Annotated in this window: 45 protein-coding genes, 1 tRNA gene and 2 pseudogenes (2 of these 48 only partly in view); 23 read left to right on the top strand and 25 right to left on the bottom strand. The window is 41.7% G+C overall.

Features of this window, described 5'->3' with window-relative positions; all coding sequences use genetic code 11:
- The 11 genes from PNK_RS11940 to PNK_RS11890 all read left to right on the top strand — a co-directional run.
- On the top strand, positions 1-642 hold the 3' portion of the coding sequence (locus tag PNK_RS11940; protein ID WP_059062256.1) for a hypothetical protein. 561 nt of this gene lie to the left of the window's left edge; the window shows 642 of its 1,203 coding nt (coding positions 562-1,203); the start codon falls outside the window, past its left edge; the stop codon is at positions 640-642.
- A gap of 241 nt (positions 643-883) precedes the next feature.
- Entirely contained in the window at positions 884-2,842 is a 1,959-nt protein-coding gene (locus PNK_RS11935) for a hypothetical protein (protein WP_158021809.1), read from the top strand.
- A 16-nt stretch (positions 2,843-2,858) separates the two neighbouring features.
- Positions 2,859-4,739: a hypothetical protein gene (locus tag PNK_RS11930; RefSeq protein WP_059062252.1), complete on the top strand. Its 1,881-nt coding sequence runs from the start codon at positions 2,859-2,861 to the stop codon at positions 4,737-4,739.
- Between the two features lie 203 nt (positions 4,740-4,942).
- Positions 4,943-8,419 carry an exodeoxyribonuclease V subunit gamma gene (locus PNK_RS11925; RefSeq protein ID WP_059062250.1) on the top strand — a complete coding sequence of 1,159 codons (3,477 nt, stop codon included), beginning with the start codon at positions 4,943-4,945 and terminating at the stop codon, positions 8,417-8,419.
- A complete protein-coding gene (locus PNK_RS11920) occupies positions 8,416-11,904 on the top strand; it encodes a UvrD-helicase domain-containing protein (protein WP_079992925.1) in 3,489 nt (1,162 codons plus the stop codon). Before PNK_RS11925 ends, PNK_RS11920 begins: the two co-directional genes overlap by 4 nt.
- Positions 11,905-11,937: 33 nt before the next feature.
- Complete coding sequence (locus tag PNK_RS11915) at positions 11,938-12,306, top strand: hypothetical protein (RefSeq protein WP_032124641.1); 369 nt, start codon at positions 11,938-11,940, stop codon at positions 12,304-12,306.
- A gap of 280 nt (positions 12,307-12,586) precedes the next feature.
- Positions 12,587-14,470 (top strand): exodeoxyribonuclease V subunit alpha, encoded by a 1,884-nt coding sequence (recD, locus tag PNK_RS11910; RefSeq protein ID WP_059062246.1) that lies wholly within the window; start codon positions 12,587-12,589, stop codon positions 14,468-14,470.
- 90 nt (positions 14,471-14,560) lie between these two features.
- A complete protein-coding gene (locus PNK_RS11905) occupies positions 14,561-15,079 on the top strand; it encodes a hypothetical protein (protein ID WP_032124640.1) in 519 nt (172 codons plus the stop codon).
- A 152-nt stretch (positions 15,080-15,231) separates the two neighbouring features.
- Positions 15,232-15,846 carry a hypothetical protein gene (locus tag PNK_RS11900; protein WP_032124639.1) on the top strand — a complete coding sequence of 205 codons (615 nt, stop codon included), beginning with the start codon at positions 15,232-15,234 and terminating at the stop codon, positions 15,844-15,846.
- A gap of 282 nt (positions 15,847-16,128) precedes the next feature.
- Positions 16,129-16,737 (top strand): hypothetical protein, encoded by a 609-nt coding sequence (locus PNK_RS11895; RefSeq protein ID WP_059062244.1) that lies wholly within the window; start codon positions 16,129-16,131, stop codon positions 16,735-16,737.
- A 159-nt stretch (positions 16,738-16,896) separates the two neighbouring features.
- Positions 16,897-16,969, top strand: a tRNA-Thr gene (locus PNK_RS11890).
- A 119-nt stretch (positions 16,970-17,088) separates the two neighbouring features.
- Here PNK_RS11890 and PNK_RS11885 read toward each other — a convergent pair.
- Positions 17,089-17,622 carry a nucleotidyltransferase gene (locus PNK_RS11885; RefSeq protein WP_059062241.1) on the bottom strand — a complete coding sequence of 178 codons (534 nt, stop codon included), beginning with the start codon at positions 17,620-17,622 and terminating at the stop codon, positions 17,089-17,091.
- Between the two features lie 4 nt (positions 17,623-17,626).
- Complete coding sequence (locus PNK_RS11880; protein WP_059062239.1) at positions 17,627-17,962, bottom strand: winged helix-turn-helix domain-containing protein; 336 nt, start codon at positions 17,960-17,962, stop codon at positions 17,627-17,629.
- A 263-nt stretch (positions 17,963-18,225) separates the two neighbouring features.
- On the opposite strand from PNK_RS11880, the gene PNK_RS11875 reads away from it, so the two are divergent.
- Positions 18,226-18,597: a hypothetical protein gene (locus tag PNK_RS11875; protein ID WP_059062237.1), complete on the top strand. Its 372-nt coding sequence runs from the start codon at positions 18,226-18,228 to the stop codon at positions 18,595-18,597.
- Positions 18,598-18,729: 132 nt separating this feature from the next.
- Here PNK_RS11875 and PNK_RS11870 read toward each other — a convergent pair whose 3' ends face one another.
- The 12 genes from PNK_RS11870 to PNK_RS13940 form a co-directional block, all read right to left on the bottom strand.
- Positions 18,730-19,773 carry a TorF family putative porin gene (locus PNK_RS11870; protein WP_059062236.1) on the bottom strand — a complete coding sequence of 348 codons (1,044 nt, stop codon included), beginning with the start codon at positions 19,771-19,773 and terminating at the stop codon, positions 18,730-18,732.
- A gap of 12 nt (positions 19,774-19,785) precedes the next feature.
- Positions 19,786-22,413, bottom strand: a complete 2,628-nt coding sequence (locus PNK_RS11865; RefSeq protein WP_079992924.1) for a sensor histidine kinase — start codon at positions 22,411-22,413, stop codon at positions 19,786-19,788.
- Entirely contained in the window at positions 22,410-22,955 is a 546-nt protein-coding gene (gene kdpC, locus PNK_RS11860) for a potassium-transporting ATPase subunit KdpC (protein ID WP_059062233.1), read from the bottom strand. Before kdpC ends, PNK_RS11865 begins: the two co-directional genes overlap by 4 nt.
- On the bottom strand, positions 22,949-25,027 hold the full coding sequence (gene kdpB, locus PNK_RS11855) for a potassium-transporting ATPase subunit KdpB (RefSeq protein ID WP_059062231.1): 2,079 nt from the start codon (positions 25,025-25,027) through the stop codon (positions 22,949-22,951). The genes kdpC and kdpB overlap by 7 nt, the downstream gene beginning before the upstream one ends.
- 13 nt (positions 25,028-25,040) lie before the next feature.
- Positions 25,041-26,714: a potassium-transporting ATPase subunit KdpA gene (gene kdpA, locus PNK_RS11850; protein WP_059062230.1), complete on the bottom strand. Its 1,674-nt coding sequence runs from the start codon at positions 26,712-26,714 to the stop codon at positions 25,041-25,043.
- 20 nt (positions 26,715-26,734) lie between these two features.
- Positions 26,735-26,824: a K(+)-transporting ATPase subunit F gene (gene kdpF / locus PNK_RS14060; RefSeq protein WP_079992923.1), complete on the bottom strand. Its 90-nt coding sequence runs from the start codon at positions 26,822-26,824 to the stop codon at positions 26,735-26,737.
- Between the two features lie 158 nt (positions 26,825-26,982).
- The gene (locus tag PNK_RS11845) at positions 26,983-28,539 is read right to left on the bottom strand and encodes a terminase large subunit (protein WP_059062228.1); all 1,557 of its coding nucleotides are present in this window, start codon (positions 28,537-28,539) and stop codon (positions 26,983-26,985) included.
- Positions 28,529-28,966 (bottom strand): terminase small subunit, encoded by a 438-nt coding sequence (locus tag PNK_RS11840; RefSeq protein WP_059062226.1) that lies wholly within the window; start codon positions 28,964-28,966, stop codon positions 28,529-28,531. The genes PNK_RS11845 and PNK_RS11840 overlap by 11 nt, the downstream gene beginning before the upstream one ends.
- 153 nt (positions 28,967-29,119) lie before the next feature.
- The gene (locus PNK_RS11835) at positions 29,120-31,543 is read right to left on the bottom strand and encodes a DUF3987 domain-containing protein (RefSeq protein ID WP_059062224.1); all 2,424 of its coding nucleotides are present in this window, start codon (positions 31,541-31,543) and stop codon (positions 29,120-29,122) included.
- On the bottom strand, positions 31,536-31,739 hold the full coding sequence (locus tag PNK_RS11830; RefSeq protein ID WP_059062223.1) for a hypothetical protein: 204 nt from the start codon (positions 31,737-31,739) through the stop codon (positions 31,536-31,538). The genes PNK_RS11835 and PNK_RS11830 overlap by 8 nt, the downstream gene beginning before the upstream one ends.
- Positions 31,740-32,078: 339 nt before the next feature.
- Positions 32,079-32,291 (bottom strand): hypothetical protein, encoded by a 213-nt coding sequence (locus PNK_RS11825; RefSeq protein WP_059062221.1) that lies wholly within the window; start codon positions 32,289-32,291, stop codon positions 32,079-32,081.
- A complete protein-coding gene (locus PNK_RS13940; protein ID WP_269446518.1) occupies positions 32,264-32,398 on the bottom strand; it encodes a hypothetical protein in 135 nt (44 codons plus the stop codon). Before PNK_RS13940 ends, PNK_RS11825 begins: the two co-directional genes overlap by 28 nt.
- Positions 32,399-32,861: 463 nt before the next feature.
- Between PNK_RS13940 and fabG the strand changes: the two genes are divergently transcribed.
- The 5 genes and pseudogenes from fabG to PNK_RS11790 all read left to right on the top strand — a co-directional run.
- A complete protein-coding gene (fabG, locus tag PNK_RS11820; protein ID WP_158021808.1) occupies positions 32,862-33,698 on the top strand; it encodes a 3-oxoacyl-ACP reductase FabG in 837 nt (278 codons plus the stop codon).
- Positions 33,699-33,906: 208 nt separating this feature from the next.
- Positions 33,907-34,104, top strand: coding sequence for a hypothetical protein (locus PNK_RS11815; RefSeq protein ID WP_059062220.1), 198 nt, complete (start codon positions 33,907-33,909; stop codon positions 34,102-34,104).
- A gap of 570 nt (positions 34,105-34,674) precedes the next feature.
- A pseudogene (locus tag PNK_RS11805) lies at positions 34,675-35,580 on the top strand (Fic family protein); the annotation flags it as partial.
- Positions 35,581-35,764: 184 nt separating this feature from the next.
- Positions 35,765-36,037 (top strand): hypothetical protein, encoded by a 273-nt coding sequence (locus PNK_RS11800; protein WP_059062213.1) that lies wholly within the window; start codon positions 35,765-35,767, stop codon positions 36,035-36,037.
- A gap of 431 nt (positions 36,038-36,468) precedes the next feature.
- Positions 36,469-36,978: pseudogene (locus PNK_RS11790) on the top strand (GNAT family N-acetyltransferase); the annotation flags it as partial.
- A gap of 599 nt (positions 36,979-37,577) precedes the next feature.
- Here PNK_RS11790 and PNK_RS11785 read toward each other — a convergent pair.
- The 7 genes from PNK_RS11785 to PNK_RS11755 all read right to left on the bottom strand — a co-directional run bounded on the left by PNK_RS11785 (position 37,578) and on the right by PNK_RS11755 (position 44,544).
- A complete protein-coding gene (locus PNK_RS11785) occupies positions 37,578-38,573 on the bottom strand; it encodes an aldo/keto reductase (protein ID WP_059062210.1) in 996 nt (331 codons plus the stop codon).
- 203 nt (positions 38,574-38,776) lie between these two features.
- Positions 38,777-39,586, bottom strand: coding sequence for a CPBP family intramembrane glutamic endopeptidase (locus PNK_RS11780; protein WP_059062208.1), 810 nt, complete (start codon positions 39,584-39,586; stop codon positions 38,777-38,779).
- An 82-nt stretch (positions 39,587-39,668) separates the two neighbouring features.
- Positions 39,669-41,252 (bottom strand): ribosomal protection-like ABC-F family protein, encoded by a 1,584-nt coding sequence (abc-f, locus tag PNK_RS11775; protein WP_059062206.1) that lies wholly within the window; start codon positions 41,250-41,252, stop codon positions 39,669-39,671.
- Between the two features lie 216 nt (positions 41,253-41,468).
- A complete protein-coding gene (locus PNK_RS11770) occupies positions 41,469-41,672 on the bottom strand; it encodes a hypothetical protein (protein WP_032124633.1) in 204 nt (67 codons plus the stop codon).
- A 229-nt stretch (positions 41,673-41,901) separates the two neighbouring features.
- Positions 41,902-42,468 (bottom strand): pentapeptide repeat-containing protein, encoded by a 567-nt coding sequence (locus tag PNK_RS11765; protein ID WP_059062204.1) that lies wholly within the window; start codon positions 42,466-42,468, stop codon positions 41,902-41,904.
- Positions 42,469-42,585: 117 nt separating this feature from the next.
- On the bottom strand, positions 42,586-43,257 hold the full coding sequence (locus tag PNK_RS11760; RefSeq protein WP_059062202.1) for a DUF2490 domain-containing protein: 672 nt from the start codon (positions 43,255-43,257) through the stop codon (positions 42,586-42,588).
- Positions 43,258-43,449: 192 nt separating this feature from the next.
- Positions 43,450-44,544 (bottom strand): formylglycine-generating enzyme family protein, encoded by a 1,095-nt coding sequence (locus PNK_RS11755; RefSeq protein WP_059062201.1) that lies wholly within the window; start codon positions 44,542-44,544, stop codon positions 43,450-43,452.
- Between the two features lie 243 nt (positions 44,545-44,787).
- Between PNK_RS11755 and PNK_RS11750 the strand changes: the two genes are divergently transcribed.
- Genes PNK_RS11750 through PNK_RS11740 form a run of 3 tightly spaced genes read left to right on the top strand, consistent with a single transcriptional unit; the run spans position 44,788 to position 48,842 of the window.
- Positions 44,788-46,473 carry an arylsulfatase gene (locus PNK_RS11750; protein ID WP_051981785.1) on the top strand — a complete coding sequence of 562 codons (1,686 nt, stop codon included), beginning with the start codon at positions 44,788-44,790 and terminating at the stop codon, positions 46,471-46,473.
- A 58-nt stretch (positions 46,474-46,531) separates the two neighbouring features.
- Positions 46,532-47,545, top strand: a complete 1,014-nt coding sequence (locus tag PNK_RS11745) for an HAD family hydrolase (protein WP_079992919.1) — start codon at positions 46,532-46,534, stop codon at positions 47,543-47,545.
- 31 nt (positions 47,546-47,576) lie between these two features.
- The gene (locus PNK_RS11740) at positions 47,577-48,842 is read left to right on the top strand and encodes an OmpP1/FadL family transporter (RefSeq protein ID WP_059062199.1); all 1,266 of its coding nucleotides are present in this window, start codon (positions 47,577-47,579) and stop codon (positions 48,840-48,842) included.
- Positions 48,843-48,966: 124 nt separating this feature from the next.
- On the opposite strand, the gene PNK_RS11735 is transcribed toward PNK_RS11740, so the two are convergent.
- A complete protein-coding gene (locus PNK_RS11735) occupies positions 48,967-49,860 on the bottom strand; it encodes a glycerophosphodiester phosphodiesterase family protein (protein ID WP_079992918.1) in 894 nt (297 codons plus the stop codon).
- Between the two features lie 474 nt (positions 49,861-50,334).
- Here PNK_RS11735 and PNK_RS11730 point away from each other — a divergent pair, with 474 nt between their 5' ends.
- The 3 genes from PNK_RS11730 to PNK_RS11720 all read left to right on the top strand — a co-directional run bounded on the left by PNK_RS11730 (position 50,335) and on the right by PNK_RS11720 (position 54,410).
- Positions 50,335-52,092, top strand: a complete 1,758-nt coding sequence (locus PNK_RS11730) for a SulP family inorganic anion transporter (protein ID WP_059062196.1) — start codon at positions 50,335-50,337, stop codon at positions 52,090-52,092.
- A 33-nt stretch (positions 52,093-52,125) separates the two neighbouring features.
- Entirely contained in the window at positions 52,126-52,755 is a 630-nt protein-coding gene (gene can, locus PNK_RS11725) for a carbonate dehydratase (protein ID WP_032124627.1), read from the top strand.
- A 161-nt stretch (positions 52,756-52,916) separates the two neighbouring features.
- Positions 52,917-54,410, top strand: coding sequence for an ABC-F family ATP-binding cassette domain-containing protein (locus tag PNK_RS11720; protein ID WP_032124626.1), 1,494 nt, complete (start codon positions 52,917-52,919; stop codon positions 54,408-54,410).
- A 293-nt stretch (positions 54,411-54,703) separates the two neighbouring features.
- Here PNK_RS11720 and PNK_RS13545 read toward each other — a convergent pair whose 3' ends face one another.
- The 3 genes from PNK_RS13545 to PNK_RS11710 form a co-directional block, all read right to left on the bottom strand.
- The gene (locus PNK_RS13545; RefSeq protein ID WP_158021807.1) at positions 54,704-54,877 is read right to left on the bottom strand and encodes a hypothetical protein; all 174 of its coding nucleotides are present in this window, start codon (positions 54,875-54,877) and stop codon (positions 54,704-54,706) included.
- An 89-nt stretch (positions 54,878-54,966) separates the two neighbouring features.
- On the bottom strand, positions 54,967-57,051 hold the full coding sequence (locus PNK_RS11715) for a hypothetical protein (RefSeq protein WP_059062194.1): 2,085 nt from the start codon (positions 57,049-57,051) through the stop codon (positions 54,967-54,969).
- A 362-nt stretch (positions 57,052-57,413) separates the two neighbouring features.
- Positions 57,414-57,671, bottom strand: partial view of a bestrophin-like domain gene (locus PNK_RS11710; protein WP_051981783.1) — the end only. 534 nt of this gene lie beyond the right edge of the window; 258 of the gene's 792 nt are visible here — the last part of the coding sequence; its start codon lies beyond the right edge, outside the window; the stop codon is at positions 57,414-57,416.

Raw genomic sequence — 57,671 nt, 5'->3', positions numbered from 1 at the left:
AAGCTGAACATGAAGCCTTGCACTCCCATCGAATCGATGACTCCCTTCATCAAGGGGGCTATTCAAACCAGCTTTATTCTGCAAATTTTACAGCACAATACAAGAGATGTATTCAAACTGAATTTGTTAGAGGGAACAGTCGCTGTAATTTCCAAGAATCCGAGCCATTTTTCAACGTTTTTAAACCAAACAGGCAAGCTTCTCTTTTCTCTTGAAAATAAGGAAATAGAGCCATTCTTGGCTCAAATCCAGAAAGAGTTCAATCAGCCCTCCGATTTTAAAGATAACATCTTATTTCTTTTGAACAATCGCGAACACTATGTTAAATCCATCATGATAGCGCCAGCTTTTTGCTTGTTCAAACTATGGCCACTCTACACTTCTACCATACTTGCAAGGGAAAAAGCTTATTTTATAGACTCGAAGCAAAATGCTGACCGTGGCGACAATACAAATAAGCTTGGCCAAGCAGAAGAAACTTATCTTAAGGCCTTAGAGGCTATGCATCAAAATGAAGTCGATGAGGCTCGCTCTTTGTTTGAGCAGGCCGAAATCGATTATCAAAGCGCGATGCAGTCTGCTGCAAATTCTGTGGCGGTGCCTTTAAGCCTCTTATTAGAAGATTTTGACTCTCCCATCTAATTTTTATCAGATTATTTGAGAATAAGAATCGGCATTGCCGATCTTATTCTCATGCTGTCTTTTTGCCGCAAGCTATCTTTCCCGATTCAATGGTTCCTCCGATTGTCTTTTTTATTTACCCAATAACTATTTGCTTTGAAGTGAATTGTCAAGGTGCTATTAGTTTGTTTTTTTTTAATGTATTTATTAATGTTTTGAGATTTTAATATTCTGGATTTGCATTTAATTATTGGTGTTTAATATGAATGAAATGATCGTTTTTCCTAGTACTTCAGATAGGATGATGTCAGCGTTTATGGAAGAACCGGCAGAGACTGTCTCGTTGCTAACCCTTGATATTAAGATGCTTGCGTTCAACCTCCTTAATGGGAATCCCTTATTAGATGCCGAAAAAGCAGATTTGAGCAGATGTATCAGTCAAAAATTATCTTGGTATGTCAGTTTTCCAGTGGGTTCCTATAAAAAAAAGCTAAACGATGTCCGAAAAAATATTCTGAAAGTTAAGGGAGATATTGCAAAGGCTCAACTTTTGATTCAGAAGATAGCTTCTTTGAGCCTAACTCCCCATTCTTTGCGCGCTTTAGCAAAGTTATTGCTGATTTATGATGAGGCCTTGCAGCCTGCATTTGTGCAGGCAAGAGTTGAAGAAAGGTTAAATTCTTTAGAGGAAAATAGCGCAGACAGGCTCTATACTTTTATCCATGCTTACAATCGCTCATGCCCTGCAAGCAGGCGCTTAGCTGGCAATCTAGCCTTTGCAGCGGAAGATTATCGGGTTTTCTTTACTAGAGAGGGAACTTTGGGAGCTGTGCTGCTTGATAAAAAATGGACTGTTCCCATTGCCATTTCAAAGGAAGAACAAAATTGGAATGGTCAACAACTTGATGAGATAGCGGAAGCCTTTTTTCAAATTTACTGTGCGGCTCCTTACAATAACCTCAGCCCAATGCTCGAGTTTATGAAATATTTTAGGGAGCTTAAGGCAGAGAATCCAGCGTTGACCCTGCACCAGGCTTATCTAGCTTTCGACCCCGATCCTGTCGATATGTTTAATAAGTATAACTCCGGGGATTGTGTGACTGTATCGGCAAAGATACAGGCAGCTTTAAAGCAAAGAGGATTCCCTTCGGCTGTTCTGGGCACTCCGACGCGTAATATGTGGACCTCTCCCCCTATTCCAAAGCCTAGCCATTTTGGGGTGTGGAAGGAATACAAAAGAGCAACGGAAAGCATTTTTCATTGCCAAGTCGTGGCAGTTTTTTCTGATTCTCAAGGTGACAAAGGGGTTGCTTACATGAATCCAACCTTTGCCTATCAAGAACCTCTGATGCGACGAAAAGATTTTAGTTTATTTCCTTTTAACAAAAAAGTGCAGCATCTCAGAACGGATAAATTTGAGGGAATTATCAATCTCGGTCATATATTAAAAAAGCAAATGAGCGGAAAAACAAGTATGCAATTGCTTGGACCGGATTTTAATGGTTTGGAGCCCATTTTTGGCGTCGATTTTTTGCGGGGAAATATCTACGTGAATCGGACAGGTATGAAGGGTTTGCAAGGGCTTCCTTTAAACGTTGACGGTTATTTTTCGGTTCAACTGGAAGAGCTAAGAAATAACGTGGCAAGACTGTATTTCATTGATGGGCAAGAGCAATTGCTTGCTGCACAGGATGCTTTAGAATTATTTTCTGCTATTGCAAAAGAGCGCTTTCAGCTGCCTGATGACTTTGCTGAAAATATTGTAACCTTAGCAGAAAATGAACGAGGGATTATCAAGAAGATCTTGCTTTCTCCTGCTCAAACGGCTAAAGAGACATACCATGAAACAAAATCAGCTCTTGAGATAGTGAGAGAAGTAAATATTCAACAGAATGAATATGCGCTCACTAGAGAAAAGGGTCAAGAGAACTATTTAATGCGTTGCTATCGCCAGAAATATCAACAGCTGCTTTTTGAGTTTGATGAATTGCAAGATGCCATTATTGCCAATGCGCCTGATGAGGTTCGTAGTACAGCTCTAGAAATTGCCCGAATAAAAAAACAGGCCGATGAATTGAAAGAAATGATCACCATTCAAATGGCTAAGACAAGTAAAGGCAAAGAGTCTTGCGAACACTCAAAAACATCAGGGGATTCTGTTACTTTGTATGAATTCGAAGATTCGGCTTTAAGCGACGATGAAGGTTCGTTAAGTATTTAAAATTACGCGGCGGTAGATGACGAATGATTGTGGCACCCTTGAAGCTTCGAGATCGGCTTACAGTATAGTTGAAAGAGAACAGAGGGTTGAGTCTGTTAGTAGCGGCGCTTCTCTTGAACTCGACATCAAGCTGCTAACTGCCAATCTTTTACAAGGAAGCGTTCTTTCAAATAATGAACGAACAGTTCTTACTATATTAGTAAAGAAAAAATTGGATTTAAAGCATCGCCTGTCTGCAGGCGGATTGAAAGGAAAAATCGACTCTGTTCGCAAGAATATGCTCAAGCTTAAAGGGAAAATTGATGAGGCTCGCTACCTCATGCAAGAAGCGATTTCTCTCAATTTAGATGAACGGTTGCACAGGGCTTTGGCTAAATTATTGCTGGTTTATGATGAGTCTCTTTTCCCCGATTCGATAGCGCTTAAGGTTAAACAATTCAAACTGTTTAAGAATGGAGAAGTCTCTGAAAAGGAGCTGGTTCGCTTCGTCGATGTTTACAACACAGCTTCTCCCTCAAATAGCCGTTTAGCAGGGACCCTGGCTCTTGAAGTTGGCGGGCGCCGCATTTTTTATACGCGCGAGGGCCTGCTCAGGCTAGCTTCTCCCGCAAAAAAAATGGGAAGGCCGCTCAAGCTGCTCCAAGCTAACGAAAACATGCCAACTAAGATCAGACAGTTAGAGGAGGTCTTTTTACAAGTCTATGATCGGACAGTTTATAATAATGTGAGTCCAATGCTTGAGCTGATGAAATTTTTTAGGGAAGCTAGACAGTCCAATCCGGCTCTCACTCTTTTTCAGGCTTTTGAAGCATTTGACCCTGTTCCAAGCGAGATTTTTGATAAATATCAATCAGGTGACTGCGTCGTCATTGCAAGCAAAACGCAAACTGTCTTGCGAGCCATGGGAATAGAATCGGCTGTGGTGGGATGCCGCATGGCGAATATCTGGTCTACTCTTCCCATTCCTGAGGGCGAAAAGCTGGGATATTGGGCGGAATATGATCGGGCAAGTGAGGGAATACATCACTGCGGAGTTGTCGTTAAATACAACAACGAAGACGGAAAAAAAATGGTGGCGTGTATAGACCCTATATTTGTGGATCCTCATCTGCACTTCAAAACGTCTGATATCGAAACTGTGTTGGAGGGGGGAACCTGCGATTGGTTTGCCACTGATCATTTGGAAGCCATTGAGAATCTTAACCACCTCTTGAAAATGCAGATGGCAGGGAAAACCAAAATGCTCCTTAAAGGCAAAGGAACAGGCCATAACTCTCCAATTCTTGGGATCGACTTGTTAAGAGGGAATATTTATTTGAATAAAGCTGGATCGGCGTATTTTAAAGACTTACCCCTGAATGCTAATCTCAAATTTTCAATTCAATTAGCCGACCTGCAAAATCCTTTAGCTTCAGGTGTTTATCTTGTTGATGGCGAACAGCGCAGCATGACGCATCGTGCCGCGTTAAAGCGGTTTATAGACGCAGCCAAAACTGAATTACACTTGCCCGATGATTTTGAAGATAATGTCATTACCTTGGCGCTCAATGAAGAAGAGATTGTGACGCAGATTCTCTTGTCTCCTGCCAAAACAGTTAGAGCGACGATCAAAGTGGTGGCAGAGGCTTTTAAGTCGCTGCAAGAAGTAAGAGCCACGCAGAGGTCTTTTAGTCCTAGATATTCTGACGCTACTGGAGATGTAAAAAAAATATTAATCGCTTATGAAGCCATGCACCATAACATGTCTGATTTGTTCTTAGAACTGCAACAATCGATTATTGCCGGTCAATCAGATGTCGTGTTTACGTTGGCTGCCGATATGATGGCGCTGCAGGTTAAATTAGCCGCTCTTTCACAAAAAATAGAGCATCTACCACTTGGAGGGAATAGGAGTTAAAAAAATAAATGAAGAAATCAATTTCGAGCACCTCTTGTCAGCTTATCTTCAATTTTCCAAGGTGTTTAATTTCAGATTTTTCTTTAGTTGGGGAGCTATAAGTTACACTTGTTGCTTTCGATCAATCTTGTTAAAATGCTTTCCTTTAGCAATCTCGACTTCTTTGCTAGATTGCTTTGGTTGAAATGAGATAAGGAATTGGAATGGTACATGACTTAGATGTTTTTTTTAGCAATCGATTGTCGATGCTTTATCAACAGCTCAAGCACATCCTGTTTGGGGTTTCTACAACTCCTTTTAAGCGCAGATTGGTCGTTGTCTATGGACCGGCTATGAAAGCGTGGTTGACTCTGCAGATGGCGCAAGATCCGGATTTAGGTGTTGCTGCAGGCATCGAATTTGTTTATCTCAATCAAGCATTCGATCAGCTGCTTCGCCTATTCCAATCTCCAAACTCCTACATTCCCTCTTCATTAGAGCTCTCTTTGGCGATTGAAAAAGAGCTTGTTGCAAGTCTGAAGAGATTCCATTACCTAACTACGGCTGAGCAGCAAGATTGGCTGCCCTTGGTCTATTACTTAAAACTCGACCCCTCTCAAATAGGCTCTTCGCTTAAGTTGACCCGTAAGATGGAAAAGCGGTTAGTCGGCTTGAGTCAACATTTGGCTCGCATTTTTCAAGATTACGGACGGTATGCTTATCCGCTTGTTTCTAAATGGGAAAAGGGAGAGCAAGGGGGATGGCAAGGGCGTTTATGGAAAACGCTGTTTTGCGACACCAACTGGAGCTATCCAAGCCGTTCCTTTCAGCAGCCTTTGCATCCATGCTCGAATTGCGAGGTGCATTTTTTTTCAATCAGCTTTGCATCGCGATCGGAATTCGACTTTTTGTGCAGACTGACTCCCTATACGCAAATATATTACTATTTGTTATCTCCTTGTGCTGTTTTTTGGAGCGATATTCGCTCTGACAAAGAAACAGCCTATTTGCAGAGCTTCTGGCAGCAAAAACTGGGCACGTTTTCTCCACATGTTTTAAAATTAGAAGAGCTCTTGCGCGACCGCAATCCTCTTCTAGCGAATTTTGGAAGGCTTGGCCGTGAGATGGCCCACCAAATAGAGGAAAGCCAAGCGCAAACGTATGCACGCTATCTCCTTCCCGATCACGTCAATGTACTGGGCGAAGAGCTTTTTCTGCATGAAGATTTGCAGTTCGATGCCACAGAAAAGCCTTTGACGCTCTTGCATGCGATTCAAGCCGATATGCTCGTTATGCGCAATCCTCAAGGGGAGCCTCCTTTTAATCTAGAGCAAAAAGATAGCTCGATCCAAATGCATACTGCTCCCACGATGCGGCGCGAAGTGCAAATTCTCTACCATAATCTTTTGTCTATCATCGAAAAAAATTCTTCGATTTCTCCAAGCGACATCATTGTCATGGCACCGCAAATTACAGAGTATGTACCCTACATTCAAAGCATTTTTGGAGCAGTCGACAGCCAGCTCGACTTTCAAATTTTGGATCTTGGGATGCAGACTCAAAGTGAAATTGTGCAGGGGTTTTTGCAGCTTCTGAATTTAAGTGAAAGTCGCTGGGAAGTCAGCCAGCTTCTGCAGTTATTTGAGCATCGCTCGTTTCAACGGTGCCATCAGCTCGCGCAAAGCGATTACTACCTCATTCGAGAATGGATAGAGCAGGCTGGCATTCGCTGGGGTGAGGACTGGCTGCACCGCAACGAGTTATTGCAGCGGCGGCATTGCCAGCAAGGCATGGTTGATGAAACTGCAGTTGGCACATGGGACTTTGGTTTGACCCGTCTGCTTTTGGGATTAGTTTTAAAATCACCTGCTGCTCTTTCCCTCGACATGCTTCCATGTGAAGGTGTCGACTTTTCGCAAACCGATTTAATGGGGAAATGGATTCGGCTCTTGCACTCCTTGCGCGATGATTTGTCTCCTTTGCAAGATCGGACTCAAATGACAATGGACGACTGGTCGAATTATTTATTATGCCTCCTTGACAACTACTTTAAACCTGATTTTGAAGATTCGCAGTCGGTTGAAGATTATGAAGAGCTGAAAGCACAGTTCGAGATCCTGCGCTCGTCTGCCCGCAGCTTTAAACAGTCCCACTTTTCGTTTCAATCAGTTAAAATTCATTTAAATCATTTGCTGCAACAGCGGGGTATTACTTACCGCGAAAATCACTTGCAATCGATCCGCTTTTGCTCTTTGATGCCTTTGCGATCAATCCCTGCCAAAGTCATTGCCCTTATGGGAATGCAGGAAGGTGTTTTTCCGCGCGTTAGTTATCACTCCTCTCTCAATTTGATGGCAGGGCACGATCAGGTCGACTACAGTCCCAATCCAACCGATTACGATCGTTATTTATTCTTAGAGGCTTTGCAGTCGGCTAGCGATTGTTTGCTGATTAGCCATCAAGGCTATAGCCAGCAAGAGTCCAAGGAGCTGCAGCCGAGCCTTGTCATAGAAGAGCTTTTTTCTTACTTGAACCGCCACTATACCATTCAAGGCAAGAGCATTGTAGAAGTGTGTCATTTCAAGCATCCATTCGATTCATTCGATAGCCGCTATTTTCAGGCACAGACGTCTTTGCCTAACTATTCACGCACTGACTATCATTCGGCTAAGTGCTACTATCAAAAAGACAAGCATCCTCCCCATAGTTTTTTAAATGAATTTACTTTCGTTAGCCATCCTCAAGCTGATTTAATTCCCTCTCACAGCGTCATCAATCTCAAAGCGCTCAACAGCGTTGCTCGCTATCCTATCAAGTTCTACTTGAACAAGGGATTGGAAATCTATTTGCAAGGCGAAGAAGACCGCAAAATTAAAGACGAGGAAGAGCTGCTGCTTTCTTCACTTGATAGGTATCAGCTCAAACAGGTGGCTTTGAAAGAGCCGTTTGAACGGGTCGTGCAGATAGCTGAAAAAGAAGGAAAGCTTCCGTTCGGGCTTTTTAAAACGGTGGCTACCAAGCGACTCAAAGAAGAAACGGATGACTTGCATGAGCGCTTGCACAAGCATCGGATCGATCCAAAGACCATTTTCCAAGTTGAGTTTTGTACTAGCTGTACAGAACCATGCCAGATTCAAGAAGACCAGTGGCTGCTTCCAGCAGTCAAACTGGTTTATCCAGATAGTTATGAACTGGTTATTGTTGGCAAGCTTGCTCATGTCTCTTCGCAGGGCTTGGTTGTTACAGGTAAAGGCACGTTGGCAGATGCTTGGAAAGCATGGCCGCAGTTTCTTCTTTATGACTGCGCGGCTAGGCTTTATCCTGAAAAACTACAAAGACAGCTCATTTTTACCCATGCAACGCAGCCTAAAAAGGCCTTTTTTGAAGATAGCACGCCTTATTTAAAACAATTTGTCAGCTACTACGCACTATGCTTGAAAAACTTTTCACCATTAATTCCAGACTGGATTCCATTGATCATAGAAGGGAATGCTTGCGGGCTTCAAGATAAAATGAGACAGCTTTTTTCAGATTCATTTGGCAGTTATCAAAGCCCGGACGTGCGCTGGATTCTCAATAAAGACAATCTTCCCAATGCCGAGGCGCTTTTACAACAATGGAAAGAGCTAACTGAACTCTTGGCGGGCGATTTAATGCGCTTTTGGTATCCTTCTAAACAGGTGAGCGGGGTAGCAGAATGATGAAAAAATTTAATGTGCTTGATCGGCAGATGATCCTTCATCAACACTACTTGCTGGAAGCTTCGGCTGGGACGGGAAAAACCTTTTCCATTCAAAATATCGTGGTACGCCTCTTGATCGAAAGCCAGCATGGAGCCGAACCCCTTCCTTTGAATAAGATTCTAGTCGTGACCTTTACTCGCGCCGCAACGAGAGATTTAAGGCTGCGCATTCGCTCCAATATCGAGCAAGCCCTGCATTCTTTGAATGAATGGATAAACAGCAAAACGATTGCGGGTACAACACCCGACTATTTGAAAGCCTTCATGGAAGACGGAGAGGAGTGCGTCCAAAAAGCTAAGAAAAGGCTGCAGCAGGCTCTTTTTGGATTTGACCAAGCCCAGATCTTTACCATCCATTCTTTCTGTTCTAGAATGCTCAAGCAGTATGCAATGGAAAGCGATATGGGGTTCCATGCGATGTATGGAGAGGAAACATTGCCGCAGTCTGAAATTCTAGCGGTCATTCGCGATTTTTTCCGCACAGAAGTGAGATTGGAAAGCTATAGTCCGGCGCAGCTGGACATTGTCTTAAAAGAAGATCCCGATCAAAAGAAATTGCTAAGGACTATCAAGAGCGGTTACGACTTTGAAGAACTGCCAACTTTTAGGCAGCTCTATTTGCAATTTGTTGCGATCATGTACGAGTTAAAGCAGATCTATCCTCTCCAATCGCTTGAAATGCTTGCAGACTTTCAAGCCCAATCAGCATCCTATCGCAATTACAAGAGCGGCGAAACAAAGGCCGAAACATTAGCCAAGGTTGCTCGCTTTGCGGCTTTATTCGATCAGGAAGAGTGGACAACGGAAGATTTTGATAAGCTCATTCAAGATGACCTAGTGTGGACTATGGCTCTCGATCCCAAGCTTTTGAAAAGCCGCAAGGTGGCTAGCGATGCCTTGCACTATCCGACCCTTACTCAAGAACTGAAGCAGCGTTTAGAACCCCTCGTTTTGCAGGCAGGCAGTTTTCCGGTTTTATTGACACGTCTGGCGCGTGATTGTCAAAAGCTTTTGCGTCGCTATCAAAGAGAAGAGGAGAAGCTGTCGCCTGACGATCTGTTGCGTAAAATGGATTGGGCTTTGGATCAAGCCCATTTTTTAGAGCAGATTCAATTGACTTACCAAGCTGCCATCATCGACGAATTTCAAGATACCGATCCGATTCAATGGCAAATTTTTAGAAGGCTATTTATTCCAGACGAACGTGTCTGGACAGGTTATTTATACCTTGTGGGTGATCCCAAGCAGTCGATTTATTCCTTCAGGCAAGCCGATATTTATACTTATTTAGCCGCGGCTCAGGCCTTGGGCGAGCATCACTGCTATTCACTCGATGTCAATTACCGCTCGCAACCTCATTTAGTCAATGCCCTCAATGCGTTGTTTTCTTCCGAAAATACGCCCCGCTTGATCCCCTTGCCTAAAAAAGATTTCTATTTGCCTTATCAGCCAGTGTTTACATCGCCGTCTAACCAGGATCGCCATTTTCAAGATGAAAAGGGAGCAGTCCATTTTTTTATTGGTGATGGAAGCGCCTTCAAGAGACCAAAATGGCAAGATTTAGAAGATAAAGTCTTTTTCCCTTTTATCGTGCAAGAGATCAGGAGGCTGCAAGAGCAAAAGGGATTCGCCTTTCGCCAATTTGCTGTCTTAGTTAGAGACAGGCACCAGGCGCTCCGCCTGGCTGAGTACTTCGATGCACAACAAGTTCCTTATTTGAATCAACGCGGAACGAGCCTTGCCGAATCTACAGCCCTTACCTCGTTGATCGATCTCATTCGAGCTATTCTTCATCCCCACGATCGAGGTGCCATTCGTACGGCTTTAGGGACGCCGTTGCTTGGATGGAATCATGCAGAACTAAAAACGGATGACTATCTGGAACCTATTCTGGCAGTCATTCAGCGTCTGCGTCAAAGCCTTGCCGAAAAAGGATTTGCGTTTTTCTTTCAGGAATTTTTGCAGAGCAGCTGGAGAATGGATGGGATTAGCGTACTCGAGCATTTATTATCAAAAGAAGGTGGACTCGAATTTTATCATGATCTGCAGCAGATCGCCGATATCGCCATCGATCACCGCTACCGCGAATGGAATGGACCGGAGGGGTTGATTCCTTTTTTAGATAAGTTTCAACTATGGCAAGAAAATGATGATGAACGCGTGAAGCGTTTCCAAGACCCCTCTAAGGACGGGGTAAAAATTTTAACGCTGCACTTTAGCAAAGGATTGGAGTTTGACATCGTATTTGCCCTTGGACTTGCCCAACGAAGCGGAATGCGGAACGAGTTGATTCCTATCGAAAAAGAGGGGCAATTGCTCCTAACTCCTTTGGTAGAGGAATGCGAAGAGCATCATCGCTTTTGCGAAGAAACGGACGCAGAAAAAATGCGCCAGCTCTATGTTGCCATGACAAGAGCGAAATACCAACTCTATATTCCAATCAGCCTTCACTTTCCAACAGATCGCCTGGCATTTGGAGATGCATCTCCCATAGACCTTTTCTTGGGCAGGCTTTGGCAGCCAGCTTGTTCTTATGGTGAGCTCTATGAACGCATCAAACAGTTTAACGGTAAAATTTTCCTGGAATTTATTCAGGAAGTTGGCTCCAAGCACCACATCAGCTATTCTATTCATGAAGAAATCTCTCTAGCCGCCATTCCCAAGCAGGCTAATACGTGCATAGATTTAAAGCAGCCGAGCCCTGTAGAGGTTGTGGCTCCAGAGCTTATCATGGCTTCTTTTTCGAGTCTAAATCATCCCTCTATAACTACAAAGCGTCTATTAAAAGCCCCTCCTCATGACTTTAATCACCCCATTAAAGATGTGCATACATTGCCTGCTAGCAGTGACACCGGTGTGTTTATTCATCAGTTATTAGAAAAACTCTCTTTTGGCGACTTTTACTCTCTAAAAAATAGCCAAGAGGCTCTACCGCTTGTCCGCCCCTTGATCCAAAGAGCCGCATTTAAAGACTGGGAAAGCGTCTTGGCAGATCTGGCGTTTAATGTCATGCATGCCGATTTGGGGATCCATACGACTCCTTTTTGTTTAGCCGAATTGGAGCCTTGGCAACACTATCGTGAGATGTCTTTTCTTTTTCCTTATGAATCTTCGTTGGCCTTGGAAGGTTTAATGGAGGTCGACGGATTGATCAAGGGAATTGTTGATCTCATTTTTGTCCATCAAAAACGGTATTACATCATTGATTGGAAAAGTAACTGGCTTGGAAACTCACCAGAAGACTACCATCAATCGCATCTGCATGAAGCCATGGTAGAGCATGGCTATTTGATTCAAGCGAAAATTTACACTGAAGCTCTCAAGCGCTACTTAAGCCTCGTCGAACCACGCCCTTTTGAGGCTTGTTTTGGAGGAACTCTATATCTATTTCTAAGGGGGATGCAGGCCGGAAAACAAACGGGGATCTATACCATAGCGCCCTGAATATTTGATTAAATCAGCAATCGAAGAGAAGCTATGTTAAATCTTTGTTCAATAGCACCCCATCCATCCTCCCTATCCTTTTTGAGTTTGTCAGCCTCAAGGATGCATGCTTGGCTGCCCAGCTTCTTGCAGTTGATGGTTGCATTGATTCAAAAAATTAGCGCTCTCATTAAAGCCATCCTATTTACAAAACATGAGGATAGGGCCATTCTTTGCGAGAGAGCCGCTACAGAGGTGCACCAATCGACACATACAAGCGTAGAAGAAAGCGCTTTTATACCAACTTCTGCTTCTTCCTTTAAAGCGAAACTAGACTGTGCACCTCTCATGGAAGGGTTATTAAATCTCCTTTATGGTCACTTGATCGATAAACTAAATGAAAAGAATGTGAAAGCTCCTTGATTGAAGAACGGGAAAATGAGAATCGACAGATTCACTTGCGTACACTTGCCGGTTATGGCAAACATTTGCAGAATTTTGACTCTTTAGTTACGCCGACTCGAATAAGATTAATTAAATAAATAGATTTATTTGTAGTGATTTTTAATGTATTGTGTTTGATGAATAACTTATGTCAAATCAAAAACGATTGGGATAAAATAAACTTTTTTGTTATTTTGGTAGTTTTCGAAATCTCGGTCAATGTCAGATCAATCGATAGTGAACACAAAGAGCATGCACCATGCAATCAGGCCTTGCTAAAGCCCGTTTTTCTGAGTCTTATAACCGTTCCCCGTGGTTGGAGGTGGGCAAGGAGAAGAGACCTGTTTGGCCTACTATGGATTCTCTTTTAGCGAAGCAGCGGCTCACCTATTTGGACTATGTGCTGACTCATCGTTTATTGCGCGATCAGCTCGTTGGTCAGGAAGTGGCCTTATTCATCTGCCATCTCTTGATTGCTGCCCAAGAGGGGCATTTATGTGTCCGCATCGAAAATGGGCACTTGTTTCCAGCCGTTTATCAATTATGGTCGCAAGAGGGGGATGATCACTTGTCATCCGAAGAGAGTCAGTTTTTAACTGATTTGATTTTAAAGGGTTCTAAGGAAGTCCCTCTTGAACTCATGACTGTCATGCAGGAAGGAGAGGATCATGAGCCGCCCCAGACACCCTTGTGCGTTTTTCAGAACAGCTTTTATCTGCAGCGGCACTGGATTTTTGAAACGCTTTTTTTGAAGCATCTCTTGAGGCATTTGGATGGCATGCCTGTTTTGGAGGTTAGTCGAGAGTATTTAGAAAAAGAGCTTACGCATCTTCGAAAGAGCGGTGCCTTACTGGAAGAGCAGGCGGAGGCTATTTTGACTGGATGCTTATCTCCTTTGACCTTGATTACGGGCGGACCTGGAACGGGTAAAACGTATACGGCGGGACGCCTCATCCAGCTTTTTTGGAATAGTTTAAATGAGGAACAAAGGAAAGAGTGTCAAATTGCGTTGGCAGCTCCCACTGGCAAAGCAGCGGCGAACTTGCAAAAAAGCTTGAGCAAAGTGGCGAATGAGCTCAAGGACTGTCCTCCATTGCAGGCTAAAACGCTTCACTCTTTATTGAACATGAGAAGTTCATCCTCTTTTGCAAAGGAGTCGGCTATCCGCTTAACGGCCGATCTGATCGTCGTTGATGAGAGTTCGATGATCGATGTAAAGATGATGGCTACTTTGTTTGAGTCTCTTAAAAAAGGATCGAGGATCATTTTATTAGGAGATCAGCATCAATTGCCATCTGTAGAAGCAGGCAGTTTATTTGTAGACCTGATTAAATTGCATCAAGCGCAGCCAGCCCTTGCCATTCCTTGCACCAATTTGAAAGTCTGTTTGAGGGCCGAGCTGGGCTCTATCGTGTCTTTTGCGCAAACGATCAACCAGGGTAAGGCGCTCCAAGCCATTGACTTGCTCAATCAGGCTGATATCCCAGGCATTTCCCGTCTCCATTTGCCAGCTGAGAGGAAAGAGTCTCAAAAGCTATTTTTGAGCCATGTCATGAACTATTTTCCCTCCCTTATTAGATCGCATCAAGACCCAGAACAGCTGCTGAATTTGTTCAATGCCATCCGCATTTTATCACCCATGCGTAAAGGCTCTTTTGGAGTGGAGTCTATCAACCAGCTTTTATGGCAGCATGTGAGCCAAATGCGTCATCCAAATGGATGGCTTGCCATTCCCATCATGGTTGTGACAAATGATTACCGGCAAGACCTTTTCAATGGTGAAACGGGCGTTTTGATGCGCAAGCTTCCTTTGAAAACAGTGAGCACAGAAGATTACGCCCTTTTTCCTTCCCGCAACGCAGGAGAAACAGTGCGCCGTTTGCCGGCGCTTTTGCTGCCAAGGTATGAATTTGCTTATTGCCTGTCTGTGCATAAAAGTCAGGGTAGCGAGTTCGATCGGGTCATCTTAGTATTACCTGAAGGGTCGGAGCTATTTGGCAGAGAGGTTTTTTACACGGCTGTGACGCGCGCGCGCAAGCACATTGAAGTCTATGGGACAGATCTCATCATTCAGAAAACCATTTCTTTACAAGGCTCGCGCCTTTCGGGCGTAGAACAGCGGCTGGCGACAGCAAAGATTTAAAAAAACTGTAACGAGTTTTTCCGCCTAAAAATATAACTAAGTACGTTGCGATCGTTTTTTTTTAACGATTATAATCAAAGTAGGAAAAATATGAATGTTTCGCCCATCGACACGCACAAGCAATTGAATCGCGATTTCGAGCTACTATTATCTACAAAGATACCGCCTTTAGACAATCAAATACCGCTGATTGCCAAAGGGGTTGCTCTGTATGCACAAGCCTTCTTTCATAGATTACCCCTTCCAGAGCAACAAAAGGTGATGAGTTGTTTTGATGAATGGGGTGACTTAAGAGAAATGAACGTGGAATCCATCCTTCCTAACTTAACACTAAAGAAGGTGAGTGTTTTAAAAGAGCTTATCCAGCAATTATCTGGTTGTAGCATTGTCGACATGGGTGTGTGGTCTATGAGGCCTCTTTATCTATTTACAGTCACTTCGAGCCAAAAAAGTAATCTACAAATCAGTGAGTCAATGTTTAATGAGTTAGCTGGCATGCAGCAATCCGAGTCTGTCATGGTTATGGTTCTTTCACAAGATTCATGGAACTTTTTGAATAGCTGGCTGGTAGCCAATAGACACTGCCAGGAGATGAAAAAAAAATTTTAAAAAAACAGGGAAATTGTATTATTTCATAATACCTTGTCCATGGCATAAAATGGCTGGGACTATACTCAGCGAAAGAAAAGATGGCTCAGCTTTGTGCGTACCTAGCATCCATCACCCCTTTCCGATATCACAACTTAATGGTTAGGAAACAGATGATTATTCCATCGCTATCTTCTCAAGAAACAGCTGCTGTACAAGATGATTTAGGCTATTTTGGAATTAGAGTTGCTTCAGATCATGCAGTACATTTTATTGCTATGATAGTTGGAGGGTATGCTCAGAATTTCTTCAATGATTTTTCAGAGCAGGAGCAGCTGTTATTAAAAGCCTTTTTAGTGGACGAATGGGATGCCTTACAGCAGTGGAATAGCAGATATCCGCTTCAAAACTATAAAAAAAAAGATTCCGAGTCTAAAAGAAAGGAATGGATCCAATTATATCCCTGCTACAACCTTACTTTAGAGAAAGGAGAGGCCTTAAAAGCGTTTATTCAAACGTCGCAAATTTGTGGAATTTTCCCCGATAATTTTTGTAAGGATGTCTCAGGTGGAATAAGACCCGCACATCTCATGACAATTACCCCAACACTAAAAAAGACGGTTGGGATAACTCAAGAGAGGTTTTTCTTTTTAGCATCTATACAGTCTAGTAAATCGGTCACGATTATGGCTATTTCGGAAAAGTCTTGGAACCTTTTGAATAACTGGTTGGAAGAGTCCAAGAGGCGTCCTTTAATGACTGAAGGTCGCTGTTGCATCATCGCATAAAAAGCGACTTGAACAGCAATAGCCATTCAAAGCACACTTAGAATAAGAATCGGACAGGATGTTTATTCTCTCGCCTTTACTATTCTGCCTTCACTTAGGCCACGGTGAGTGTAACGGTCATCGTTAAGCCCAACGATAGGTAATTTATGTGAAATTAAAAATATAAATAGATGTGATTTGCATGCTCACTTGTAGAGAAATCTACTCGTAATTGCACTGTGGGTTAATAAGCGTTATTAACCTGAAGTTCGGATTATTACAATCGATAAAGGAAATCATATCATGTGGACAGAGACAATGCCCATACATAGACAGGGAAGTACGACAGGATATTCTGAAAGTGCGATCTATTTAGATGATCAGATCAATTTAATTGCAGTCATGGTCGGAATAGAAGCCAGGCGTTGTTTCACGAGTCTTTCGCAAGAAGAAGCAAGGTATTTGGAAAGCTTTTTCAAAGATGAATTCGAGGCTGTGGATCAATGGATTACAAAGCATGCGTTGGAGCCTATTTCAATGCGTACAGTACATAGAAATAGGGAATTGAGCGTTCTTTATCAGTCTTATAAACCCTCTCAAGGTAAATTGGCATCGCTAAAGGAGTTTATTAGCATATCGCCGCATTGTGCTGTTGTGGATGATGACCTATGCAAAGATTCTTTCAATCGAATCATAGCCGCACACATTGTTGAGGTTGATTCTAAACTGGCGGGAATCAAGCGAGAGCGTGCATCTCAGCGAATGAGCAGTGAGAGTCGCGTAGAATTTAGAATAGTGGCAATTTCTAACCAGACTTGGCTTCATTTGAATCAAAAAGTGGAAGGGGGCTGTAATCATCTGTCCGCTTCTTTAATAAGCCTGCCACAACAAGGCTGTTGTTCTATTCAGTAAGCTTAGGGTCGTAAGTTTGCCTTTTCCCACAGTTTCTAAAAGTTGCTGTGGGTTAAACAATCTGTCGGTCTAAAGGCTTCTGGCGATTGATTGGAAGGATCATTATGTCGTAGTTGTCGTAAAAATAGTAAAACTGCCATACTATTTTTATTCCTCCATGCCTAAATAGCTCAGTTGGTAGAGCAGCGCATTCGTAATGCGAAGGTCGCGGGTTCGACTCCTGTTTTAGGCAATTCTTTTTCCTTTCCACGTCTATTTCTAAACAGCTTCTTTGTTTCGTACCAGCAATCGGTGCGGTATTATGTCAGAAGTTTGTCAGGATTTCACTCCTTTTTTAGATTAGCATGAAGTTTAAATACGGCCTTTTTGCAATTTTTCCAAAAAAGCCTTCATTTTCTCTTCGTGACCTTCTGCTTTTGCCCAACGTTTGATGTCACTAAGATCAATGGGATGATCATTGGCTACTAAAAGAGCTTGCTGAAGAGCCTGCTCGTCGTTCCAATGAAAGAAAGAAGAAAGGCGGTCCTTAACACAATCGGTTGGTGTAAGTAGTTGTAAAGACCCTGCAGGTGTTTTTAAAGTTTCGAAGCGTCGAATGGGTTCATTGCCAATTGCTATAGGTGGATTTACAAAATCGATAAGATAAGGACAATCCTCATGAGCAAAGCATCGTCCTGTTCTTTTAAAACCGAGTTTAGCGAGCGCCTTTTCAATCTGTTTTAATTCTTCATAGGTGACAAAATCTAAATCATAGGATTGATAGCGATTTTGGCTATAAATAGAGACGCAAGCGCCGCCAACTAAAACGGCATCAATCCCATTATTTTTCAAAATCTCATAGATGAAGCAAGCCAAGTCTTTGATGTTGGTATTAGCAAATTCCATATGTTTATAAAGGTTTTCCAGTTTTGCGAGGTCGTTTTCTTTTTGTGATTTGATAGCAATTTTCTTGAATATGCGAAGGAAGAAATTCGTATGTTTTCTTTGCCAGAGCCTGAATTTCTGGTAGAAAGGGATAACGGGGATTCCACTGAAACACGCGTGTCCGTCCTTCTAAAAAGCTGACAAGAAGACCCCCTTCTTCTAGTTTTCGCAATGTCTTCTGAATAGGATCGAGAGAAGTTTCAAAGGCACGGCTGAGTTCAGTGGCATTGGCTTTTCCATGTAAAAAAAGATACATGAGAATTTTTTCCACATTTTTATTAGCAAAGAGATACTCAAGCATAGTTAAACCTATTTAATCGGTTATATAACCGATCATATAGGTGCTTGTCAAGAACTTTTTCTATGCCTCATTTTTAAAAAAATTATGGGATTAAGAGCTCTATTTTTGCAGTAATTTTTATTTTATTAATGACAAATACCATGACATTTTATTTTTATGATTACTTATAAATGATCCATAACATGTTTTAGAAAGCATAACTAGTCTGTAGAGAATCGGATTATATATGCGAATCATTGTATAAATTGAACTGGTTTGCTACCATGCTCATTCATTTAAAATCGAATAATAAAAAACACCTTGTCGATTTAGTAGAAACCAGGTTTATGTTTTATGCTCCTCTTTCTTGTCAGGAACTACACAGAATTAAAATAGAAAATATTGAGAGTAATTCATTGATCTTTAAAGAAATGCATTTTAATTTCCCTGAATCTTTTATTGAACTAGCACGCTCTGTAAAAGCGCCTTCAGATACTTTAATGACAAAAAATGAGAAGCAATTATATAAATCGATTTTAAATTTATCAAATTTATGCGGTTTAAAGAAAGTTATCACACCAACTTATATCAAAAAGGGGTTGCAGGCTATATGCTTATTTTATGCATTTTCACCTGAACAACTACCTAAACGTTAATTTCTATCTGATTTCTTGACAGTGAGGTCGGTAAGTTCAAAAGGGGAAAGAGCATTAAGCGCTTCCGTTAATGCTTCGATATCCCCTTCTCTAATGAGACTATTAATAGATGGATAAAATATCTTCTCCATTTTAGAACGTCCGAATGATCCCAATGACAACACTTTGAGCACCTAAATGGCGAATGTCTGGATCATAAGCATTATCTGGAACATCAAAATAAGCATGTCTGGCATTTGTTCCTACATAGGATATAAAGGCGTTGAACCAATCAAACTCTTGAGTTAACGTGGCTCGCCAATCTGTATAACTTAAATGCTCATAATTTCTAACAGTTTGATGTCCCACATGCAAAAGCAATGAAAGCTTACCACCCTTTAGACAAAACCTAGGCCAGCATACCTTTTTATAAAGATCAAAAGTGGCATTAGCTTCAATATAATTTGATCCCTTGGAACTACCATTTGGTCTGTCCGCACGGTTTTTTTCCCAATTAAAGGGTGGGTTATCTGAACAAATGCCAAAATAATTTGTTAAAGTTTGCCAGTACTTGACGCTTAACCATTTGTAAGAGAGCTCAATGTAAAATTCAGCCGTGTTGTAAGGCACATTCTCTTTGGCATGTGTTTTTCCGCCTGGATAGTAATAATAGATAGCTCCAAAGTTATAGGTAAAATCAGGAGCAGAACAAGGGAAAAATTTACCCTTATAACCGCCATAAAAATCCCATTCCATACTTGTATTGTTATAAAAATGGGTAGTTCCGTCGACGTTAGAAGCCCATGTTCCCAAGTAGACGCCGCTTGTATGAGAATAGTCAAAACCACCTTGAATGGCAGGGCGTCTCATCGTTTGAGAAATCCCTCGAAAACGATAATCAGAAACTAGACTGACGTTGCCTGTAAAAGTGTGAGGAGATTTAGGCTTTTCCTCCTCTTTCTTTTCTTCTTTCTTGTCAGATTCGTCTTTCTTCTCTCCCTCTTTTTTCTCTTCTGCCTGCTTGCCATTTTTTTCTTCTACAGCATCTTTAGCAGGTGTCGATTTCTTATCTTGATTGCTTGTACTGTTTTGATTTGGGTAATAGTAGCTTTGATAATTATTATTATAATGGTCATATTCTTGAGAATGAGCGAAGCCCATTAGCATAACAAGAATGAGTACCACGTATTTTTTCATTTGTTCCTCCAATTAAATAGGCAAGATCAGAGAAAATTCTGTTCCTTTCTCTTCTCGGTTTTTCACTTCAATTTTACGTTGGTGGATATCAACAACGGACTTTACAATTGCCAAACCCAATCCCAGTCCTTTTGACTCACTAGAGACATGGTAAAACTTATCGAATATGAGTGGCGAAACGTCCTCTGGGATTCCTGGCCCTTCGTCAATGACAGACAACCAAAACTCATTTTCTAAAACTTGGACTTTGATGAAAATAGGCGAAGAAGAAGGGGAGTATTCGATAGCGTTTAAAAGAAGGTTATTCAAAGCAAGTTTCAAAAGATTGAAATCAAAAGGAAGAAACATGGGTTGAGAGGGAAGTTTGAGCTTAATTGGATGTCCGTTAACGAAAGGTTTAGTTTCATTAAGGCTATGCTCGATTAGTTCCTTAATCGCATGTTTTTTGCGATCAAAATGGACAAATCCAGACTCAAGCTCAGACATGGCAATGATATTATCTACTGTAAACTTAATATTGGAAATAAACTGCTCCATTTTACTGACAAGTGAGCGAATATGAGGAGAGAGTTCTGCTTGTTGGATTTGATGATTGATTTTGGATATCTCTTTTAGGGGAGTATAAAAACTGCGATTAAGAGAGTGAAAAATAGATTGATGCATTCTCTCAATCTGTCTTGTATAATCTTGCCGACTTACCCTTTCTTCAAAAATATAACGCTCAAGGTAAATGCCAAGCTGCTGAGCAACGGTTTGAATAAAGCTCATTTCTTCCATTGAAAGCGAGCGACCTCTCTTGGGAAAATAGACAAGCACTCCAACGGTTGATTTGGAGAATTTAATAGGAAAGTAAATTCCTTCAGCGGATGGCAAAGTATCTGTGGACCAGCCTCCCACTTTTCCATTTTGAAAGACCCAATCAGCCGCGACTCGCTCTTTTTCTTCTTTTAGAAGAGGAAGCTGGCCATCTATGATGAGTTGATTGTCTGGACTCTTGGTTAAGATATCAAACTTTCCAGAAAACATATTCTCTAGTCGAGAGCAGACATTGAGACGCAAGTATTGCAGATTAGTTGCATTGGCAATATCTCGCTCGATCTCATAAAGACGCTCAGTATTTTCTTCTCGTTTATGCAAAAATTGATCTTGCTCGCGCATCCGACTCGTCATTGTTCCCATGATGGCAGCAACAAAAAAATAAATGATGACTAATGTAATATCCTCTGGATCAGAAATTGTTTGTGTAAAAAGAGGTGGGATGAAAAGCAAATCCCAACAAACTGCACTAAGAACAGCAGCTAAGAAGATAGGGCCTCTGCCGACAAAGAAGCTTAAGATTAAGATACCTAGCAAAAAAATAAAGCCAACAGATTTGTAACCGATCAACGGACTGACGGCCAGACCGACGGCTGTAATGACAATACCAAATGCAATAGCTAAACCATAAGCGCTCCAAGGACTGGTCATCTGGTAAGTGGATACTGCGCGCTGATAAATGTTTGTCAGCTTCTCTTGTCTTAAGATGACAATATCAATATGTTTGTTTTCATTCTCTAAGCGATCAATGAAGCTTCCTTGAAATAAAGTCCAAGGGTTGAATTTTTTTTTAGGTGGACGACCAATCACAATTCGCGTGATATCTCTTTGTCTTGCAATTCTTTGCAGAGCAGCTGCAATGTCCAAATCATGCGTTGTAATGACTTCCGCTCCAAGTTCCCGCGCTAAATTGAAGTGACGATTTAATCTTGCCTGGTCTTGATCGTTTAAACGTACGCCTGTGTCGATATGAACGGCTATCCAAGGCGCGTCTAATTCAAAGCTCAAACGCCTAGCTGCTCGAATAAGCTGCTCGGAGGATGGAGAAGCGCTAATTGCCACCATGAGCCTTTCGCGTGTTTTCCATCCTTTTCCATGCAGCATGCCATGCAAATCGTGATCGACTTTTTCAGCTGTAAAGCGAAGAGCAATTTCGCGAAGAGCCATCAAATTTTCTTCTTGGAAGAAATTTTCAGCTGCAACCCTAGATTGCTCGCCTAAATAGACTTTTCCTTCTTGAAGGCGCCGCAAAAGCTCAGGTGGAGGAATGTCGATCAGCTCAATACTCGTTGCTCTTTCCAAAATGAGATCAGGTACCGTTTCACGAATCTGAATACCAGTTAAGCTTTCAACGATATCTTTGCGGCTTTCGATATGTTGGACATTTAAAGTAGTATAGACATCAATGCCAGCATCTAAAATCTCAATGACATCTTGCCAGCGTTTTGGATGTTTAGAGCCTGGCATATTTGTATGCGCCAGCTCATCAACTAAGACAAGTTCAGGTTTTGTATCAATGATCGTCTCTAAATCAAGCTCTTCAAAGACGGTATCTTTGTATTTGACCCATTTCTCAGGAATAATGGGAAGACCTTCAAGCAGAGCTTCCGTTTCTTTTCTACCATGTGTATTGATCGTTCCAATGACGACGTTGACGCCTTCTTTTAGCCTTTGCTGGGCCTCTTGTAGCATGGAGTAAGTTTTGCCAACACCCGCCGACATTCCAAAAAAAATTTTAAGTTTACCTAGCTCCTTTTGGCTTTCTTGTTTTTGAATGGCCTTCAAGATTTCATCAGGGCTTAGGCGGTCATCTTCGTCTATCATTTATGCTCATCTAATGCTTGATTCAAATTTAATACATTGACATATCGCTCTCCCAAAAAACCGAGTTGCTTCCCTTCGCTTAAATGGTCAATCAAATTTTTTAAGTCACCTTCATTCATTGAACGCGCCTTTGCGACCCTTGGAATTTGAAAATAGGCAGTCTCTAAATTGATGTGCGGATCAAGCCCGCTTCCTGAGGCGTAAAGAAGCTCGGGTGATGCCTGGTCTCCAACTTTTTGTTTTCTCTCTTGGATTGCTTCTTTAAGCTTTTGACTTGTCGGTCCTAAATTGCTTCCACCAGATGGCTTCATTGGGTCATAATCAACAGCAGAAGGACGGGGCCAAAAATAGCGATCTTCTGTTGTATTTTGCGCAATAAGAGCCGATCCTAGCGTTTGGTTTCCTTTCTGGATTAAACTTCCATTGGCAAGCCTTGCCATGGTTAATTGGGCGACGCCTGTAATGACGAGCGGATAGATAAGTCCTGTCAAAACCGTCATAAAAAGAAAAACTTTAACAGCTGTTTTAAATGCGTTCATGATACCAATCCTATCGCTGTAATGAGTAAATCAATGAGTTTAATGCCGATAAAAGGAGCGATAATTCCGCCAAGACCGTAAACGAGCAGATTATGCCGCAAAGTTTGAGCAGCAGGTTGTGGTCTATAAGGAATGCCTCTTAAGCTAAGGGGAATTAAAGCCACGATAATTAGGGCATTAAAGATCACAGCGCTTAAAATCGCGCGCTCTGGTGAATGCAGTCCCATGATATTCAAAAGATTTAAGGGACCTTTTTGACCAGATAAGGCGTAAAGTGATCCAAAAATTGCGGGAATGATGGCAAAGTATTTGGCAACATCATTGGCAATGCTAAAAGTCGTCAAAGCCCCTCTGGTCATAAGTAATTGTTTGCCAATTTCGACAATATCAAGGAGTTTAGTGGGATTGCTATCGAGGTCTACCATATTACCTGCCTCTCTAGAGGCTTGTGTTCCCGTATTCATGGCAACTCCAACGTCTGCTTGGGCCAACGCTGGGGCGTCATTTGTTCCATCTCCCGTCATCGCAATGAGATGCCCTTTGTTTTGCTCTTCTCGAATACGAGCAAGCTTCATTTCAGGGGTGGCTTGTGCGACGTAGTCATCGACTCCCGCTTCCGCTGCAATCGCACCAGCAGTCAAAGGATTGTCGCCTGTAACCATGAGTGTTTTGATTCCGACTTTTCGCATTTCGGCAAAACGCTCTTTAATGCCCCCTTTAATGACGTCCTTTAGATGAACAACACCCATCACGCGATTGCCTTCGGAAACAAGAAGAGGCGTTCCTCCTTTCTTGGAGATCGGCTCAATTGCAGCATATAACTGCTGAGGAAATGTTCCACCCAAGCTTTCGACGTGTTTTTGAATCGCATCAGCGGCGCCTTTACGAAGAACTCGAATCGTCTGTCCATTCTCATCGAGAAAGTCAATTCCGCTCATTTTTGTTTGAGCCGAAAAAGGAACAAAATGGGTGTTTTTATGATGAAGAACCTCAGCTCTTAAATTAAATTTATTCTTAGCCAGTACAACAATTGAGCGTCCCTCTGGCGTTTCATCTGAAAGAGAAGCAAGTTGGGCAATTTGAGCAAAGTCTTTCTCATTCACATCAGGGACTGGCAAGAACTCGGTTGCCATGCGGTTGCCAAGAGTAATTGTTCCTGTCTTATCTAAAATGAGAAGGTCAATGTCACCTGCAGCTTCTACTGATCGGCCGCTCTTTGCAATGACATTGCGCTGAATCAAGCGATCCATGCCTGCAATTCCAATGGCGCTAAGCAAGGCACTAATCGTAGTGGGAATAAGACAGACGAGCAAGGCAATTAAGACTGGAAGAGTCACTAAGTGAGAAAGGTCTTGTCCCGCCGCTTTACCGCTGTAATCGGCAAAACACTTGACCGACATGACGGTCAGTAAAAAGATAATCGTTAGAGATGAAAGAACAATATTTAAGGCAATTTCATTAGGCGTTTTTTGCCTTTTTGCTCCCTCAATCAAGCTAATCATGCGATCCAAAAAGCTATGGCCTCGTTCTGATGTCACCTCAATCACAATGCGATCGCTTACAACGCGGGTTCCTGCCGTCACAGCACTTCGATCTCCTCCACTTTCGCGAACGACAGGCGCCGATTCTCCCGTAATAGCTGACTCATCGACAGTGGCAATTCCATCAATCACTTCGCCATCAGCTGGGATAATATCTCCTACTTCGCAAACGATTTTATCCCCTTTTCTTAAATCTAAAGCTGAAACTCTAACTTCTTTCCCATTAACCAATTTTTTAGCAAAGCTCTCGGCCTGCGTTTTTCTTAGGGAGGCCGCTTGGGCTTTTCCTCGGCTTTCGGCAATGGCGCTGGCAAAATTAGCAAATAGAACTGTGAACCACAGCCAAAGAGAAATTTGAATATTAAAAGCAGAGGGATTGAAGAATGTAAGAATGGTTGTAAAAATCGCGCCAAGATAGGTCACAAACATGACAGGATTGCGAAATTGAGTTTGAGGATTAAGCTTAGCCAAGGAATCTTGTAGCGCCTCTAATACTAAGTCCGTGCTTAAGATACTTTTTCTTTTATGTTGCATAGGGTTCCTTCCATTAAAACGCTTGGCCGCGTAGCATTAAGATTTGTTCGATGATAGGACCCAAAGAAAGGGCTGGAAAAAACGTCAATGCTGCGACAATAAAAATAACGCTTAGCAGTAAGACGCCAAAAAGAAGTCTATCAGTTGCAAATGTCCCCAATGAAGGAGCAATGGTATGTTTTTGAGCAAGACTTCCAGCCACTGCTAAGCTCGGCACTAAGATAGCCAAGCGGGCTAAGATCATCACAAATCCAAGCACAATATTATAAAAATAGGTGTTGGCATTAAGACCTGCAAAGGCACTTCCGTTATTGCCCGCTGCTGATGAAAAAGCATAAAGAATTTCAGAAAGACCGTGCGGTCCAGCATTAGATAAACTTTCCAAAGCATTAGGTAAGACGCTTGCGATGCCTGCTCCTAAAAGAATAAGGGCACAGGGAGCCAAAATCGCGAGCATGATCCATTGCATCTCTGATTTTTCAATTTTCTTGCCTAGATATTCTGGGGTCCTCCCAACCATTAAACCAGCCAAGAAAACAGTTAATAGAACGAACATCAACATGCCGCATAGTCCAACTCCCACTCCTCCAAAGACGACTTCACCAATCATGATATTGAACATAGCCATACCACCAGCCAAAGGAGAGAGGCTTGAATGCATGCTATTGACAGAGCCATTCGATGTTCCTGTCGTTGAAATAGCCCATAAGATGCTATTAGACGTGCCAAATCGAGTTTCTTTTCCCTCTAAAACGGGATTGACTGCCAAAACTGGATTTGCTGTGTATTCTGATGCTAATGCTATCGTTAAGCCTCCTAGCCATAAAATAAACATGACGGAAAAAATCACCCACCCTTGCCGTCTCGATTTAATCATGAGACCATACATATAAGTTGCAGCAGCTGGAATCACAAGAATGGCAAATGTCTCTAAGAAATTAGATAAAGGGGTTGGATTCTCGAACGGATGAGCACTATTAGCATTAAAGAAGCCACCGCCATTTGTCCCAAACTGTTTAATGGCTATTTGGGAGGCAACAGGACCCATAGGAATTGTTTGATTATCTCCTGCTAAGGTACTAGCAACCACATAACCATGTAGGTTTTGAATCACTCCTTGACTGATCAGAATAAGAGCAAATATTAAGCAGAAGGGAAGAAACAAATAAACGACCGTACGCGTTAAATCGACCCAAAAGTTGCCAATTGTTTGTGAAGACTTTCTACGAATGCCTCGAATTAAGGCCAAGAGAACGGCACTACCTGTCGCTGCACTGACAAAGTTTTGCACTGTAAGCCCAAGCATTTGTGTCAAATAGCTTAAGGTGTTTTCTCCACCGTAAGCTTGCCAATTTGTATTAGTCGTAAAACTCGCAGCCGTATTAAATGCCAAAGCAGGCTCAACGCCTGAAAAGCTTTGAGGGTTTAAAGGAAGCCAACCCTGCAAAAGCTGCAATAAAAATAGAAAACCAAATCCAATCGCATTAAAATAAAGCATGGATTTGGCATAGCTTTTCCATGTCATTTCTTGATTAGGATCGATTTGACAAATGCGATAGGTTAGATTTTCTAGGTAACTTAATAAAGGGATAGACCTCTTTGGATGATCTTCGAAAATTTCTGCCATGTAGCGTCCTAGGAGAGGAACAACTATCAAAAGCAGAAGAATGAAAACGCCTATTTCCATAGCTTATTGTCCTATCAAATTTAAAATTTTTCAGGGTGTAATATAGTGTATGTCAAGTAGATAAGTAAAAACACACAGATCACTCCTGCCAAGATAAATTCACTTTGCATAATGCCCTTAGGTTTAGACGAGTTTTTAAGTTCACTATCTACTCAAATAATTTTTACGTAAATTTATTTAGAAAAATTTAATTCATAATTGTTTATAGTTTTTAAGTGCTCAGTATTAGGATTAAGCAAGGGTAGCTTGTATGTATGATAAAGAAAAATTAAAAGCTTCTGAGATTACCGAATGGATTTAAAGGCGGTAAGGAACTTGTAGGTGAATAGCGATGAGAACCTGTAAGTGCACGCTCTCTTAGCTCTCTTACATCCTCAGCAGTCATCCCTTGTTTAGCTAATCCCAAACTTAATGCCAAAATCCTAAATGCATCCGCACCATGGCTAGCAAAATTATGAAGAGGATTTTCTTTCCAACATCCATTGCGGTCATCCCATTCCCGTTTATAGCTTTCAAGCATTTTAATCCCTTTGGCACATTTTTCCTCGTCAAACCAACAGCGATTAAGAATGTTGCGGACAGCATCAATGCCTTCAGCTACGCTGACTTTAGGTGCTAAAATAAATTCGATTCCATGATTACGAGCAACCTCAATGCGGGTCATTCCTGTGCTATATTCATGCGCACCTGCATCATGTGGCACAAAATGTTTTAAATATGAATAGGGTTTATTTTTGATATATTTAAGGTAATGCGTCAATGCTTCACCACTGTTTTCGTAGTAATCAAGTAAGTGGATTTCTTGGCCACACACTTGAAAAAACCAAATAACTGTTGAATCTCCATAACCTAAATCCCATGCTGTATTAACAGGTACATTCTCATCGTAATAAATTTTACGGATTCGCTTTTCTAGTCTTACTTTAGTTATTAGTGAGCCATAGTAAAGCCCTTCATTGGATACAGCAAAACTTTCATCAGGCGTACTTGGATATTCACGACGCATGTCAAGTCCTTGTGTGACATGCTTTTTTGCATACCAAGCTTTTTGATGTAGACTAAGAGTGATTTTTTCATTATCTTGTAGATGCCTGAAATACTCCTGTAAATCTTGTACAATAGGTATGGTTTCAGGATGAATCTCATAGTCGGGATGCTTCCACCAAGGAAAAAAGAAAAAACGATAATCTAACTTAGATAGAGGATGCTCGCTATCTTTCAAAGCTTGAGCTTGTTTGCACATTTCATAAAAATATCCATCTCTTCCTTCTGCGGTACTTTCAATGATAATGTATTGACCAGGAGCTAATGCATTTAAAGAACCTGTTATAATCTCTCTCGCTTTGTCTGGATATTTCGCACAAATCTTGCCGAATTCACTGATATGCAAATACTGAAGTGTGCTTCCTCGCATGCTTGTACCTACCCGTAAAAGTGAGCCGTTGTTAAATTGAAGTTCTCTTGCATTATCCATGTTAACTGTTCTTAAAGCTTTTAACTCTTCTGGCAAATTTTCATAGGCAAGTTTTACTCGACGAAAAAGCATTTCAGCATCTTCCTTAGTATGGGCAATGATCCCAGCTGAGCAGTTAGAATTAAAGAGACAACGATCAAGAAAGAGCAAGCTCACAAATGTGCTAATTCCAAGTTGTCTAGCCTTTAAAATGATACTGCAATACCAAAGGTTACGATAAAGCTCTTCTTGTGCCCAATTCATTTTAAATAGAATTTTATTACTTTCTTTATCGATAATCCAATAAAGATTGCTAAGACGCCAGTGAGGGTCAAGTATACGCTTCTCTGCCAAACCTAAATTATTGTTCATAGTTAACTAAGTCTTTCGACTCTCCATCAGCTTTTTTTAAAAGAAAGGAAAGGGGATTGGTAGCATCTCCGCTAACTTGAGTTTGTTGTCTATCTGTATTCCACCCATGTGCATTTGCAAGGACAAGCTTAACGATAGAAGCATTATACAAATTCATGAGTCCTCCCTTGATTAAGCGAGCCTCTTGTTGATGCTTAGCTAACTTATACACTCCGTTAAACTTTTGATTTTTTTTAGCCCATTCTGACAATAGATCTGGATCAATATCCTTTTCTAAACAGAAGTCTTTGAACCAAAGATTTTCTGGCTTCTTTAACCATATAAGAAATTCATTAGCTAAATTTTCAATGTCTTCTTGATTGTATTTTTGAGGTCTACCACCAAGTTCACAACCTGGATAAGGTGCATGATTTTTAGGTGCTACCATAAACTATTTCTCCTGTTTTTTAAAATTATCGAAAATCCATTAAATAAGATTTGGTCTATTCTTTTTGCTAAACCTGCTAAAGTTGCTAATTTAATCAAGGAATTTTCAGTAAAATTAGCGCGATTAGCAGGATTAGCGCATACATGGAGTTTATCATTTAATTTCGGGATCTATGGGCCTCACCCACCATACCTCTCGACACATCTTTCCATTTATTAATGTATTAGGAGTAAAGAAGAGATACCGATGTTTTTCCAAAATCCGCATAAACTGACGTGCTTTTTCTGCATTTCTTAGAGCTGGTGGACCATATTGAACGACAAAAGACAAAGGTACATGTCTTTCATGTCCCTCTGCTAATTTGTTTAAAAGCCATTCTAGCAATTCATGGGCCTGTCTCAATTCAGGATTATCATAAGCATAGCCACAAATTCTAAGCGCTTCGTTTAAGTAAAATTCAGTTAAACGAATGCCTTTCTTTAGATAGCTTTCAGTTAAATATTGACTCTCTATATCTTCTAATAACTGTAATGTAGCTCCCAACCTGAGAGCATGTTCTGCTGCTTTACAGGCAAATCCTTTAATAAAACGATAATCCTGTCCTTTCCCTAATTTGGATTCGACTGAATTGTGAAAATCAATCCAAGCATGTTTTGCTTCAAGTGTTAGTCTTAATAAAGGCGGATTAAGTTCATTTTGTGGATAAGGAGGCTCGCCTACAGGTAGTTTTCTATCTAAAATGCTATTCATTTTATCATAGAATTTAATGATTTCAGGTTGTTCGTAGATATTTTCTTCTCTATACAGACGAGTTCCTGCCAGAGTTTCTGGAAAACTAATTAATAATCTTGATATAAGGCCTTGGCCTAGCAGAAGATCTGAATTAATTAAAGTAGGTAAAAGCACTGGTTGTATCATCAGATGTAAGGCAAGACGTCTTCCAAACAACTTTGAAGATCCATCTCCAGAACGAACACGATCTATTGATGATCCATCCCAAAGCGAGGAAAGACCAGCAGCTGTCTTTAAAATATTCTCTTTCCCCATTGAAAATCCGCCAAGAAACTTACCGCCTTCATCTGAGAATAAACCTAAGGCGGGTTGTCCCTTTTGGAAAAGTTTTGTAATCCCTTCTAAGGTAGGTTCACCACAAAGAAAAACTGGTTCAAGCGGGGGCTGTTTAGGAATACCTAACTTTCTGAGTTCATCTTGAAGACAACTTGAATCATTTATTTTTTCAATTTTGTCTTTTCTTTGCTTTTCCCAAATTTTCATTTCATTTTCATATTGTATACATTCTGCTCTGAAGGAAGCATAATGCATTTTTTCCCATTCAACTATAGGTTTTAAAGCTACTCTATCGATACCAGTTTTGCGGTCACCCGTTTCAGCTATTGTCACAAAAAATTCTGATAAGGGAATTATGCGACCGTCAATTAAAACATCGCGATGAGGCATAACCGCTAAATTTGCTGCACTTAGAAAGCTTTGAGCACAAATAGCGTCGGGAGCTTGAATGATTTTCATAGCAACTTTCACAGCTTCTTCAAGAGTTGCCCCCAGAGCATCTACAGGAAAGGGTTGAAAAGATGCTAAATGTCTATTTAAGGGGATAGGTTCGATTTCTGGAGAATTAGATATTTCAAGATACTTTAACAAGTCTAGTGTGGTTTGATTTTTGCAATGACTATGAAAACACTTAAAGCCGTGCGAAAAAAAGCCATTTGAGCCAGGTTCATAATAGCAAGTTCCTTTATCAATAGACGTATGCTGATTTTCCCAGGGACAAGTAATAATGTAACATCCCTGAGGGTTTGATTTTTGCTCCTTTATCATTTTACGATCATTAAGAGCCTGTAGAACCAGATTGTTTTCAAATTGAACTTGTGACTTATGTTCCCTTTGTTTTCGATGTGATAAATCAATGCCCATTTTATCTAAAAATAAAGATCCAGAAATAGGTAAGGCGCCACTTTCTTGGAAGATTTTAGTGAGAAAAGGATCTTTTTTCTGATGAAAAAATCCTGGCAGTCTCATAACGCGAGGAAGGTCTATGACAGCTTTATCTCCGTTATACTGTTTTGCTAAACACTCTTGTATGAATCTGAAATTTTCTAGTGCTAAGTCTTCAATTAACCAATAAGCATGAAATCGTCCAGGACTTGACTCGATAATGATATGTGGGTCAACGGGAGCCCTTAAAATGGGATCTAAAGGCGAGCCATCAAGATCTACGAAACAAGCTCTTACTTTATTAATGTGATCACTCGTTCGGCCTTTGCCATTTGTTTGATTGATAGTAACAAAAACTCCTGCTCCTTGAAGCTGTAGGTCAACGAGCTTGTCAAAATTGTCTTCTAGACTTCCATGAAAAATTTTAGCCAGAGAGTCATAGCTACCTTCAAGTTTTTTATCCGCAAAAGTTTGAAATGTGAAAGATTCTGCATTTTCGTCTAAAAGAGTTAAAAATTTATTTGCGCTCTCGCAAGAAATTAGATCTTTTTGTACAATGGTTTTAGCGTTAATTTTTTTGGTCGAGGCTTCGGGGCCTCGTCCAATTCCTTCTTCTTTATCCATTCTGTCCCTCCATCCATTTGTGGAATTTTTCGATATGAATGTAAAAGCGGCCGTTTACCATTGAAAGGAAAGCCTCAGCTCCGTTTTCTTTGCGCCTAGCCACGACATTTCGCATAGTTCCTTGTGTTGGATAATCAAAATGATCTTTCCACTTGGTTAAAGGAACTACAATGAGTTCCTTTCGTGATTCTTTCATAGATAACCTCATTCAATTTGTTTCACTTTTTATTGTTTTAATGTGTGTGCAAAAGGACTTTTCCTTTTGTTACAAACCATTATTAAACAGGTTTTGCATGTTAATCAATTTTTTGAACTGTTAGTTTTTCTGCAAAATTCTCCCTATCCATAGTCATTGTTTAAAATGGCTTTGATAGCTAATTGTGAAAGCAAAAGAAGGAATATTAGAAGACAAGAAATGTCAGGAATTTTGTCAAAGTGCAAAGATGTTAGAATCAGTTTAATTCAGAACGAATGAGCTTACTTATTTTCCTTAAGCTATTCTGGATCAATCTCATTCAAGCATATTGAATTGGAATTAACCTTGGAGACGCAGGATTCGTAATGCGAAGGTCGCGGGTTCGACTCCTGTTTTAGGCACATCCCCGGAAACATTTTCAGAAATGAAAGCGTTTCCGGTTTTTTCTTTTGGTAACCCATTGGATTTCTTTAAGATAATCGCAAGCACTGGATTCCAGCCATTGCTTCCATCATTTGCTTTTTTTAATCTTTTATATGAATCCACTTCCATCCGAGCGCGTTAATTGCAAGCGTACTACCACCAACAACTACTTCTTCAGCTATATCTAATAAATTTTCTTTATCATTATCTTCTCCAATGACTAATGTATTTAACATAGAAACAATGTTTCCAATTTTGTTTCTATGTCATTTTCTATGTTTCGCAAGAATAAACACTTTTTGATGGTCTTTTGAACTTATCGATATGTCTACAAGCAATCCCTGATTACACATTTCTTTAAGTCGAGTTGTTGTCGTACGACGAGTAACTTGCTAGATTTCTTGGGCTGATTTTGCGTTGAGGTTCTCATGCTTTTTAAGATAGTCAAAAATTGGTATTTGCTAAGAACCTGAGGGGATGATTTTTGTTGATTTGGGATAAAGAGTAACACGAAAAAAATTATCTAACTCTTCAAGCTTTGGTAAAGGGATATTTTGTTCCTCATTGTTTTTTACTTTAAAAAACGATAAATTTTAGGATTTTCGGGTTCAATGTGGAACCTGATTTAGCACTTAAAAGGATTATAATTTTTTTAATATTATGTTAAAATTCATATTCACACTCCTATTAGGAATAAGTATGCTCAATTCTACACCAATTCATGCAGAAGACACTGCCGGACGCACATTCAATGAATCAAAAAGCATTAAACGATTTAGCAATCAAGTGGTCATTGTAACAGGTGCTTCAAGAGGAATTGGTCGAGGAATAGCTCGTCTTTTCGCTGAAGAAGGAGCAAATGTTGTTTTAGTGGGACGAGATGAAGCTCAACTCAAAGCAGTAAAAACAATCATTCAAGACGACAATGGTAATGCATTTTTTGTAAAAGCTGATGTTAGCAATCCGAAAGACATGGAGAGAATGGTCAATGAGGCGTTAAGTCAATATGGCAAGATAGATGTCCTTTGCCATAATGCAGGAATTTATCCACATGCCAGGCTTGAAAACATGACACTTGAAGAATGGCAAACAGTAATTGATGTAAACCTAACTGGGACTTTTTTAGCAGTTAAAGCTTGTATACCAGCAATGAAGGCTCAAGGGCATGGAAAAATTGTTATTACATCATCTATTTCAGGTCCCCAAACAGCCCTACCTGGATATTCTCATTATACTGCCTCTAAAGGTGGAATAGCTGGATTTATTCGAACTGCAGCCGTTGAGTTGGCAAAATATAAAATTAACGTAAATGCTGTTGAGCCTGGTAATATTACGACTGAAGGCCTCGATGCAACAGGTTCAGAGCACATTAACAATATGATTCGCGCCATACCTTTGGGTCGACTGGGAACTCCCGAAGATGTCGCTCATGCTATTCTTTTTCTTTCATCAAAAGAAGCTGGCTATATTACAGGTCAAAATCTCATCATAGATGGAGGCCAGACATTGCCAGAAAGCCATTTTTCCGAATATTAACATCATTAGAACTTTCCTAAAAGTTTTAAACATCTTTTAATTCTCCCTCTTAAAAAATCCCTCGGCTATGGTTCTATTTCTCAGATGAAGTTGCACGCCCTATTTTCGAATTAAACCACAGCCACTTGAAAAAATAACCTTTAAAACCTTGCCTTATCCATTAGATACACTTCCTGATCCGATTGTTTAATGGATACAAGGAATCGCGATGCAAATGCAAATTTCAGAAGACTATATTATCGCACCTTTTTTAGTGGCTTTAGGAAGCTTAATCGGGAGAAAAAGCGGCTTAGAATTAAGAAACGGTAGCAATTGGATAGATATTTGCAAACCTATCGGGAATGGCGATTGGACGACTCTCTACAATGAAGACTCCAGGAATGAATGCCGCTTTTCATTTTTTTGATTGTTTTTGCCAATAGAGCCAAAGCACATTTTGAACAAATCATAGGGAAGTATCAAAAGGAGCATGAAATCTGGCAAATTCGAAAAAATACCTGTGAAGAGAAATACAAAAAGGAATTTAAAAAAAAGTCTCAAAAGTCAGGGAGATCATGGTCAAATCCTTTTCAATCAAAAAGCACCTCCATAGGAACCCAAGAGAAGAAGGTATAAAACACAGGATGTAACTATTGAAAAGTTAAGTGAACTTCTAGTGGAGAATTCTCAAGGTTTCTTGCTATATCGCGATGCTGTTCAAGGAGGGTCGGGCGATAATGGATTTATTCAAAGATTCCAAATGATGGTGTGGCCTGAACCTAAAACCACTTGAGAACTTGTTGAAGGAATCGCCATTTCTGAACTGGAAAAGCCCGTTCAGAAAATTTTCGATCATTTAGATCGATTAGATTTTGTCCAAGATAAAAATCCTATCATTTTATTATTCACTCCCGATGCTCAACTACTTTTTGATCAATGGCAACAAATTTTTGAAAAACAAACTTCGGGCGGGCAAGCTTCCTCCCTACTTGCAAGCACATTCCATGATGAGTTGTATAAGAGCGATGCTACAACAAAACAATTTGCGAATTTTGCAGCCAAGGAAGTGTATAGTTATGCGGCTGCCCTTCAAAATGGATATCAGCAGGTTAAAAAAACTGGACTTCTTGTAAATAATCACATCTTGGAAATTCAGCAGACTCTTGTAGAAAACGGTGCTGGTTTTCGCAAGACCCCCGGAACGATGCTAAAAAATGACCAGACCGGTGAAGTTGTCTATACTCCACCTCAAGATGAAGGCCAAATTCGCACCTTAATGAATAATTTAGAACAGTTCATTAATGATGATTCACTTGAGTGTGCCGACCCTCTCATTAAAATGGCAATTATTCACCACCAATTTGAAAGTATTCACCCATTTTACGACGGCAATGGACGAACAGGCCGTATCATCAATATTCTTTATCTGGTAAAGCAAGGTTTGTTAGACACACCCGTTCTCTATCTCTCGCGCTACATCAATCAAAATAAGAATGAATATTACCGATTGCTACAGACAGTACGCGATACCGGTTCTTGGGAGCCCTGGATTTTATACATGTTAGAAGGCATAGAGCTAACCTCCCGCCAAACGGTAAGTCTTATTCTCGGAATGAGAGATTTAATGCTCCATCAAAAGCATAAGCTTCGCAGTGAACTCCCTAAGATTTATAGCCAGGATCTATTAAATAATCTTTTTAGACATCCCTACACTAAAATCGATTTGGTCATGCAAGAGTTACAAATCCATCGCAATACGGCAGTTAAATATCTAGAGGAATTGGTTCGGATTGGATTGCTCACGAAGCATAAGCTTGGCAAAGAAAATTTTTATCTCAATTCGGCTCTATTTGATCTTTTAGCCAAAGCCGGCCGACCTTCTCAAGGAGATAGGGAAATATGACCATTTTAAGACCTAAAGGTATATATTTAAAACCATCATACACACGAAACCGCTATTTTTTGTGCATGTTTTATGTTTCATGCATACATTTTGCCCGTTTTTTGTGTATATCTTACCTGTCATGCCTAAAAAAACAACTCCTTGTGTTATTTAATTTGTTAATATTAAGTCGTTTGAGGTGGATATGGTATTAGCTACAGAAGCTCAACTAAGCGAAATCACCGATGTCGCAAATCCAAAGACTTCAATGGGTTATAAAATGACGGAGTTTGGATTGATTCCAGAAGATTGGCATCAAGCCAAACTTGGGGATAAAACAGTCAAAATTGGTAGTGGAATTACTCCAACAGGCGGGGAACGTATTTATAAACAGTCAGGTTGCCCCTTCTTGAGAAGTCAGACGCTGGAATTATCAATTTTAAAATATTTCAAACAAGAATTTGTTTTAATTTATTAAAATTTTCATCCCCTCTTTTAAATTTTATTTTTATGAGTTGTTTTAGGTCACTTTCGAATGCTGAAATGATCTTTAAAATATGTTCTGAATGGGATAGAATGTAAGCCACAAAAAATAAATCGTCCACATGATCTTGGAAATGCTGTTTTAATATGGGTATTAGAAAATTAAATTTATGAGGGTGCATATTCGCAGTTTGGCATATCGCGTTTGGAACTCTTTTGGTAGTTGGCCTTTTAGACTTAAAAGATATCTAAAAGGACAGTTACAGGTGGGGTCTGAGTTGAAGCTTTTGGGTTTTCAATCAATAGCACTCGTTTTATTGGCGATGCCCAAAGCTCTCGATTTCAAAAGCGATATTTGGGCTGTCAGTTGTATGCTTACGGGCACAGTATCTTTTAAGAATAAAGAGTTAAGTCAAAATGAATTATAGCATATCTTTTGTAGATAAAATTTCTGATGTTGAAGAAGACAAAATGACCAAAGATTTGGTCGCCTACGAAAGTGCTCACGGAATTGATGTAAATTATAAAAAGTTTTCAATAGTTCTAAAAGATGACAAAGGAAGTGTGTTGGGGATATTGAACGCATTTACAGCCTTTGCTGAAATTTATATTGATGATATTTGGATTGACACACCTCATCGCGGTAAAGGTTTCGGAAAGAAATTACTAAAAGAACTCGAAAATCACTTTCAAGGAAAAGGATTCAATAATATCAATTTAGTGACGAGTGCTTTTCAAGCTCCGGGCTTTTATGAAAAATGTGGTTTTCAGGCTGAATTTGTTAGAGAAAATATAAAAAATCCAAAGTTAACAAAAACCTTTTTTGTGAAGTTTTTCAACGATGAAGTCCAAACCCAAGGTATATTAAAGAACCAAGAATCTGGTAATGCAACAGAGAAAAGCTGTCATCCTAGGCAGGAAATCTACTTTGATTAAAAAGCTATTTGAAACTCTCGACACCACTACAATTTTCTGTGATGAATTTGATAAAATTTCTCAGGCCCCGAAAGATTATGTAGATTGGTTTTACTCGAATAAGGGTTACAGTGATTGAATCTCGTTTAAGTAATAATGCTTCATATCGGCAAGAAGGGAGCGCTATGCTACATGATTCATTAATCTACTAAGGGAACAAATCAACTGATGCGATCACGCTACAATGTGTTTATTTTCGTTTCAATCTTTTGCTTATTATTCAAGTAGGTTCAATCTAATCAAGTTATGTTTATTACTGGAACCTCTCATGGAGTTGGCTATGTTACTGCATAACTTATTCTAATGAAGGGTATAGTGTATATGCAGGCGTTAGGATTAATAACACAGCAAAAAAAATAATATTGTTCAGCTTGATGTAATAGATGAACAAAGTATTGATTTGGCCATAAAAAAATCATTGATAATGAAGGGCGATTAAATGTTCTCGTGAATAATGGTATATGGATCGATCGAGAATGTCGCCGTTGATGAATGGAACAAAATACTTTTTTCCAAAGCTAGATAGTAAAAAGGAAAGGCTGCCAATTGATGGACCGTGCTTACCGGCCAGTCATCTGTTCAAGAGCGTCCGGATAGCGATTCCCTTCGATCTTGATTTTTGAAGAAGCGTTTTCAATGGCGCGCAGATCGTCAGCCGTAAGTTTGACATCCACTGCTCCAATGTTTTCTTCAAGGCGATCAAGCTTCGTCGTGCCAGGAATCGGAACGATCCAAGGCTTTTTTGCAAGCAGCCAGGCAAGGGCAATTTGAGCGGGAGTCGCCTTCTTTTGTTTTGCGAATGAACGAAGCAAATCAACCAATGCCTGGTTCGCTTGGCGATTCTCCATATTGAAGCGGGGAACACTGTTGCGAAAATCTGTGCTGTCAAATTCCGTATTTGCGTTAATTTTACCCGTGAGAAACCCTTTGCCAAGCGGACTGAAGGGAACAAATCCGATGCCCAACTCCTCGAGCGTTGGCAGCACTTCCTCTTCGGGCTTCCTCCACCAAAGCGAATACTCGCTTTGCAAGGCGGTCACGGGTTGCACGGCATGGGCACGCCTGATGGTTTTTACACCAGCTTCTGAGAGGCCGAAATGCTTGACCTTGCCTTCCTCGATCAAATCCTTGACGGCACCTGCTACATCTTCAATGGGTACATTCGGATCGACCCGATGCAGATAAAACAGGTCAATGGCATCGATCTTCAGCCGCTTGAGCGATCCCTCGGCAACTTGCTTGATATGCTCTGGACGGCTATCCAATAGGCTCCAGCGCATTTCACCTTCTTTTTCCGGTTTAAAGCCAAATTTGGTTGCAATGACGATTTTCCTTTGGAATGGGGAGAGAGCTTCGCCCAACAGTTCTTCATTGGTGTAGGGGCCATAGACTTCGGCAGTGTCGAAGAAGGTAATGCCTCGCTCAATGGCGGCATGAAGCAGGGCGATCATTTCCTGCTTATCTTTAGGCGGACCGTATGACCAGCTCATCCCCATGCAGCCAAGTCCAAGGGCCGATACTTCCAGACTGCTATTTCCAAGCTTGCGTTTTTCCATTATTTCTCCTTTTCATTCAGCGTCCTTTCACTCTCGCATCTGAGTTTCTTCATAACCAACGGCTTCAAATAGATAAACAGAAAAATATAATAAAAATTTAAAAAACCCGACAACCTATTGCTTACGAGAAGTTCCGATGGGATGAATAAGCAGCCTCTGAGTAACAAACAATCGATAGGCCCAAAGAAACTTGGCTAAATCTTTTAGGCAGCATGATAGGAAAAAAATGTCATGTGGATGACATTCAACAAGAAGTGGCAAAGAATCGCACTTTCAATTTTTCCTGAATATAAATAGACGCTTCCATATAGAAGACTCGCAAGAAATGTAAAGCCTAAAATGGCTACATTGGGGCTCCAAAAAATATGAGCGAAGGAGAAGAGTGCCGATGTGAGAATCAATGCGATGAGTGATCCGCATCTGTAATTCTTGAAGTATTCGCAAAGAGTTTTTTGAACAAATCCCCGATAAAATCCCTCTTCGGGAATGGAGGTTAAAATCAGGTTGCTTAATGTGCGGAGGGCCATATAAGAAGGTAGCGTAAAATCCCATCGCGCCGCGCCGCTAATTGCGGCAAGAAAAGCTAGCAGGCCAATTCCTAAAAGTCCGCATGCCAACCCTTTTAAGACTCCTTTCCAGTCTTGCATATCTTTAGCAAGTGGAACTAAGAGAGCCAAAGGGAAGAGTCCAATCAATGGATTTTCCAATCCGACAGCAAATTTGGACGTAATCAAAAAAGGATAGTACCCAGGTATTAATCTCAACTTGAAACTCATGCTAAAACAAACGAGAATGATAAAAAACCATGCATTTGGTTTGCGATCATACAACAGCCACAGCATTGAAAGGCATGCAATGAATGCTAAGCCAACCCAAGTGATATGGCCAGCAACTAGCCCAGCTAGCAAACTGAGGCAAATCAGCGTTTCCCAGATTTTAGGTTCGCGGCGAACCCATAAACTTAAAAAAGAACCGCTCAAAAATATAAATGCTAAGAGAGTCATGAGCGGCATTAATTTTGTTGCTCCACTATTTTTTGATGGCATTGTATAAGAGGGATTCGGTTTTCTTCAATCAATCTCATCAAAAGATGTTTCAAAGTTCCCATGTTTCTGTCGCGATTTTATCGATAAAAGTTGCATCGTGGGACACAGCTAAAATAGCGCCTTCAAAGTCAAGGAGAGCCCTTTCAAATGCTTCCAAAGTCTTTAAGTCCAGGTGGTTTGTTGGCTCATCCAGCAAAAGAACATTGGGCCTAGCCAGGATCAAAGAAAGGAGCGACAGGCGCTTCCTCTGCCCGGCACTTAGCGTGGAAAGCGGGCGCCTTAAAAGATCAGCTCCTCCAAGAGCTGCTTTATGCAGCTCCCGCCTGACTTCTTCTTCGTTTAAATTGAACTGTTCTTCAAAGTATTCAAGAGCCGTTTTGTCCATTGGCAAGAGTTCCCCTTCTTGATCGAGATAGGCAACTTTGGCATTCTGAGCCCATTTGATTTTCCCTCCATCTAGAGCCGTTAGGCCTGCGATGCATCGAAGAAGAGTTGTTTTTCCAGCCCCATTAGCTCCGTTGACGATGATTCGGTCTCCATTAGATATGATTTTGCTGAAGCCAGAGAATAACACCTTATTGCCGTAAGATTTAGTGGCTTTATCGAGCTCGATTACAACAGACACAGAGAGTTGTGCGGGATTGAATCGAAGGCCTTTGATTCCTTTAGGTATAGGATGGGGCAGAAGGTTGGCTTCAATTTTTGCAAGACGAGCCTTTAAGCCGTCGAGATTGTGTTGCAGCGATTTCTGATGATACTCTCCTCGTGCGTCATAGCACATGATGTTGCGGTCTTTTGCAGGATTAGCTTTCTTTTTAGAAAATGTTAGGGATTTGATCTTCTGTTTTAAAAGAGATCGTTCCTCTTCTTGGCTTTCGTAGGCTTTTAGCTGCCTCTCTAAGAGGCGTTCTTGTTCATTGAGATAAAAATCATAGTTGCCTCCATATGAGATTAACCTGCCATTTTTAATCTCGACTAGTCGGTTGCAGGTCGAATTGAGAAATGCTCGGTCGTGGGAAACAATCACACTCGCACCTTCTCTTTGATGCAAGATTGCTTTAAGCCACTGCACCATCTCTTGGTCTAGATGATTAGTTGGCTCGTCAAGCAATAAAAGAGCAGGATTGTCGATCAGTGCTTTTGCCAATGCGGTCCTGACTTTCTGCCCGCTGCTTAAATTGGCCATGGGGAGCTCTAAGAGGCTGCTATCGAGCTTCAAGCCCTCTAAGACTTTCTCTACAGGAGCTCTTCGATAGCCTCCAAGCGCTTCATAGTTGGCATGCAGTTCAGCCCATTTGATTAATTGATCGCTCTCCAAATAGAGCGTCATTTGTTTTTCTAGATCGGTAAGGTCCGCAGATTCGATATAGGCGCGTACGCTGATAGAGGGATCTGCGATGACAATTTCCTGAGGCAAAAATCCGATCGAGAGATCGGCTGCCTTGCTAAAATGCCCGGAATCGGGCTTGAGGTTTCCAGCCAGCAATTGCAAGAGGGTCGTTTTTCCCGCTCCATTTTCTCCGACGATGGCCAAAAGATCCCCTCGATTGATTGACAAGGAAATATCTTCAAAAAGAGAGTGTGAAGCAAACGATTTAAAAAAATGGGAAAATTGGATAAGGAGACGCGTCATAAGTTTGATCCTGGTTAGATTTGATTTCTGATTTGGATTCAAACTTAGATTTTCACTGGATGCCGCTCCTTTAAGGATGATTACTTCTTATTGTAGCACAAAAGTAGCTCTTTTTCAAGAGCCATTAAGGAAAGCCATTATTGAGCCGCAAGAAAAAATGATGGCAGGTCTATTGGTCGTGAAAGTCCTATGCCATTTTCTTGAGGACGAGAACTCTTAGTGCAAATTTTGCAATAGTCGCTTCTTGAGGACTTCGCAGAATGCTTTGCTAAGCTGTAAATCTTCATCTTCTAATTCGATGTGAATAAATTGGGGGAGATAAGATTCTTCCGAGCTGATTTGAATGGAAATGGTTTGAGGTTTGTCGATAGAAAATGACACTTGATCGATTTCGTATTCGATGGTCCGCACCCTTTGCATGATAGCCTTCCTTGTGAAATGGGGATTAAGTGATTTATTGATTCTGTATTTCAAATGTACACTCTAAAAGCAAGCAAATGCATTAAATCCTATTCATACCTATCTTTTGTAATTGGTACTATCATTTTTTTCCAGCCTTCTCAAAAGAGACAAGGAGGCTATTTTTATCGATGATGAGAGAGGAAATGTGAAAGGATGAGTAATTCAACAGGCTTTGGGTTAAGATTCGCTAAACTAGGTGAATGTCAAACCCGCGCAAAAGAGCAGCTGCTTCCGGAAGTGAAAATTTGGCTTTTTTAATTTTATTGGTCCGGGGATCGATATCGTAATTTATCGCGCTAGAAAAATCGGCTTTAGAAAGGTCGGAGTTGTGAAAAATGGTGCCTAAAAGATCGCTATCTTTAAAGTTCGCTCCCACTAAACCACTATTTGTAAAATGGCACTCTTTAAGCTTGCATTCTGCAAAGGAGATCCCTTTCAAGTTGAGATCTGAAAAATTGCAGTAGTGGAGGATAGAATGGGTGAATTGCACAGAAAAAAAGGGCTTGTCGCATTTAAAAAAATCGGCTCCCACAAGCTTGCAATCGATGAACCGAACGTCCTGAAAGTGGCAACCATCCATTTTTACGAGACTGATATTGCATCCTTTAAAGACACAGTTCACAAATTTGGCATTCCATAGGGTGCTTTCCGTGAAGTTGCAATTGTGAAATTCACAGGCCATGAACGACTGTTCGCTCATTGTTTGTTTAGAAAAGTCGTTTGATTTATAGGTCTCGTTGATATGGGATGTCATGGATGGTAAAGATCTTTGTTGCTATTGGCCCTAAGATTATTAGAGAAGGGGGTAATTTTCCATCTAATTTTTTAGTATAAGGATCTTCTCACAAGTGTTTCAGCTCAGGGTACAAGATTAAAAGTTAAATTCTGTTCCCAGTACCAGACTGCGATACCATTTATCATTGCTGAGGAAGTGTCTGATCATGCAGTAAACATTGAGAGAGGTATTGGGTGTGACGGCATAATTCAACTCTAAAGGAAAAAACCGACTTTGCGTGAATAGATGAGTGTTTAAATCGTAATAAAATTCTTCTGAACAAGTGAGTGTATTTAAGCGGCCGCATCCTTGGATTGGGAAAGTAAGGGAGATTTTATGTCTTAAAACTGTCTGTATTTGCACACTCTGTTGTTTCTTGATGAGTTCGAGCCGATTGCGGCATTTGAGATTGATTCCACTGTTAAAACTTATTTTGGGATTGATTTCTAACTCAAGCCGCTGCGTATTCGTGAAATGGGGAGAGCCGCGCGACTTATTGTAGATGAAGCTAAAGTGAGCTTCCGCATCCAGAAAGGGCCTGATTCTGCGGGCAAGGTTGCCTGTGAGACGGTAATAGCAGGGGCTGGAGCAGCCGCGATTCAAGCGCACCTCGCCCGTTGTATAGAGTGTTGTGTGGGCGCATGTCCAATGAGTCCAGCGCAAGCTTTGCCAATATTCGATATCCCAGTTGGCTGGAAAAGCCGCATGGCAAGGAAGTAGCGATAGAGCCGCCAGCCAGAAGCTGAATTGTTTCCTGAGAGATGCCATTTTAAGCCTTGATGATTGCCTTAGTCATCGAGCTATCTGCCAATCTAGGAAAATGCTTCCTAGCCCTTCTTTTGGGTTGTTGATTACTTAAAAATCTATATAAAAAAATTTATCTTTAAAAGACCGTGCAAGTCTTTCTTGCGCCTCATCTTATGCACCCGAATCAAAATAAAGACTAAAAGCAATTGGGTCTCAGGATTCTTTTTGCACTTGATTGTTTTTTCTCATCTCAGGCGTCGTCACGCAGCGAAAGCCTAAGTGGTTTAAGCTTGTATCAGGACATGTTTTCATTCTGGCGGCGATGCGGTAACCCTTGCAGTAACTGTCATGACAGAGAAAAGATCCTCCCCGATGAACGTGTTTGACGGCATAGGGCTCTTCTGGATCGAAACTCGTTTTGGGTCCTATGGGATTGGAAGAAAGTTCTTTTTTAGCTTCTTCCTTGTAGTGAGAAGCGTGGTAAAAATCTGAGCACCATTGCCATACATTACCAGACATATCATAGAGGCCATAAGCGTTGGGAGAAAAGGCTTTGACGGGAGTCGTCCCCATAGCCTCATCGGGCTTCGTGCTTTTGTATGGAAATGCTCCTTGCCAAATGTTCGCTTGCGGATTCTCTTCTGAAAAAGGTTCGTTTCCCCAAACATAGAGATTCCCTTCTTGGCCGCCGCGCGCTGCAAACTCCCATTCGGCTTCGGTTGGAAGGCGCTTGCCTGCCCATTTGGCGTATTCTACTGCATCAAACCAAGAGACTTGCACGACGGGATGGTCTTCTTTGCCATCGATCGAACTTTCTGGACCGAGTGGATGTTTCCAATCGGCTCCTGCTTTCCATTCCCACCAGGCCCGATTACTGCGCAAGGAGACAGGGCCGTTCGATGGTTTAAAAACTAAGGAGGAGGCGACAAGCAGCTCAGGTGCGGGAGCAGGGGTGCCGGGGGGAACTTGACTCATGATCTCTTCGAGAGTCGGTGCTTTTTCGGCTGTTGTAACATAGCCAGTTGCATCGACGAATGCCTTAAATTCTCTGTTGGTCACGGGCGTTACATCCATCCAAAATCCATCGACGAATACTTTATGCAGCGGCTTTTCGTCACTTTTAGAGTCCTTATTATCTGATCCCATTGTGAAGGTGCCGCCAGGGATCCAACGCATTCCCTCGGGAGTTTTAGGCAGATCAAAACGGCTAGGAAGTGTGGAGCTGCAGCATGAGCCAGTGGCTTGGTTTGCAAAGCTCAAAAAAAGTAAAAAGAGAGAGGAATAAACAGTTTTCCAGTGCCGAGTCATTGTTAACATAAGCCTCATCATATAAATCGTTTTCGATTAAGAAGGCTAGATAACATGGGGCCGGAGATCGGTGCAATATTTTTTCTTTGAATTCATGAAAAGCGAAGCCTTAATTAAAATGTTAAATCTTTATTTTAATAAAGAGATGACTATGATACAAGGTAATTGAGATTTCATGATCAACTTTACTACCATTTCAATGTAGAGGGCCCTTTATTAAGGCTTTTACAGAAAGGATAAATTATGAATTTTTTCACAAAAAAACCTCCTACAGGTCTCTCTGTTAGAGGTTTGACTCCTGTCTTTTGGCTATTGACGATCTTTTTTTTCAATGCTTTATTGATAGCCGAAGAAAGTGGGAAAACGGAGAATGGCAGCAAAAATGGGAATAAGAAGCCCAATATTGTTTTCATCATGACCGACGATGTGGGTTGGGGGGATCTTGGCTGCTACGGTGGTGGGGAAAATAGGGGCTGTTTGACACCGCATTTGGATCGACTTGCCGCTGAAGGAATGCGTTTTACCAACTATTATGGTCAGGCCAGCTGTACGGCTGGGAGGGCTTCCTTCATTACGGGGCGCATTCCATTGCGTACAGCGCTTTCGACTGTCTTGGCGCCAGGCGATTTGAATGGGCTCGAGAAAGAAGATCCCACGATTGCCGAAGCTTTGAAGACGCTTGGCTATCAAACAATGCAATGGGGCAAGTGGCATTTAGGAGATCGTCCAGAGAATTTCCCAACGGCACATGGCTTTGATGAAATGAAATACATGCTTCCCTATTATGCCGGAGTCTATGCCTATGACTATCTTCCATTGCAGCCCGATTTTCCGGTGCATGATGAAGACTTCATGAAGCTTTGGAATCAGATCGATCTTAGCCAGTGGGAGGGAAAGGCTGGCCAAGCACCAGTTAAGATGAAGAAGAAATTTACCTATGAAGACCTCGCTACTGCCGATGACATCATTCGTGAAGATGTTGTCGGTTACATAAAGAAGCATGCTAAGGATGAGAATCCATTCTTTCTGTATGTCTGTTTCATGAAGGTTCACAATCCCAATAATCCTTCTCCTCGCTTTAAAGGCAAATCAGCGGGTGGTGGCAATTATCTCGATTCGCTCATGGAATTGGATGACAATTCTGGCCAAGTCATCCAAGCTATACGCGATGCGGGCATCGATGAAAATACGATTGTTGTCTGGACGACCGACAACGGCGCTTGGGTGGATGCTTGGCCCGATGCGGGTTATACGCCATTCCGCGGAATGAAAGGAACGAGCTTCGAAGGGGGATTCCGTTGCCCTGCCATCGTCTGGTGGCCTGGACACATCAAGGCTGGCAGTGTAGCCAATCAAATGATGTCTCATATGGATTGGTGGCCAACATTTGTGAAATTAGCAGGGGGCACTCCTCCTTCACGCATCTGGAAAGACAATAATGGAAAGGGGATAATCTTCGATGGAATCGATAATAGCGATTACATTCTAGGCAAGGGGCCATCTAAACGCAAATCGTTTATCTATATCAATGATTTGTCCTTTGGTGGCCTACGCATCAACAACTTTAAGCTTTTGTACACGGCCAAAGATACGTGGCTGGGGCCTGAGTTGAATTTGGCATTCCCTGCTGTTTATAATTTATGGTGGGATCCAGGCGAGGCCTACGATGCAGCCTTTAATGGAGCTGCTCCAACGCGCGGAGATTTGAAAACGTCTCCAGGAAGATTCTCTGGATCCGATCATGGCTGGATTATTGTGCTGGCTCAGCCGGTCATGACTCAGTACTTTTCTGAGTTGGTTGAATATCCCAACAGGCCGACTCTGCCAACTGGTGGATCTGCCAATCAACTCATCGATGCTGCTAATAATCCGGCAGCCTTGAGACGGCTTATGTTGCTCTTAGAACCTTCTTCACAATTGCAAAAGTAAGGTATGAAAAGTAGCAGCCTTTAGAGGTTGCTACTTTTCAACAAAAAGGCTCACTACGATGATTCATCTTTGCAGAACTTCACGCAGCTTCATTTACTCTTCGCTTTTCATCTTTTTATTAGTTGGAAAGGCTTGGTCCGATAGCTTGCCTTCCTGGAATCAAGGGGCAGCCAAAAACAGCATCATTCAGTTTGTCAAAGCAGTGACAGACGAGAGGAGTGCAAGCTTTATTCCGCCAGCAGACCGCATTGCAGCATTTGATGAAGATGGAACCCTTTGGGTTGAGCAGCCTTTGTATGCGCAACTTTTTTTTGCCCTCGATGCCATCAGATTACAGGCAGATCGGCATCCAGAATGGAAAAGTCAGGAGCCGTTTAAATCGATTTTGGCAGGAGATCAAAAAACCTTACGCAATCTCGAATTGAAAGATATCGAACAGATTTTGGCCATTACCCATGCCGGTATGACGGTTGAGGCTTTTCATCAAGAAGTGGCGAATTGGCTAGACAAGGCTGTTCATCCTAGATTCAAGAGGCCATTTACAGAGCTTGTCTATCAACCTATGCTTGAACTTATTCAATTTTTGCGTACTAATCAATTTGACATTTACATCGTTTCTGGGGGTGGTCAAGAGTTCATAAGGGCTTTTGCAGACAGAGTTTACGGCATTCCTCCAAGCCATGTCATTGGAACAGCAGGCAAAGTCAAGTATGAGTATCAACAAGGGCATCCTGTCTTGCTTAAGCATCCCGAATTATTGTTTATCAATGATCATGCTGGGAAACCTGAGGGAATCAATTTAATTATAGGCAAGCGTCCTGTTGCGGCGTTTGGCAATTCGACAGGTGATCAACAAATGCTTGAGTGGACTCAAGCGAGCATGAGAAAGAATCTTGAGCTTCTCGTTTACCACGACGATGAAGTCCGGGAATATGCCTATGGAGCCGAATCTAAGATTGGTACCTTCTCTAAAGACTTAAAGCAGGAGGCTGATAGGCAAGGATGGCTCATCGTCAGTATGAAAAATGATTGGAAAGTGATTTTTCCCGGGCAAAGAAATGTTAATCAATGATAACGCACTACAATATTAAGGCGAGGAAAACGTGTTTAAGAAATGGTTAAGTCGTTTATTGGCTACATTAATCTTTTATCTCCCTCTGCAGATTGAGGCTGGAGGGGTATGCCTTTATGAAATTTCGTCAGCCGATACGAGGCTTGCCTCGGCAGGCTGGAGTGCGCGGGCCGATGATCCCTCTACGGTATTCACAAATCCAGCTGGAATGACACGACTTTGTGGAAAGCAGGTTGAGATGGGAGCTCAAGCAATTTTTGGGCACGTTCACTTTGATCCCGATTCAGATACTTCTATAAAGGGAGAAGACGGTGCTGGGAACATCTGGTTACCTTCAGGTAGTTTTTTTGCCGTTCATCCCTACAATGAAAACCTGACGTTTGGCTTGGGGAGCCTGGGCTACTTTGGGTCTGATTTGGTCTATGAGCATAACTGGGTGGGGCGCTACTACGTTCAAAAAATATTGTGCGAAGGTCTCTCGATAGTCCCGGCAGCTGCTTATAAGATCAATGAGCAGTGGTCGATAGGCGCTGGGGCTAATATCATGTATGGATTTTTGAAACAACGGGCAGCCGTCCACAACATTCTTGATATTCGTGGGGATGGATACTTCAACTTTCACGATTACCGTTTTGGCTATGGGGGAGTCGTTGGCGTACTTTATGAATACTCTTGTAACACCCGCTTTGGCTTACAGTATTTGACTCCCGTCAATCTGGATTTTCGAGCCACGCCCAAGTTTCACAATATAGGTCCTGTCTTGGATGCTTTTTTGCGAGATGTTGGCATCATTGGAAGCTCTCTTAAGCTGCACGTTAAAGTCCCTCAAAGCGTGATGCTGAGCGCTTATCATGCATTCAATCCCTGTTGGGCATTCTTGTGCAATGTGGGCTGGCAGCAATGGTCTCGCTTTCAAAGGGTGACGGTGAGCTTCAACGATTTAAACAATCGGACGCTGAGCTCTAAGAATAAGTATCAAGATACTTGGCACGCAGCAATCGGCCTTGAGTGGTATTACTCGCCTAGCCTAACCTTTTCGGGAGGGATCGCTTATGACTCTTCGGCCGTCACCGACTCACAGCGTCAGCTGGACTTTCCGGTCGGCAAGCAATGGCGTTTCGGGACTGGGGCTCGTTGGCAAATCTCGGACTGCTTGGCACTCGACTTTTCTTCCGCACTCATGTGGCAAGGAAACTTGAAATGCGATGTCAATAAACCAGTCGCTGGACATGTATCAGGAACCTTTAAGAATACCTATGGGGTGTTTATTAATTCGAACATCATTTATGTATTCTAAGGCGCTGATTGTTACCCATGCTTTCTAAAACTTGCTGCATGCGTCTTTATTTTGTGAGAGGTTGCCGAGTGGCTTGGATTGATTTAGGAGAGTGTGCATGGTATTTAATACCAGTCCTATTGTCTTATGATCGATTCACAAACGCAAGCATATCGATGGGGTAGTCAGTAATGACCCCATCGGCTCCCATCTCGATTAAGTGCTGGCAGATAGATTGTTGATTGATGGTCCAAGGGATGGCGCGTAAGCCTGCTTGATGAAGCCTTTCTACAACCTCTTTTGTCATTAAGTCGTAATGAGGAGAAATGATGGTGGCTTGCATTGAATGGGCAATTGAAATGACAGTGGGAAGCCAGTCAAGTGGATCGATCCCTTGCGCGATCAAACTTTCTTCATCTAGAATCAAGCCAAGTATGCAGTCTATATCTCTGCGGCGCATCTCTGCCAGTAAGGCAAGGTCGAAAGATGAATAGTAGACCCTGTTTGCAAAGCCTTTTTCGCAGACGATGTCGGCAATTTTTTTGACAATCAATGCCGGTTCCGGAATATAGTGGGGAGTGGCTGGATCTGCTTTGATCTCAAGGTTGAGTCGGATCATTTTAGCGTTGGGATGGCTCTCTGAAGAAAGGGCATTCAAGAGCTCTTGTAAAGTCGGAATGGGCGTTCCAGGGATTAGGTGCTGCTTTGGAAATTTGGGATGCAGCCGACAGCCACAATCTAATTCTTTGAGCTCGGAGAGAGTGGATTCTTTGATCAAAGCAATGTTTTGTATGGGTGAGCCATCCCGATATTGGCAAAGTCTTGGATTTAAAAAAAAGTCATGGTGGATGACGATTTCTCCGTCTTTGGTCATCAAAAGATCTACTTCAATGCCATGTACTCCCGCTTCGACAGCAGCGCTGAAGCTTGGTAGCGTATTCTCTGGCAGCAGTCCTCTTGCGCCTCGATGTCCTTGGATTTCAAAGGCTTGACTTAAAGAAGGGAGCAACATCATTAGAACCTTGGCCAAATGATTCATACTTGACCGTTAGGGTAATTATTATGTTTTTAAATATGGGGAAGGTGTGGTACTACTGGAAATGGGACTGATCAGTTCAATTTGTCTAAGCGCTACACTCAACCGTTTTTCATACCAATGGATATTACCACACTTATAGTCTATATTGCGATGTATATCTACGGATTTTCTTTGATGATATGGGCTATTTTTTTAGATAAGCATCCGACTAAGAAGACCAAGAATGCCGGCATTTTTGGACTGATCGTGTTGCTTTGCACGCTTGTTTACTTTTTTTATGTTTTATGGACGATCGGGATTACTTAAATCTTCCGACAATCTATTTCATCTGTTCTCTAAGTGTTGAAGTTTTTGAGGTAAAATTCCATCATTTAAGAGGGTGTTCACAAATTAACCGGTCGGACTTTGTGAACACCCTCTAAGCTTCGTAATTTTCGATGAAGTGATCGAAAGCTAAAGGAGTAATAAGGTACGATGAAAAATTTTTTCTCTAATCTGAAGCTTTATTCTCAAGACTATGTTCCCAAGACTTTTATTTGCCTGAGAGAAGGCTATTCTTTTTCTCTCTTCCTGAATGATCTTTTTGCTGGTATCACCGTCGGGGTCATTGCTTTACCTCTTGCAATGGCCTTTGCCATTGGATCGGGTGTCCCTCCAGAAAGAGGGCTGTTCACGGCGATCATCGCAGGCTTTCTCATTTCTTTTTTAGGCGGCAGCCGTGTACAGATCGGCGGGCCGACCGGTGCCTTTGTTGTGATCGTCTATGGTATCGTGCAGAAATATGGCTACGATGGGCTTGCTGCAGCAACCTTGATTGGAGGCTTGCTTATCATTTTAATGGGGCTTGCTAGGTGCGGGGTCTTGCTGCGCTTTATTCCTTATCCGGTGACGACTGGATTTACGACTGGGATAGCTGTGACGATTTTCTCTTCGCAGATTAAAGATTTTTTTGGGCTGCGCATGGAGCAGGTTCCGGCAGAATTTATTGACAAATGGTCAGCCTATGCCTCTCAAATTCATACGTGCAGCCTGTGCGCTGTGCTGCTTGCTGGCGGAACCTTGACACTCATCTTTACTTTACGTTATTTTTACCCGCGCTTTCCAGGTACCATTTTGGCTGTTATTTTGGCGGGATTGATTGCTTACGCTTTGCAGCTTCCTATTGAGACCATTGAAACCAAGTTTGGGGGCATTCCCAATATGCTCCCAGCTCCTAGCATTCCGGCTTTGAGTTTCGAAAAGATTCAGGAAGTCTTTCCAGCGGCCATTACGATCGCTCTGCTTGGAGGCATTGAATCTCTTCTTTCGGCGATGGTAGCCGATGGAATGACAGGGCACCGCCACCGCTCTAATTCGGAATTAGTCGCCCAAGGGATCGCCAATATTGGTTCGGTTCTATTTGGCGGAATACCGGCGACTGGAGCCATTGCCCGCACCTCTGCTAATATAAAAATGGGGGCTAAAACTCCAATAGCCGGCATGATTCATGCTGGAACGCTGCTTTTGCTGATGCTTTTTTTGAGCCCTTTTGCTTCTAAGATTCCATTAGCAGCCCTTTCGGCCGTGCTAATTTTTGTAGCGTGGAACATGAGCGAACTGCCCCACTTTGTCGAAATTTTGCGCAGCGATTTAAGCGATGCAGCCGTTTTAGTCATTACCTTCCTTCTCACCGTCTTAATCGATTTGACTGTGGCTGTGCAGGTGGGGGTCATTTTATCGGCCATTCTGTTTTTGAAGAAAATGAGCGATTCTACAACCATTGAAGCCTGCCGCATTTTAGTTTTAGAAGAAAGCAAGCAAGCTCCGCAAGAACCAGAGGCTGAGATTCTTTTAAGAGAAGATGTACCTTCTGATGTCATCGTTTTCGAAATGAAAGGTCCATTTTTCTTTGGCGTAGCTGATCTTTTAAACGAAACCCTGCGACGCATGAATGAGAAGCCGCGCGTATTTATTTTAAGGATGCGGCATGTTCCCATGATTGATACAACCGGATTACATGCTTTAAAGCAGTTTGCAATCAAGTGTAAAACCCAAGGCATTTTATTTTTAATTTCGGGCGCAAGGCCGGCAGTCATCGCTTCGATAAAGTCCATCCAATTGGAAAAAATTATTGGTCTTGAACACTTTTTCCCCGCTATTGATCTGGCATTGATTCATGCTCGTAAAAACTATTCGGAAAGCGGTGGTAAAGCGGATTTACAATTGCATACGGTACCGTTTAAGACGCATTAAAACTAAAGAAAATATAACTAGAGGTGATTTAAGATGAGAGACTTAAAAATCCTTTTTGACAACAACAAACAATGGGTTGAGAAGCATATAGGCAATGATCCTGAATACTTTTTGCGCATGTCTAAGGGGCAGCAGCCCCGTTATTTATGGATAGGCTGTTCAGATAGCCGCATTCCAGCCAATGAGGTGGTGGGGTTGGAGCCGGGGGAGCTTTTTGTTCACCGCAACGTTGCCAATCTCTTTGTTCACACTGATCTCAATTGCCTTTCCGTGCTGCAATATGCCGTTGACGTTCTAGAAATTGAGCACATCATTGTCTGTGGCCATTATGGCTGTGGTGGAGTGGCTGCAGCCATGAAAGATCAGCAGTTGGGTATCATGGACAATTGGCTACGAAATATCCGGGATATCTACGCCAATTCTCAATTTGAACTGGATGCAATGGAAGATCCTGTGCTGCGCAATAATCGCCTAGTTGAGTTGAATGTCTTGCAGCAAGTCAATAATGTTTGCCATACGACCATTGTGCAAAATGCTTGGGCGCGCAAACAGCCTCTTTGCCTACATGGTTGGGTTTATGAGCTTGAAACGGGCAAGCTGCGCGACCTCAATTGTTGCATCTCGAGTTTACAGCAGGTTGAAGAAGTGTATTTAACCCGCTAATTTAGACAAAGACTGCTCCAATATTAGCTTAGGCTGATATTATAGGGCAGTTATTCATTTTTTCTTTCTTTTTTATCTTCCTACTTCCAATTTTTTACTTTCACTTAGACCTTTCATCTGTTAAACTGATTGTTTTTTAATTTATTAAGTGAGTTGAACTTATGATTCAAGTAGATGGATTATCTTTGGCCTATCATGGCGAAGCCTTATTTGAGGATGCCTCTTTTAGTATACAACCGGGAGAGCGTTGCTCGTTAGTTGGCCGCAATGGTGCCGGTAAATCTTCTTTATTTCGCCTATTGACAGGACAAGAAACTCCAGATAAGGGAACGATCGCCAAGCGCAAAAATTACATCATTGGAACCTTGAATCAGCATATCGTTTTTACTAAGCCGACATTAATCGAAGAGGCTGCTTTGGGATTGCGACCAGAGGAAGAGGATTGCATTTATAAGGCCGAGACAATTCTTTTCGGTTTGGGATTTACGGAAGAGGACTTGGATCGTTCACCTCAAGAATTTTCTGGCGGTTATCAGTTGAGGCTCCATTTGGCCAAGGTTTTGGTGGGCGAGCCCGATTGTTTGCTTTTGGATGAACCGACAAACTACTTAGACATTGTGTCGATTCGCTGGTTTACTAAATTCCTTCAGGAGTGGAAAGGAGAATTCATTTTGATTTCTCACGATAGGGAATTTTTAGATAGCGTCTCTACCCATACCATGGGGATTCATCGCCAGAAAGTGAGCAAATTTAAAGGTAGTACGATCGATTTCTTCGAACAAATTATGCAGAAAGAAGAGATTTATGAGAAGACGCGTTTGAATCTGGAGAAGAAGAAGGAGCATCTGCAAGGATTTATCGATCGTTTTGGAGCCAAGGCTTCCAAGGCTACTCAGGCAGCATCTAAGCAAAAGCAACTCAGCCGCATTCCGGTCATGGAAAATCTAAAGAATCTCTACCAACTCGATTTCCAGTTTAATGGAGCTCCTTTTCCCGGCAAAAAAATGTTGGAAGTAGAAGATATTGCGTTTGCCTACGATCCGACAGCAGAAAAACCTTTGATCGATCATTTGTCGCTTTTGATCGAAAAAGGAGAGCGAGTTGCTATCATTGGAAAAAATGGACGAGGCAAGTCGACGATCCTGCGTCTATTGGCGGGTGAGCTCAACCCCTTAAAAGGGGAAGCCAAGCGTTCCGATAACCTAGCCATTGGTTATTTTGGCCAGACTAATATAGACCGCTTACATCCCAAGCATACCATCGAAGAAGAAATTTCTTCGGCTAATTCAAAGCTCAATTTTACTCAAGTCAAGAAAATTTGCGGTTTGATGATGTTCAGCGGGGACAAGTCTTGCAAGCGCAATGGAGTCTTATCAGGGGGAGAAAAGAGCCGCGTTTTGATCGGCAAAATAATTGCCACACCGTGCAATTTATTGTTATTGGATGAACCGACTCACCACCTTGACATGGAATCAATCGAAGCCCTGATTGATGCGATTGAGGATTTTGAGGGAGCCGTTATTATCGTGACGCACAGCGAATTGATCTTGAAAAGAATGGGCTTAGATAAAATTGTCGTGTGCCACGAAGGAAGGCAAGAGCTGTTTTTGGGAACTTATGAAGAGTTTCTCGATAAGAATGGCTGGGAGGAGTAAGGCTTCGTTCGTAAAAATTAGGATGCCATATTAGGGCGTGTCAAATTTTAGGCGATTAGCAATTTGACGCGCCCTAGAAAATATTGTCCCCTTCAGAGGTAGCTAGCTTGGTTTTAATCGGGATCCTTCTGCCCGGTGAAAGAGATAAAGTCCCGTTAAAATTACAATGAAAGCCGCTGCAAAAGGAGAGAAGCTATAGATCAAACACGTTTTCTGCACTCACGAATTGCAAGCTCAAAAATCAAAAGCATTGGTAATAAAGACGTTAAGAATGCTGCTAAGAAAAGTAGCGATCACTCTTGTTTGGAAAATGTGAATTGCTGGATAGGGTTGCGGAAATAAGAATAGGCAAGCAGTAAACCTCCAGCTAGGAACATGCGTGCGACTGTTAAAAGTGGGGTTGGGGGATAGTCAGTCCAATGCTGAAAATGCTCCCGAAGAGCGCCTATATAAGAAAGGCTTGCCACATGATGCTTTAGATGGGAGAAGTGCTTACTGTTTGAAGAGTTTCTAAAACTGTCACTATGATCTATCCATATGTATTTATAAAGCTTCTTTAAGCAGATGCAGGGATAGGTTTTGTGAATTTTGCTTTTAATGTAGCAAAAGCTAAATTGGCTACAATTTTGATCTTGTCTAGGAAATTGAAGCCTGGCAAGGTAGCTAAAGGATTCACTTTTAAAACTTTAAAGCTAGGCGTATTTTCAGTCACGACTTTAACGGCTGGTCCCTCTGCGTCGAAGATTTGTTTATCAAATTGATGCGCCTTTTGAGGAGGTAAATGAGGGCGTAGGTATTCTAACATTAATCGTTCGGCAACAAATCCTGTACGGTCTTTGGCACTGAGACAACCAAGAGATAGGCAGAGTTGGTTAGAATCTAAGAGTGCCTTAATAAAATCTTCTGCTACTGCATAGCTCGTTTGTTTGCCTTCCAAAATGGAGGCTTTGACCTCTGGGAAATCGTTGAAAAGATCAGGATGAGCGTTGAGTAGATAAGACATCTCTTCTTGGTTGATGCGAAGCTGGGTTTCATCATTTGTTGTATTCCCCTGAACGGAAGTGTTGAAGAAGTAGGTGCTTAACGTGATTTCCTTGTTTCCGCCGCCATCAAAGAAATGAGGCAAGTAGATCGTGTCTTCATCAATTAAGGGGCCTCTACCATCAAACACAAGTTTTTTGTCCTGAAATTCATGGAAAATTTCTTGCATGTCTTCCATCTCAACACGTTCATCATGCACCCAGCCTGTGCTGTCTTGAGTATTGCTTTTTTGATTCAACAAGGCGACGTGAACCATGTCAAAGCTTCCATTGGATAGAAGGGCTTCTTTGACTTTTTCAGGATTGCGAGCGACCTGCTCGCTTACGAGTTGGATCATTTGCTGCTGAAGAACCCGTTTGCGGTCGTGCACGACATGGTCGAGATAGGTGAGATCGTTTTTCATTAGCTTCAACTGATTCACGGCATAGAGTGCTGATTCTAATTGCTTTCCTTGAAGATTTGGCAACTGCTTTTCAAGAGCTTGCAATTTTTGTTTGATTAAACTTGGATCGCTTCGCATGGCTTTTAAATCGGTCAGGCTATACCAGCCATTTCGCATGTCTGACATGATTCCCACCCGCACAAAACCAACGGCTCGTTCACCCTCTATTTCAAGGGATTGATAGCGCATGTTAACGGGGGCGGATACATAATTTCTAATGGCTCGATCAAAGCTGCCCGAAGCTTTTATTTGGTCTCTAAAATAATTTGAGGAAACCCAATCATTCTTGGCAAGATAGGCTTCTCCATTTTGCAAGGCCTGCTCATAGTAAAGAATATCGGATTCGATTAAGGCACGCTCTTGCGGTGCCGCCTGGGATAGCTTCATTTTAAGATGGACTAACATTTCTTTGGCGAAGTCAATCGCTTGAGACACTGTTGAAATCCGCTCGATTTCCTGTCTTCCCATCTCTTCTCCGTCGATTATATAGCTATGAGAGATTGTAGGATCACTTTGTGTGGCATTAGGGCCTAGTAAGCGACTGCGAGAATGAGTCAAAGGCTCTTCCTCCCCTCGGATGCCTGTCAATTCGTCATCCTCTTCATAGGATTTAGTGACTGTTGGAAGGCGTTCTTGTGCAATTGACTGGACTAGATGCAATTCATTGTCGGTCGGCGTGGGGTTAGGTTGATTGGAAGGGGGGCTGACGCGCTGCTGCCTTACGGGCACAGTAGTTTCTGGATTTCTTGTTGTGGGGAATGCCTTCTGAAATGCTTGAGTCGCCAACTCTTGGGTTTCAAGCTGCTCACTCTGTTCGGCTTCTCCTTGGAAATTGGCCGTGACGATTGCCTTTTGAGGAGTCGTCTTGATGGCAATCGACTGCAAATTTTCCTTCACTAAATCAACCTGAGATAGCCGACTAAAAAAGTCATTGGCAAAGAACTGGATTGCTTCTAACTGTTCATGTTTCAAGGGCCTGCTCACATCGACTTCCTTACCGCCAATTTTGAGCGTACTCACGACGTAGTTCAGCCCATTTGGCAAAACGAGCTGGCCATTTTTGAGAGTAACCGGCTTTAGTTGAGGAGAATCAGGCAATAATTCTGGTTGAGTAGAACTAAGAGAACTATGGGCTATATGAGATGGATCAACTTGCATGATAAACCTCATTTAATTGTTAGTTATATTATAACACTAAATGTTTAAATGTTAATAATGAAACTTATTGTTTTTTAATAATCCATTAAATTGTTTGTTCGTTTTTTACTGAAAGATAGATTGTTATGTATTTATAAAAAATAATAAGTGGCCCAGTGGTATGGGAGCATTGGATATGATTTGCACTGGAGTAGATATTTATAATTATAAATGCCATATCATTCATCGCATATAGTCGTGCGTGTGGGTTCAGACATCTATATATTAAGATTTATCTATGAGAGTTGTCTTTTTACTTATTAGCTGTTTGCTGGGATTCAATAGAGGGCATGCAGAGAGGTGGGAGAGTTATTATAGAAAATTTAAGTAGCCTTTTCTCTTTTGATTTTTTTGTAGAGATCGATCATCGATTGCTGGCTTACTCTGAGAAGCCCTTCTTGGGGACGATCTAGGTCTCCAATTAAAGCCATGACGATCGAAAAAGTTAGGATGAGCGTGCTGTGTAGAGTAATCAGGTGCTGGCCCGACAATCCTGACTGGTATCCCATCGCTGCCATAGCTAAAAAAGCGACACAATAGATCGCATCCCAAATGACTTCAGGAATGTGGCTGCGCAATCC

The organism is Candidatus Protochlamydia naegleriophila, from assembly GCF_001499655.1.
In the GTDB taxonomy this organism is placed as follows: domain Bacteria; phylum Chlamydiota; class Chlamydiia; order Chlamydiales; family Parachlamydiaceae; genus Protochlamydia; species Protochlamydia naegleriophila.
The sequence above is the reverse complement of the archived record's forward strand: the minus strand, read 5'-3'. Positions and strand labels throughout refer to the sequence as shown.

Excerpts from the sequence above, each read along its gene's own strand:
- PNK_RS11760 (WP_059062202.1), bottom strand. The coding sequence starts at position 43,257 with ATGGCATCTCTCAGGAAACAATTCAGCTTCTGGCTGGCGGCTCTATCG.
- PNK_RS11865 (WP_079992924.1), bottom strand. The coding sequence starts at position 22,413 with ATGATAGACGAAGATGACCGCCTAAGCCCTGATGAAATCTTGAAGGCC.
- PNK_RS11930 (WP_059062252.1), top strand. The coding sequence starts at position 2,859 with ATGACGAATGATTGTGGCACCCTTGAAGCTTCGAGATCGGCTTACAGT.
- PNK_RS11755 (WP_059062201.1), bottom strand. The coding sequence starts at position 44,544 with ATGACTCGGCACTGGAAAACTGTTTATTCCTCTCTCTTTTTACTTTTT.
- PNK_RS11935 (WP_158021809.1), top strand. The coding sequence starts at position 884 with ATGAATGAAATGATCGTTTTTCCTAGTACTTCAGATAGGATGATGTCA.
- PNK_RS11875 (WP_059062237.1), top strand. The coding sequence starts at position 18,226 with ATGCTCATTCATTTAAAATCGAATAATAAAAAACACCTTGTCGATTTA.
- PNK_RS11835 (WP_059062224.1), bottom strand. The coding sequence starts at position 31,543 with ATGGATAAAGAAGAAGGAATTGGACGAGGCCCCGAAGCCTCGACCAAA.
- PNK_RS13940 (WP_269446518.1), bottom strand. The coding sequence starts at position 32,398 with ATGTTAAATACATTAGTCATTGGAGAAGATAATGATAAAGAAAATTTA.
- PNK_RS11750 (WP_051981785.1), top strand. The coding sequence starts at position 44,788 with ATGAATTTTTTCACAAAAAAACCTCCTACAGGTCTCTCTGTTAGAGGT.
- PNK_RS11920 (WP_079992925.1), top strand. The coding sequence starts at position 8,416 with ATGATGAAAAAATTTAATGTGCTTGATCGGCAGATGATCCTTCATCAA.
- abc-f (WP_059062206.1), bottom strand. The coding sequence starts at position 41,252 with ATGACGCGTCTCCTTATCCAATTTTCCCATTTTTTTAAATCGTTTGCT.
- PNK_RS11885 (WP_059062241.1), bottom strand. The coding sequence starts at position 17,622 with ATGGAATTTGCTAATACCAACATCAAAGACTTGGCTTGCTTCATCTAT.
- PNK_RS11915 (WP_032124641.1), top strand. The coding sequence starts at position 11,938 with ATGTTAAATCTTTGTTCAATAGCACCCCATCCATCCTCCCTATCCTTT.
- PNK_RS11880 (WP_059062239.1), bottom strand. The coding sequence starts at position 17,962 with ATGCTTGAGTATCTCTTTGCTAATAAAAATGTGGAAAAAATTCTCATG.
- PNK_RS11715 (WP_059062194.1), bottom strand. The coding sequence starts at position 57,051 with ATGCAAGTTGATCCATCTCATATAGCCCATAGTTCTCTTAGTTCTACT.
- kdpA (WP_059062230.1), bottom strand. The coding sequence starts at position 26,714 with ATGGAAATAGGCGTTTTCATTCTTCTGCTTTTGATAGTTGTTCCTCTC.
- PNK_RS11785 (WP_059062210.1), bottom strand. The coding sequence starts at position 38,573 with ATGGAAAAACGCAAGCTTGGAAATAGCAGTCTGGAAGTATCGGCCCTT.
- kdpF (WP_079992923.1), bottom strand. The coding sequence starts at position 26,824 with ATGCAAAGTGAATTTATCTTGGCAGGAGTGATCTGTGTGTTTTTACTT.
- PNK_RS11905 (WP_032124640.1), top strand. The coding sequence starts at position 14,561 with ATGAATGTTTCGCCCATCGACACGCACAAGCAATTGAATCGCGATTTC.
- PNK_RS11895 (WP_059062244.1), top strand. The coding sequence starts at position 16,129 with ATGTGGACAGAGACAATGCCCATACATAGACAGGGAAGTACGACAGGA.
- PNK_RS11870 (WP_059062236.1), bottom strand. The coding sequence starts at position 19,773 with ATGAAAAAATACGTGGTACTCATTCTTGTTATGCTAATGGGCTTCGCT.
- PNK_RS11830 (WP_059062223.1), bottom strand. The coding sequence starts at position 31,739 with ATGAAAGAATCACGAAAGGAACTCATTGTAGTTCCTTTAACCAAGTGG.
- PNK_RS11825 (WP_059062221.1), bottom strand. The coding sequence starts at position 32,291 with ATGGAAGTGGATTCATATAAAAGATTAAAAAAAGCAAATGATGGAAGC.
- PNK_RS11925 (WP_059062250.1), top strand. The coding sequence starts at position 4,943 with ATGGTACATGACTTAGATGTTTTTTTTAGCAATCGATTGTCGATGCTT.
- PNK_RS11900 (WP_032124639.1), top strand. The coding sequence starts at position 15,232 with ATGATTATTCCATCGCTATCTTCTCAAGAAACAGCTGCTGTACAAGAT.
- can (WP_032124627.1), top strand. The coding sequence starts at position 52,126 with ATGAGAGACTTAAAAATCCTTTTTGACAACAACAAACAATGGGTTGAG.
- PNK_RS11800 (WP_059062213.1), top strand. The coding sequence starts at position 35,765 with ATGGTATTAGCTACAGAAGCTCAACTAAGCGAAATCACCGATGTCGCA.
- PNK_RS11745 (WP_079992919.1), top strand. The coding sequence starts at position 46,532 with ATGATTCATCTTTGCAGAACTTCACGCAGCTTCATTTACTCTTCGCTT.
- kdpB (WP_059062231.1), bottom strand. The coding sequence starts at position 25,027 with ATGCAACATAAAAGAAAAAGTATCTTAAGCACGGACTTAGTATTAGAG.
- PNK_RS11815 (WP_059062220.1), top strand. The coding sequence starts at position 33,907 with ATGCAAATGCAAATTTCAGAAGACTATATTATCGCACCTTTTTTAGTG.
- recD (WP_059062246.1), top strand. The coding sequence starts at position 12,587 with ATGCAATCAGGCCTTGCTAAAGCCCGTTTTTCTGAGTCTTATAACCGT.
- PNK_RS11730 (WP_059062196.1), top strand. The coding sequence starts at position 50,335 with ATGAAAAATTTTTTCTCTAATCTGAAGCTTTATTCTCAAGACTATGTT.
- fabG (WP_158021808.1), top strand. The coding sequence starts at position 32,862 with ATGCTCAATTCTACACCAATTCATGCAGAAGACACTGCCGGACGCACA.
- PNK_RS11845 (WP_059062228.1), bottom strand. The coding sequence starts at position 28,539 with ATGAACAATAATTTAGGTTTGGCAGAGAAGCGTATACTTGACCCTCAC.
- PNK_RS11720 (WP_032124626.1), top strand. The coding sequence starts at position 52,917 with ATGATTCAAGTAGATGGATTATCTTTGGCCTATCATGGCGAAGCCTTA.
- PNK_RS11770 (WP_032124633.1), bottom strand. The coding sequence starts at position 41,672 with ATGCAAAGGGTGCGGACCATCGAATACGAAATCGATCAAGTGTCATTT.
- PNK_RS11840 (WP_059062226.1), bottom strand. The coding sequence starts at position 28,966 with ATGGTAGCACCTAAAAATCATGCACCTTATCCAGGTTGTGAACTTGGT.
- PNK_RS11780 (WP_059062208.1), bottom strand. The coding sequence starts at position 39,586 with ATGCCGCTCATGACTCTCTTAGCATTTATATTTTTGAGCGGTTCTTTT.
- PNK_RS11765 (WP_059062204.1), bottom strand. The coding sequence starts at position 42,468 with ATGACATCCCATATCAACGAGACCTATAAATCAAACGACTTTTCTAAA.
- PNK_RS11735 (WP_079992918.1), bottom strand. The coding sequence starts at position 49,860 with ATGAATCATTTGGCCAAGGTTCTAATGATGTTGCTCCCTTCTTTAAGT.